Below are 56,307 nucleotides of genomic sequence, written 5' to 3'. Positions count from 1 at the left end.
CTGGAGAGCGATTACCAGCGGGTGATCCGCAACGTACTGCCGTCGGTCGTCCAGATCGACGCGTCCAGCAGCCTCGGCTCGGGCATCGTCTACGACGACCGGGGTCATGTCGTCACCAACGCCCACGTGGTGGCCCGGGAGCGGGACTTCAAGGTCACGGCCGCCACGGGCGGAGCCGCGCTGGGCGCGCGGCTCGTCGCCGCGTACCCGGAGCAGGACCTCGCCGTCATCAAGCTGGACAGGGTCCCCGACGGGCTGCGGCCCGCGAGGTTCGCGGACTCGTCCCGGGTCGAGGTGGGGCGGATCGTCCTCGCGATGGGCAGCCCGCTGGGCCTGTCCAGCAGTGTCACGCAGGGCATCGTGTCGGCGGTCGGCAGGACCGTGAGCACGGGGCGTTCGGACGGCGGTACGGGTGTGACCCTCGCGAACATGGTGCAGACCTCCGCCGCGATCAATCCGGGCAACAGCGGCGGCGCCCTGGTCAACCTCGACAGCGAGGTCATCGGCATCCCGACGCTGGCGGCCACCGATCCACAGATGGGCGGCGGCCCGGCGGCCGGCATCGGCTTCGCGATCCCGTCCTCCGCGGTACGGACGATCGCCGACCAGATCGTCAGGGACGGCAGGGTCACCGACTCGGGGCGGGCCGCGCTGGACATCACGGCCCGTACGGTCGTGGACGACGACTTCGAGCCGTCGGGCGTGGCCGTCGTATCGGCGGAGGAGAACGGCGCCGCGGCACGGGCCGGGCTGCGGGCCGGCGACATCATCACCGCGCTCGACGACGCGGAGATCACGACGATCACCTCGCTGTCGGAGGCCCTGGCCGAACACAAGCCGGGCGACCGGGTGCGGGTGGCCTACCTGCGCGGCGACGAACGCCGCACGGCGGAGGTGACGCTCGGCGAGCTGTAGGCCGCGGGGACCGCCGCGCGCCGGCGGTCGTGATCGGACGCCGGAGGTGCCGGTGTCCTCGGCCGCCTCCCGGCGGCTTGCCCTGGGCGGGGTTGCCGGCACCGGCCGCCGGACGGCTCGACGGGGAGCGTCCGGCGGCCGGGTCGCGCCTTCAGGCCGTCAGGCCCCTTCCGCGTGCAGGCTCATCGGGCCGTAGATCTTCGTGCCGTCGTCGAACAGCACCACCTGGTCGGCGCCGCCCTCGACCAGGTCCTTCCAGATCTCGCCGATCCACGATTCCGCGTCGCCCTGCGTGGTGAACTCCTCCGGCACCACCGCCGGCTGGACCTCCGTACCGTCGGCCTTCTCGAACCGCCACGTCCACGCCATGTTCGCCTCCCGGGTCCCACCCGTGCTTTTGTCCAGCACAGCCTGCCCCGCAGAGTAGCCGGGCGCGCACCACCAGCGGGTACGCGGGAGGATCTCCTCGTGGAACTGACTCTCCTCGGCACCGGGGCCCCGGACGGCCTGCCCCGCCCCGACTGCCCCTGCGCCTCGTGCGCCACCGCCCGCGGCCCGCTCGCCCGGGCGGCGACCGCGCTGCTCGTGGACGGCGCCCTGCTGCTCGATCTGACGCCGGGGGCCGCGCTGGCCGCCGCCCGCGCCGGACACTCGCTCACCGGCGTACGGCAGGTGCTGCTGACGCACCCGCACGACGGGCCGCCGGTGGAACTGCCCCCCGGGCTTCCGGCGGCGGGCCGGGTGCCGGACGGGCGGGAGCTGACGCTGATCAGCGGGCACCGGGTGCGCGCCGTCCCGATGGACTCGCCCGGCACGGGGTACGAGGTGACCGCGCCGGACGGCGAGCTGCTGCTGTACCTGCCGCCGGGCGGCGGACCGGCCGGCGGGACGACGGACGGCCGTACGTACGACATGGTCGTCGCCGACGTCACGGGCCGCCCGGACGCGCTGGCCCGGCTGCGGGCGGCGGGAGCCGTCGGCGCGGCCACGGACGTCATCGCCGTACACCTCGATCACGACGTGCCACCGGGTGCCGAGCTGGAGCGCCGGCTCGCGGCGGCGGGCGCGCGGGCCGTGCCGGACGGGACGACCGTGATCGTCGGCGAGTACCACGCGGTGCCCGACGTCCCCCGGCGGACGCTGGTGCTGGGCGGGGCGCGGTCGGGCAAGTCGCTGGAGGCGGAGCGGCGCCTGGAGACGTTCCCGGAGGTGGTGTACGTCGCCACCGGCGGCACCCGGGAGGGCGACGGGGAGTGGGCGGAGCGGGTGGGCCTGCACCGGGAGCGCCGGCCGGGCGCCTGGCGCACGGAGGAGACGTGCGAGCTGGCTCCGCTGCTGGCGGCGGACGGGCCGCCGCTGCTGATCGACTGCCTGGCGCTGTGGCTGACCGACGCGATGGACAGGGTCGGGGCGTGGGACGACGCGAAGTGGGCGGCGGACGGGCAGACGGCACTGACGGAGCGCGTGGCGGAGCTGGTGGAGGCGGTGCGCGGGACGCGGCGCACGGTGGTCGCGGTGAGCAACGAGGTCGGCTCGGGCGTCGTGCCGGCCACGGCGAGCGGCCGCCGCTTCCGGGACGAACTGGGCCGCCTGAACGCGGCGTTCGCCGGGGAGTGCGAGCAGGTGCTGCTGGTGGTGGCCGGGCAGGCGGTGGTGCTGCGCGGCTGAGCGGGGCGCGAGCCCATTGCCCCTGACGGTGCGTCAGCAGGCGGCCCGGTACTGTTCGGCGAATGAGCTCGCTTAACCTCGACGACTTCTCCGACCTGATCGAACGCCCCGACGGCGGCGTCCGGCGCGACGCCGAAGAGCGCCGGGAGCGGCTGATCGTGCCGCCCGGCGCGCTCGGCCGGCTCGACGAGCTGGGCGAGTGGCTGTCGGCCGCCCAGGCGTCCGTACGGGTCAGGCCCATCGAGCGGCCCCGCGTGGTCCTCTTCGCCGGTGACCACGGGGTGGCGGAGCTGGGGGTCTCCGCCCGGCCCGCCGGCGGCGCCCACCGGCTCGTGCGCGCGGTGCTGGACGGCGGGAGCCCCGCCGCCGTGCTCGCCCGCCGTACGGGCGCGACCGTACGGATCGTCGACGCCGGACTGGACTGCGATCCGGCGCTGCTGCCGGAGGAGGTCGTACGCCACCGTGTCCGGCGCGGTTCCGGGCGCATCGACGTCGAGGACGCGCTCACCCTGGAAGAGGCGGAGCAGGCCGTACGCCTCGGCATGGCGATCGCGGACGAGGAAGCCGACTCCGGCACCGATCTCGTCGTGCTCGGCGATCTGAGCGTCGGCGGCACCACCGCCGCCGCCACCCTGATCGCCGCCCTGTGCGGCACGGACGCCTCGGTGGTCACCGGCCGCGGCGGCGAGCACATCGACGACCTGGCGTGGATGCGCAAGTGCGCCGCCATCCGCGACGCGCTGCGCCGGGCCCGGCCCGTCCTCGGTGACCAGCTGGAGCTGCTGGCGACCGTCGGCGGCGCCGACCTCGCCGCGACGACCGGTTTCCTCCTCCAGTGCGCTGTGCGGCGTACGCCGGTGATCCTCGACGGCGTGGTGTCCGCCGCCTGCGCCCTGGTGGGCCAGCGCGCGGCTTTCCGGGCGCCGGACTGGTGGCTCGCGGGTCAGGTGAGCGGCGAGCCGGGCCAGGCCAAGGCGCTGGACCGGATGGCGCTCAACCCTCTGCTCGACCAGGGCGTCACTGTGGGGGAAGGAACCGGGGCACTGCTCGCGCTTCCCCTCGTACAGGCTGCCGCCGCACTCGCGGCGGAGCTGCCCGAGCGGCCGTCGGACCAGGGCGCCGCGGCGGCGGAGAACGAGGAAGCGGAAACGGCCGGAGTCACGGCCGCCGAGAGCGAAAGCGATACGGACTGACCGCGTGTGCGGCCGGCGACCACCGGCCGCACACGCGCACGACCCGTACAGCGATGCCTCATATCATCGCGTTTCATGGGAGAAGTCCGCTTGGCCACCGAAGGAACGACCCGAACGAGCCGGACGAGTCAGACGGGCCCGGCGAATCCGGCGAACGGGCGCGGCACCCCCCGCTCGCGCCGCGCCGCGGCCTTCGCGGTCTGGTACCTGCGGATCGTCACGTTCATCAACTTCCTGAGCGCCGTCTGGGTTTCACTCGGCCAGGATCTGCGACGCCACAACACCGACGACTACTTCACGCCCTACCTGCTGACGGCGGGCTTCGCCTCCGGTGCCTTCACGCTCTTCCTCGCCATCACCATGCGCCGCCGCAAGCGCGCCGCCTGGATTCTCAACTTCGTACTCGGCGGGCTGTTCCTGCTGCTCTTCGCTCTCGCGATGGTCTTCCCCGAAGTACGCCAGTACTGGCAGAACTGGGTCTCCCTGATCCTGACCGCGGCTTTCGTCGCGGCCCTGCTGATCGGCCGGCGCGAGTTCTACGCCAAGGGCGACCGCTCGAATCCCGCCCTGGCCGCCGTGGTGGCCCTCGGCGGTCTGCTGGTGACCTCCCTGATCGCCGCGCTCCTCGTCACGGTCAGCAACACCGCGCCCGACGACGACCGGTCCTCGTTCCTGGACCGCTGGCACTACGGCGTGATGCGGCTGGTGTCGCTGGCCCCCGACGACGTCCGCCTCCAGGGCATCACCACACCGGGCTGGGTCAACGTCACCATCAACGTCATGAGCACGCTGCTGCTCCTGGCCGTCCTATACGCCGCCTTCCGCTCCCGCAGGACCGTCGACCCGATCACCGAGGAGGACGAGGCGAAACTCCGCGCCCTGCTCGACAGGTTCGGCGAGCGCGACTCCCTCGGCTACTTCGCGCTGCGCCGCGAGAAGAGCGCCGTCTGGTCCCCCACCGGCAAGGCGGCCGTCACCTACCGGGTCGTCGGCGGCGTGTCGCTCGCCTCCGGCGACCCGATCGGCGACCCCGAGGCATGGCCGGGCGCGATCGAGCCGTGGCTGGCCGAGGCACGTGAGCACGGCTGGATCCCCGCCGTGATGGGCGCGAGCGAGGAGGGCGGCACCGTCTACGCCCGGCACGGCCTGGACGCGCTGGAGCTGGGCGACGAGGCGATCGTCGAGATCGCCGAGTTCACACTGGAGGGGCGCGCGATGCGCACCGTGCGCCAGGCGTACAACCGGGTGAAGCGGGCCGGCTACACCGTCCGCGTCCGCCGCCACCAAGAGATCCCCGACGACGAGATGGCCGAATTGCTGCGCAGGGCCGACGACTGGCGCGACGGGGAGACCGAGCGCGGCTTCTCGATGGCCCTCGGACGCCTGGGCGACCCGGCGGACGGGCAGTGCGTCATGCTCGAATGCACCGACGCGGAAGGGGAGCTCAGGGCCGTACTGAGCTTCGTGCCGTGGGGGCCGCACGGGCTCTCCCTCGATCTGATGCGTCGTGACCGGGACTCCGAGAACGGCCTGATGGAGTTCATGGTCATCGAGCTGCTCCAGTCGGCCGGGGAGATCGGGATCACACAGGTCTCGCTGAACTTCGCCATGTTCAGGTCCGTCTTCGAACGCGGCTCGAAGCTCGGCGCGGGGCCGGTTCTGAGGATGTGGCGGTCACTGCTCAGCTTCTTCTCGCGCTGGTGGCAGATCGAGTCGCTGTATCGCGCGAACGCCAAGTACCGGCCGATCTGGGAGCCCCGTTTCATGCTCTTCGAGAAGAGTTCCGACCTGCTGCGCATCGGCCTCGCGTCGGCCCGCGCGGAGGGCTTCCTCGAAGCGCCCGGCCTGCCCCGGTGGATGCACCGCAAGCACCTGGAGACGAGACGGTGACGACGCTCGCCGCCCCTCCGCCGGTGCGCGCGTTCACGCGCCGCGAGTGGGGTCCGATGTACGCCGGCGTACGGAGCGCGCTCGTCACCCGCCGGTGGCGGGCCGTCCCGCTGACGCTCGCGGCGGTCGGCCTCACGGCGCTCTTCCAGGCCCTACAGCACCAGACCTGGGGCTACGGCCCGGTCCACGACATCGGTTTCGTACGCGCCGAGGACCCGCTGTGGCTCGCGTTGCTGCGCACCCCGCTGTCGCTGTTCGTGCCCGCGCTCGACCTGCCGGTCTGGGGCGCGCTCGCACAGGTGTTGCTGGTCTTCGGCATCGCGGAGATCTGCCTGGGGCGGCCGCGCACGCTGGTCGTCGCGTACGTCGCGACGCTCGCCGGGACGCTGTACGCGCGCGCCGGTATCGCGCTGGGCCCCGGCAGCCCGCTCGGCCTGCCCGCCTCCGACGCGCACGTCGTCGACACCGGGCCGTCGGCGGCCGTCGTCGGCCTGGCCGTCTGTCTGTGCCTGCGGTTCGGGGCGTACTGGACGGGCGGTGCGGTGATCGTGGCGATGGTGGTGGAGGTGTGCGTCAAGAGCAATCTCGCGGGCAAGGAGCATCTGGCGGCGATCGCCGCGGTGCTGGTCCTGTGCGCGCTCGCTCACTTCTTGCCGGACACCGGCGCCCGCTCGGGGGTCGGAGTCCCGCCGATCCAGTCCTGAACCTTCCGGCTGGGCCCCGACCAGCGGCGGTCGTGGTGCCACAGGCGCAGCGCCGCTCTGGCGCGGGCCCTGGGGCGCCGGCGGTAGAGGCGCCTGGCCCACGGCGAACCGGGCTTGGCCAGCCGGATCGCGCCGACGAGCGCGACGACGGGCACGACGGTGCCGAAGAGCGCGGTGAGCACCTTGCCCTTGCTCAGCGCGATCAGCGCGAGCATGAAATTGAAGAGCACGTTCAGGATCAGCGCGGCGCGGCTCTGCCGCTCGTCCGGTGTCAGCTGGTTCACCCCGAACGGCACGGAACCGATGAGGACCAGTCCCACCACGGCGGCGGTCACGACGACGACCTCCACGCTCTGCCGGCCCTGTTCGCTCCAGTACACGTCGTCGAGATGGAGGACGAGCGCGAACTCGTCGAGGACCAGCCCCGCGCCCATCCCGAAGATCACCGCGCAGATCGCCGAGCTGACGCCGTGCGCGCCGGTGGCCACCGCCCCGAAGCCGCCGATCGTCATCAGGATCACGCCGGGGACCACGTGGTGGATGTGCAGACCGCCGGGTGAGACGTTCCGGAAGGGGCCGCGGCCCGCCCGGATCAGCCGGGTGATGGTGCGGGTGATCGCGAAGGTGAGGACGAAGGAGAGCAGGGCCAGCAGCAGCGGAAGTTTTCCCGGCTCGAGGATGTTGCGATACCACCAGTGACCCATGCCACTCGGTTCCCCTCTGGGCGGTTTTGTGCGTTATGCGCAACCTACCGGCCGCCCCCGGCGACTAGCGTGCGCGCCGTGACCTCTCTCCTCAGCGACGGCATACGTTTCGCCTTCGGCACCCTCACCGTGCTGCCCGTACGCGTGACCCGGTGGGACCGCGGGGCGGCGCGCGCCGGAATGCTGTGCGCTCCCCTCGCCGGGCTCGTCGTGGGCCTGTGCGCGGCGGCCGCCGGCGCCGTACTCCTCCTGCTCGGCGCGGGGCCGCTGCTCGCCGCCGTGGCGAGCGCCGCCGTGCCCGCCGTCCTCACCCGGGGCCTGCACCTCGACGGCCTCGCCGACACGGCCGACGGGCTGGGCAGCGCCAAACCGGCCGAAGAGGCGCTGCGCATCATGAAGCAGTCGGACATCGGCCCCTTCGGCGTCATCACGCTGCTGTTGGTGCTCCTCGCCCAGGTCGCCGCCCTCGGTGAGCTGTACGCCGCCGGGTGGGCGCACGGCGCGGCCGGCGCCGTCGTCTCTGCCGTCGCCGCCCGTCTCGCCCTGACTCTCGCTTCCCGTACGGGCGTTCCCGCGGCCCGTCCGGACGGGCTCGGCGCGGTGGTGGCGGGGACGGTGCCGACAGCGCGGGGGGCAGCCGTGGCGGCCGTCGTGGCCGCCGCCGGAGCGGGCGCCGGGGGTGCGCTGTGGGGCCCGTACGGCGCGCTCCAGTACGCCGCCGCCGTGCTGGGCGCACTCGCCGCCGGGCACGTGCTGCTGCGCCACTGCGTGCGGCGCTTCGGCGGGGTCACCGGGGACGTCTTCGGCGGGGTGGCGGAGACGGCCGCGACGGCGGCACTGGTGGTGCTGGTGCTCGGCTGACGGGTCGCGGGGGGACGGATCGCGGGCGGACGCCGACAGGCAGCGCTACGCGCAGGGTTGGCGCCACACCCCCAGGTCGTACTTCTTGCGCATCGAGCTGAGCCCCAGCTCGCGCGCCTGCGGACAGAAGCGGCTCGTCGGCAGCTCGTACTCCACGTGGAAGACCGCCTTGCCGGCCCGTACGAACGGGGTGAGCTTCGGGCATTCGTCGTACTGGGCGCACTGCTCGTTGACCGCGAAGTCGAAGTCGCCCACCAGTTCCGGGATCTGGTCGAGGTCGTTCTTGAGGCCGACGGCCAGGCCCCGGTCGTGGGCCAGGCGGGCGATCAGGCGGTTGTAGGCGAGCTGGTGGGCCGCGGTGAGGGGGAAGCCGGTCCGGTTGCGGTAGCCGTCCATGTTGTCGGGCTCGACGGCGTCGAAGCCCTTCTCGCGGCACAGGTCCATGCGGCGGGCCATCAGGGGCTCCAGCACGTCGGTACGGCGGATGTCGAGCCAGCGCTCGCCCTTCCAGCCGTTGCCCCGGCCCAGTACGGACGCGGGGAACTCGCCGGCGTCCGGCCTGAAGTCCTCCCACGCGCCGGTGGAGAGGTAGCAGATGACCTTCCGGCCCCGGCGGTGCAGGTCAGCGACGGCCGAGGCGGGGTGATCGAAGCCGTCGATGTCGTACACCGGCACGTCGACGGCCGGGTCCAGTGCGCCACTGAGCTGCCACTGCCAGGCGAGACCGGGCTCCGGCTGCCAGCGGGCGGCTGCCGGTCCGCGGTCGTCGGGGGCGGGCGGGCCGCCGCCCGTGCAGCCCGCGAGGAGCAGCAGCGGGAGCAGCACGAGGAGGAACACGCGTCGGCGCCTCACCGGACCGCCTCCAGGGCGTGCGGCAGGGTCCCCCAGGGGTGCGGTGTCCCGCCCGGTACGGCACAGCCGACGCCGGCGGTGAAGGCGGCGCCGGGCGGTGCGGCGTACACCAGGTGGCAGAACCGGCCGGGCGGGTGCGCCGCCGTCCACGGCGGGGGCCCGGGGGCGCACTGGTACGTGTCCCAGGTGCCCTCGAACGTGACCAGCAGATCGGCGAGTTCGAGGTAGCCGGGGTCGGGGTGGACGCCGTGGTTGAGCACGAGGGCCGCCGCGCCGGCCACGCGGGCGCCGGCGGCGAGCCGCCGGTAGTGGGCGAGCGCGTCCGCCCCCGACGTCACCCGGTCCAGGAACGCGCCGTCCGCGCCGTACCAGTCGCGGTGGCGCAGCAGGTCCCGGACCACGGCGGCGTGCGGGCGGCGCGCGTAGTCGGTGTCGGCGTACCCGAGGACGCGAACGCCCGCCCCGCGCAGGCGCGTCGACACGGCGGCGAAGGCGGGATCGGGCGCGGCGCCCGGGCCGCTGTCGGGGTTGAGCACGACGCCGTACAGGCGGGGGGCCGCCCGGACGACGGCGTCCCAGGCGTCCGGGCGCCCGGCGGGGTGCTCGTAGAAGGGCACGAGCAGGTTCTTCACGTGGGCATCCTCAGGGGCGGTGGGCCGTCGCACGGCCGAGCAGTACGCAGACGAGGACCGCCAGTACGGCCGACGCGACGCCGGGGACGGCGAGCGCGACGGTGCCGGTGACGGCCGGGCCGGTGAACAGGGCCGCCGTCTGGAGGAGCGCGGCCACCGCGCAGACGGTCGCCGCGACGGCCACCGCGCCGAACGCCTGGAGCAGCAGCCCCGTCCACAGCATGACGCCTATGAACAGCAGACCGGCCGCGCGGGTCGTGTCGGGCACGGGCGCGCCGATCCACAGTACGGTCGTCGCGGCGAGGAGTGCGAGCAGTACGACGAGGTAGCCGCCGAGGCACCGGGCGAGGGTGAGCGTGGCGGCCCGCCGGAACGCGGAGTGGGCGGTACTCGCCCGCAGCCCCGCGTCACACCCGCGCCGGAACCGGTACAGGAGCCACTCCGCGGGCCCCATGCTGAGCGTGAGCGCGACGGCTCCCGGGGCGGCCACAACGCCGGTGGTGCCCGGGCCGAGCAGGTTCTGGAGGACGGCGTACAGCACGAGCACACCGGTCGCCAGGCCGAAGATCCCGTACGGCAGCGACCGCCACAGCGAAGGGCCGCAGGCGGCCCGGGGGTTGGAGGCCGCCCGCGCGCTCCCGCGCCGGACCTTCCCGGCCCGCAGCACCTCGCGGCCGGCCAGGGCGAGGACGGCCGCCCCCGACACCGCCAGCAGCGCCGCCCGCACCACCACCGGGACGTCGAGCGCCAGGGTCAGCAGGGCGCCGAGGGCCATCGGGGTGAGGGCGTACAGCAGCAGGCGGTCGCGGGCCAGGACGAGCAGTGCCGTCGCCGCGCCCTGGTACACCGCCTGCGCCGTGGCGAAGGCGAGCGCCGCGCCCTCCCCCGGCCCGGTCACCGCGAGCGCCGCCGCCGTGCCGAGCAGCGCGCCCGCCGGAGCCCCGATGAGCAGGGCGCGGGCCGCCGACGCGCGGTCACCGAGGCCCAGCCAGGCGTACGCGCGGTGCGCCAGCGCCTGGTTCCACGCCCAGCCGGCGAGCGCGCCCACCAGGAGCACGTCCGTCCCGGCGGGCAGTCCGCGCCCCTCCCCCGCCGCGTCGGCCAGGAACGGCGCCCCCAGGACGTACGCGAGCCCCGGGAGCGCGAACACCAGCCCGCGCAGCAGACATCCGGCCAGGCCGGCGCGCCACGGGACCGCGGCCGGCGGCGGGGGCTCCGGCCGGGGCGGCGGGCCGGTCCGGGGCACCCGGGCGAACAGGTCCTCGGCCAGGGCGAAGGAGTCCTCGCGGCCGTATGTGAGCCGGATGTGGTCGTCCGTCATGCCGTCGGATTCGAGGATCGCGGCGATCTCGTCGGGGTGCACGGCGGCCGGCACCGACTCCCCCAGCCGGTCGGCCAGTTCGCGCAGGGGATCCGCCGCCCAGTGCGGCCGCTGCTGCGGCATGCGGGCCGGTCTGTCCCGCCGGGCGCCCGCGCCCGTGCCCGCGTCGATGCGCGGTGAGCCGCTCATCACGCCGCCCCGTGCGTCGTCAGGTCGTTCCACCAGGGGTCCCTGAGCTCGGTCGTCCAGTGGGCGGGAAGAAGCGGAGCGGCGGGCGCGACGGTCTCCGGTACGCCGCGGTCGTCCAGTTCGCGGTAGATCTCGCGGAATCCCTCGACCGAGCGCCGCAGCGTGAACAGGTCGATCACCCGCTGCCTCGCGAGCCGCCCGAGTTCGGTCCGCCGGGCCTCGTCGCCCATCAGGTCGAGCACCGCCCGCGCCATGGCGTCCGGTTCGCGCGGCGGCACCACGAGCCCCGTGTCGCCGACGGCCTCCCGTACGCCTCCGACGTCCGTCGACACCGTCGTCCGCCCGCACGACATCGCTTCGAGGATGCTGAAGGGAAAGCCTTCGCTGATGCTGGAGAGCATCACGACGTGCCCGGCCCCGTAGGCGCGGGCCACGTCGGATATGCGCCCCTCGAAGGTGATGCCGTCGCTCACGCCCAGCTCGGCCGCCAGCTTCTCCAGTTTCGTGCGGTACTCCTCGCCGCCCTCCGGCACCCCGCCGAAGAGCCTCAGCCTCAGCTCCGGCAGCCGGGCGCGGGCGAGCGCGTAGGCCCGTACGAGCGTTTCCAGGTCCTTGATCGGGTCGATGCGGCCGGCCCAGGTCAGGGTGGGGACGTCCGGTTCGGGGCCCGCGTGCGGGAAGAGGTGCGGGTCGACGCCGTTGTAGACGGTGCGGATGCGCTCGGCGGGCGCGCCGCCCCGCTCCTCCCAGCGGCGGTTGTACTGGTTGCAGGGAGTGATCAGGTCGGCCTCGCGGTAGCCGAGCGAATTCAGCTCCCGGTAGAAGCCGAGCAGCAGCGCCTTGACCGGCCAGCGCTGGGTCGCGGTGCGCTGGCCGAGGTAGCGCTCGCGCAGGTAGATGCCGTGCTCGGTGAGGAGGAAGGGCGCGCCGTCGAAGTGCTTGGCGGTCAGCGCGGGCAGCGTCGCGAGTCCGCTGCTGACGGCGTGCGCGACGCTGTCGGCCGGGATCCGGGTGGCCAGCGGCCTCAGCAGGTGCTCCAGCAGGTCGCCGGCGGTGAGCGCGTCGTGGAGCGTCGGTTCGGCGCGGGCGGTCGCCAGGTGCCGCATCGTCCAGACGCGGGTCAGTGTCCGCAGGGCGGCGTCCGAGCGCAGGGCGGGGGTCAGCCGGCCCTGGCGGGCGAGTGCGGCGAGGAGGTACAGCTCGTGGCCGAAGTCGCAGCCGGCCTCCGGGTCGAGGACGGCGAGCAGGAAGCGTTCGTACGCGCCGAGGAAGCGGCGGCGGTCGCGGCCGACGAGGGGGCGCGGGCCGCGTCGTGCGCCGCGCGCCCCGGCCGGGCCTCCCCACAGCGGGACCGTCGTGTGCCGGTAGACGTTGTCGGGGAGCTCCCAGGTGACGGGCTCGCGGCCGCTGCCGGTGAGCGAGACGATGTGGAAGTCGACGTCCGGCATCCCCCGGACGAGCTGGTCGCACCAGGTGCTGACGCCTCCCTGGACGTGCGGATAGGTGCCTTCGGTGAGCATGCTGACGTGATGCCCGCGGCTCATGTGCGTGTCCCCCAGGGCGAGTGCGGAGTGCGGTGCCGGTGCTGGTGGTCGGGCAGCACCGGGCGGTCGGGCAGGGCGGCGGGCGGGCCGGGGACGGGTCCCCGGCCCGCCCGGGCCGGACAGTCGGACAGTCGGACAGTTGGGCAGTTGGGCAGTTGGGCCGTCAGGCCGGAAGCCGGAGCGTGACCGCCTGCTGGAGCGATTCGGGCGCGGTCCAGGCCGAGCGCTGTCCCGCGTACGCCGCGCCGAACACGCCCGTACCGAACAGCAGTTGCTTGCGCGCCCCCTCCGGGGCGGTGACGGGCGCGACGACCCCCGACGGCGCCTTGACGGTGACGGTCGTTCCGATGCGGTACGCCGTGACCCTGCCGTCGGCGAGCGCCTTGTCCCACGCGGCGCGCCGGGACAGCTCGGTACCGACGTCCCGGTGGCGCGGGTTGACGACCGGGGTGTTGTCCGCGAAGAGGGAGCGGTAGTCGCCCAGAACCTTGTCCAGGACGGGGTAGAGGATCCGCTCCTCGGCCAGGTTGGACTGGTGGACGTAGTGCGGGCGCGGGTCGTTGGCGATGACGTGGCCGAGCGCGGTACGTGCCTCCTGCGGCGCGATGTACTCCGCGTAGCCCGTGGCGGGGTCGAGCGGTTCGCCGAGGCAGGTCGAGCCGGGGTTGGCCTCGCAGACGCCGCTGCCGCCGTCGGCCCTGCTGCTGTAGATCCAGTTGTACTCGTCGGTCATCTCGGCGGCGGTGCCGACGTTGTAGTACACGTTCATCGGGTGGCGGGGCACGGTGAGGGCGCCGCCGACGGCCCGCTGGCCCGGCTCGCGCGAGTTGTCGCTCGCCACCCACTTCACGCCGCTGTCGGCGAGGGCGCCCGCCAGGTTCGGGTTGTCCGCCGGCTGCTGCGGGAGGGTCTTGAGGCCCGAGTGCTCACCGGTGACCAGCTCCGTCCGGTCGACGGCGATGCCCCTGGCCGCCGCCCAGCTGTGGTTGTTCCTGATCTGGGCGGCGATCTCTGCGCGGCTCATCCACAGCGTGCTGCCCGCCGCGTTCTTCGCGCACTGCCAGGGGACGGTCGAGGTGTCCTGCACGCAGCCGAGGAAGGGGTGCGTGTACGTGTGGTTCACCCAGCGGTACTTCGCCCGGTCGGCCAGCAGCTGCGCGGTGAGCGGGTCACTGCCGCCACTAGCCGGATTCTCCGCCTTCCACGCCTCGCCGGAGCCGCCGTTGAAGACCATGTCGAGGGTGAAACCGGCGCTCTGCTGCCACTCGGCGGCGTACCGCGCGTCGGCGGCGCTCATCCGGATCGGCGTGGTGCCGCCGCCCTCGCCGTCGCCGCAGTCGAAGTCGCCGGGGGTGCAGTTGAGTGCGGTGTCCCAGCGGCTGTCGGGGGCGAAGACGTCGTCGACGTGGACGGAGAAGTAGTTGCGGCTCTGGCCGAGGTGGACACCCTGGGTGAGCCATTCGACGATGCCGCGCGCGAGCAGCCGGAACTGCCGCTGGTGCTGGTTGTGGGCGAAGGTGACGACCAGTTCGCGGCGCCCGTCGTGGGCGTACTCGCCGACCAGGCTGGCCCGGCCGCCGCCGTCCCCGCCGACCGGGATGTCCAGGTAGCTGGTGTAGCCCTCGCGGGGCCGGCCCGCGTATCCGTAGCTCTCGCCGACGGACGGCGAGTTGTCCTCGAACTCGACGGCGCCGTCCAGGTACCCGAACGGGCCCGCCCTGCCCGCCGGGGTCACCGCCGCTTCGACGCCGTCGAGCGGTCCGGCGTACCCGCCGTCGGTGGTGTAGTCGAGCCCGACACCCGGATGTGCCCAGCTGTACGCGTCGACCTGCCGGACGCCGAAGGTCCGCTCGTACGCGGCCAGGGCGTCCGCCTCGGCCGAGCCGGCGCCGAACGGGTCCGCGTTCGGCAGGACGACGCCCTGGTACTTGGCGCGGGGCCGTCCGTCCACCGTGTCGGCGAGGAAGGCCGCGTCGATCACCGGCCGGCCCTCCTGTCCGAGCCGTACGAGGGTGTACGGGACGCCGGTGCCGCGCAGCTCGGACTCGACCGCTTCCACGGCGTCGCCGCCGTCGTCGACGACCAGCACCCGGAGGTCGATGCGGGGCACGGTGGCCGCCCCGGCGCCCGTCGGCGGGGCCGCCACCACGAGCAGACCGGCGGCCACCAATGCCGCTCCGGTCCGGCCCATACGCATCCTGTACGCCATGGCGCACCCTCCCCCTCAGCCCATCGCCTGCGGAGATTGCGCGGACGATATGTGGAAATGTCGCAAAGCAAGGCTGTTGTCACTTGCTGGATTTCCACGAGTGTGACGGAGCCCTCACATCGCGCACGGAAAACGCCGAAAGGACACCTCTGATGAGTGAACTGCTCGCTGCTGTGATCGAACGGCGCAACCGCGCGTAGGCTCGTGCCCGGCGCCAACCGGCCGGGCGGCCGGGCCACCAGGTACGGACGCGCCGGGCACGGCCGGCCCCACCCCATCGGCCGAAGAACTCAACGGAAGCGAGATTTCACCACCGTGACTGCTCTCACTCTCAGCACTTCCGGCGCGGCGGCGCTGCGCGCCGACGCCATCGTCGTCGGCGTGGCGAAGGGCGCTGGGTCCAAGTCCGGGAACCTGGTCGTCGCACCGGGCGCCGAGGCCGTGGACAAGGCGTTCGACGGAAAGCTCGCCACCGTCCTGGAGACCCTCGGCGCCACGGGCGGCGAGGGCGAGGTGACCAAGCTGCCCGCACCGTCGGGCCTCAAGTCCCCCGTCGTCCTCGCGGTCGGCCTGGGCACCGCCGCGGACAAGGACGACACGTACAGCGCCGAGGCACTGCGCCGCGCGGCCGGCGCCGCCGCCCGGGCGCTGAGCGGCTCCAAGAAGGCCGGCTTCGCCCTGCCCGTCGAGGCCGTCGAGGACGCCGCCGCGATCGCCGAGGGCGCGCTGCTCGGCGCGTACTCCTTCACCGCGTACCAGGGCGGCGAGAAGGACGGGAAGGCCGCGAAGTCCGGGGACAACGGCCCGAAGCAGCCGCTCGCCGAGGTCACCGTGCTCGGTGGCAAGCCGCGCGACAAGGCGTTCAAGGCCGCCGCCGAGCGGGCGCTCGCGCTGACCGAGGAGATCAACCGCGCTCGCGACCTGGTCAACACCCCGCCGAACGACCTGTACCCGAGTCCTTCGCCGCGGTGGCCGCCGCGGCCGGCAAGGAGCACGGTCTCAAGGTGCAGGTGCTCGACGAGAAGTCGCTGGCCAAGGGCGGTTACGGCGGCATCCTGGGCGTCGGCCAGGGCGCGGAGCACGGCCCGCGGCTGGTGAAGCTCGCCTACACGCACCCCAAGGCGGAGAAGACCCTTGCCTTCGTCGGCAAGGGCATCACGTACGACTCGGGCGGCATCTCGCTCAAGCCGGCCGGCCACAACGAGACGATGAAGTGCGACATGGCCGGCGCCGCCGCCGTGTTCGCCGCCGTCATCACGGCCGCCCGCCTCGGCCTGAAGGTCAATGTCACCGGCTGGCTGGCGCTCGCCGAGAACATGCCGTCCGGCAGCGCCGTGCGCCCCGGCGACGTGCTGCGCATGTACAGCGGCAAGACCGTCGAGGTGCTCAACACCGACGCCGAGGGCCGTCTCGTCCTGGGCGACGCGCTGACCCGCGCGTCCGAGGAGCGGCCGGACGCGATCGTCGACGTGGCGACGCTGACCGGCGCGATGGTGCTGGCGCTCGGCAGCCGCACGTTCGCCGTCATGGGCAACGACGAGTCGTTCCGTACCGCGATCCACGAGATCGCGGAGGAGGCCGGCGAGCAGTCCTGGCCGATGCCGATGCCGGCCGAGCTGCGCAAGGGCATGGAGTCCGCCACCGCCGACATCGCCAACATGGGTGAGCGGATGGGCGGCGGCCTGGTCGCCGGTCTGTTCCTCCAGGAGTTCGTCGGCGACGACATCGTCTGGGCCCACCTGGACATCGCGGGTCCCGCCTTCAACGACGGCGGCCCGTTCGGTTACACCCCCAAGGGCGGCACCGGCTCCGCGATCCGCACCCTGGTGTCGCTCGCCGAGCGCACCGCCGCGGGCGACCTCGGCTGACCGGCGCGATTTCGCCGTAGGTACGGTGCGTACGGTCCCGGGCACGCGTCCGGGGCCGTACGCACGCGTGGAAGGCGCGTCGGAACGCGGGCCGGAATGCCCGCGCCCGATTCCGCCTTCAACGAAATCCGTACATCCGTACGCCCCAGTAACCCGAGGCGGCAGCTCCTGCGGCCGTCTCGGACACCGGCCCCGCGTCCCGCCGTCCGTCAACAAGTGCGAAGATGGGTTCTCGGCAGGACAGGGCCCCCACCACAGGGCCGAATAAAAGCGGCCGAACACCAGCCGCCGCCCGGTCGATGACCGGCGACCGGCGCACATGCATGGAGGACGTGACGTGGCGAACGACGCCAGCACCGTTTTCGACCTAGTGATCCTCGGCGGTGGCAGCGGCGGTTACGCCGCGGCGCTGCGCGGAGCGCAGCTGGGCCTGGACGTCGCCCTGATCGAGAAGAACAAGCTCGGCGGCACCTGCCTGCACAACGGCTGCATCCCGACGAAGGCCCTGCTGCACGCGGGCGAGATCGCCGACCAGGCGCGCGAGTCCGAGCAGTTCGGCATCAAGGCCACCTTCGACGGTGTCGACATGGCGGGCGTCCACAAGTACAAGGACGACGTCATCGCCGGCCTGTACAAGGGTCTCCAGGGCCTGGTCGCCTCGCGCAAGGTGACGTACATCGAGGGTGAGGGCAAGCTCTCCTCCCCGACCTCCGTCGATGTGAACGGCCAGCGTGTCCAGGGCCGCCACGTCCTGCTGGCGACCGGCTCCGTGCCGAAGTCGCTGCCGGGCCTGGAGATCGACGGCAACCGCATCATCTCCTCGGACCACGCGCTGACGCTGGACCGCGTCCCGAAGTCCGCGATCGTGCTGGGCGGCGGCGTCATCGGCGTCGAGTTCGCGTCCGCGTGGAAGTCCTTCGGCACCGACGTCACCATCGTCGAGGGCCTCAAGCACCTCGTGCCCGTCGAGGACGAGAACAGCTCGAAGCTGCTGGAGCGCGCGTTCCGCAAGCGCGGCATCAACTTCTCGCTCGGCGCCTTCTTCGAGAAGGCCGAGTACACCGCGGACGGCGTCAAGGTCACCCTCGCCAACGGCAAGGAGTTCGAGGCCGAGCTGCTGCTCGTCGCCATCGGCCGCGGCCCGGTCTCGCAGGGCCTCGGTTACGAGGAGCAGGGCGTCGCGATGGACCGCGGCTACGTCCTCGTCGACGAGTACATGCAGACCAACGTGCCCACCATCTCGGCCGTCGGTGACCTCGTCCCCACCCTCCAGCTCGCGCACGTCGGCTTCGCCGAGGGCATGCTGGTCGCGGAGCGCCTGGCCGGCCTGAAGACCGTGCCGGTCGACTACGACGGTGTGCCGCGCGTCACGTACTGCCACCCCGAGGTCGCTTCCGTCGGCATCACCGAGGCCAAGGCCAAGGAGATCTACGGTGCGGACAAGGTCGTCGCTCTGAAGTACAACCTCGCGGGCAACGGCAAGAGCAAGATCCTGAAGACCGCCGGCGAGATCAAGCTCGTCCAGGTCAAGGACGGTGCCGTGGTCGGTGTCCACATGGTCGGTGACCGTATGGGCGAGCAGGTCGGCGAGGCTCAGCTGATCTACAACTGGGAGGCGCTGCCGGCCGAGGTCGCGCAGCTCATCCACGCCCACCCGACGCAGAACGAGGCAATGGGCGAAGCCCACCTGGCTCTGGCCGGCAAGCCTCTTCACTCCCACGACTGACCCAGTCCGGGCGCGACGACCACTTCCGCAATTCGTAAGGAGCAACAGAAACCATGCCGGTTTCCGTAACCCTTCCGGCGCTCGGCGAGAGCGTCACCGAGGGCACCGTCACCCGTTGGCTCAAGGCCGAGGGCGAGCGCGTCGAGGCTGACGAGCCGCTGCTCGAGGTCTCGACCGACAAGGTCGACACCGAGATCCCGGCCCCCGCCGCCGGCATCCTCTCGTCCATCAAGGTCGCCGAGGACGAGACGGTGGAGGTCGGCGCAGAGCTGGCCGTCATCGACGACGGCACGGGTGCGCCCGCTGCCGAGCCCGCCCCGGCTGCCGCCGAGGCCCCTGCCGAGGCGCCCGCCGCCGAGGCTCCGGCCCCGGCCGCCGCTCAGCCGCAGGCCGAGGCCGCGCCGGCCCCGGCCGCCGAGGCCCCCGCCGCCGCCCCGGCCGGTGGCGCCTCCGGTACCGACGTCGTGCTGCCCGCGCTGGGCGAGTCGGTCACCGAGGGCACCGTCACCCGCTGGCTGAAGGAGGTCGGCGAGGAGGTCGCGGAGGACGAGCCGCTGCTCGAGGTCTCGACCGACAAGGTCGACACCGAGATCCCCTCCCCGGCCGCGGGCACGCTGCTGGAGATCCTGGTCGGCGAGGACGAGACCGCCGAGGTCGGCGCGAAGCTCGCCGTCATCGGTGCCGCGGGCGCGGCTCCGGCCGCCGCCCCGGCGCAGGAGGCCCCGGCCCCCGCCGCCGCTCCGGCTCCCGAGCCGGCCGCCGCTCCCGCACCGGCTCCGGCTCCGGCTCCGGCCGAGGCCGCTGTCCAGGCTCCGGCTCCGGCCCAGCCCGCTCCGGCCGCCCCCGCGCCGGCTCCCGCGGCTCCGGCTCCGGCCGCCGCCGCACCGGCCGCTCCCGCCCCCGCCCCCGCCCCCGCGGCGCCTTCCACGGGCGACGCGGACGGTGCGTACGTGACCCCGCTGGTCCGTAAGCTCGCCGCCGAGAACAGCGTCGACCTGGGCTCGGTCAAGGGCACCGGCGTCGGTGGCCGCATCCGTAAGCAGGACGTCGTAGCCGCCGCGGAGGCCGCGAAGGCCGCCGCCGCTGCCCCGGCTCCCGCTGCCGCCGCCCCGGCGGCCGCTTCGAAGGCTCCGTCCCTCGAGGTGTCCCCGCTGCGCGGTCAGACGGTCAAGATGACGCGCATGCGCAAGGTCATCGGCGACAACATGATGAAGGCCCTGCACACGCAGGCCCAGCTGACCTCGGTCGTCGAGGTCGACATCACGAAGCTGATGCGACTGCGCAACAAGGCGAAGGACGCGTTCGCCGCCCGCGAGGGCGTCAAGCTGTCCCCGATGCCGTTCTTCGTCAAGGCCGCGGCCCAGGCACTGAAGGCCTACCCGGTCGTCAACGCCCGGATCAACGAGGACGAGGGCACGATCACCTACTTCGGCACCGAGAACATCGGTATCGCGGTGGACTCCGAGAAGGGTCTGATGACTCCGGTCATCAAGGGTGCGGGCGACCTCAACCTGGCCGGTATCTCGAAGAAGACCGCGGAGCTGGCCGGCAAGGTCCGCGGCAACAAGATCACCCCGGACGAGCTGTCCGGCGCGACCTTCACGATCAGCAACACCGGTTCGCGCGGTGCGCTGTTCGACACGGTCATCGTGCCGCCGAACCAGGTCGCCATCCTGGGCATCGGTGCCACCGTCAAGCGCCCGGTGGTCATCAACCACCCGGACCTCGGCGAGACCATCGCGGTCCGTGACATGACGTACCTGGCTCTCTCCTACGACCACCGTCTGGTGGACGGCGCCGACGCGGCCCGTTACCTGACGGCCGTCAAGGCGATCCTGGAGGCCGGCGAGTTCGAGGTCGAGCTCGGCCTGTAACGCTCGTCTCACCAGCGTCCGCGCCCCCGTCCGGAGGTCCTCCGGACGGGGGCGCCGCCGTATGGTCTAGAGGACCGCACACGGCTTGAAGGAGCGCTTCATGACCCCGCCCGTCGTCCACTCGCTGCGCGAGCAGATCCGCGAGCACATCGTGGAGGGGATCGTCAGCGGGCGCTGGAAGCCGGGCGAGCGGATCGTAGAGCGCCGGATCGCCACCGAGCTGGAGGTCAGCCAGACCCCGGTGCGCGAAGCGCTGCGTGAGCTGGAGTCCCTGCGGCTGATCGAGTCGGCGCCGAACAAGGGCGTACGCGTACGGAACCTCACCGCGGCCGACCTGGAGGAGAGCTATCCGGTACGGGCCGGTCTGGAGCAGATCGCGGCCGAGCTGGCGGCGTCGGCCCTGGCGGAGGACTGCTCGGCGCTGGAGCCGCACGTAGCGGCCCTGTACGAGGCGGACCGGACGGCCGACGGGACCGCGCAGGTGCGGCACACGGTGGGTTTCCACCGCGAGCTGGTGCGGGCGGCGCACAACAGCGTCCTGCTCCACACCTGGGAGGGCCTGGGCATCGAGGTCTTCACGGCCCTGTCCATCCGCTGGCTGGGCACGGTCCAGAAGTCGTACGCGGAGGAGCACGAGGCGCTGGTACAGGCGTTCCGCCGCAGCGACCCGGCGATCGGCACCCTGGTCAAGGAACACGTCCTGGGCTGCGCCCCACGGGCCTGAGACGGTCCCGCGCGGGTGGTCCCACGACCGCCCGCACCGCCCGAAATGCCACAAAGGCCACGGCACCGCGTGCCCTCTTTCGCGGCACGGAATGCCAATTTCGTTGTACGGAGAAGTTTTTCGGCCCCAGGCTTTGATCGATCATCGATCAGGGACTTACAGTCGACGGCGGGTCCACCGACCCCACGGCCCTGTCCTGCCAGACAAGGCCCCCCTTTTCTCCACCCCCCTCCTGTCCGGAAGGCGGCCATCATGACCGACCCCGTAGGCATTTCTCCGAGCGAGCTCGACCAGCTCCCGGACCGTGACACCGAGGAGACCGCCGAGTGGGCGGCCTCCCTCGACGCCGTCACCAAGGCCGCAGGCCCGCAGCGGGCGGCCTACCTGATGCGCCGCACGCTCCAGCACGCCGAAGGCGCCGGCATCGCGCTGCCGAAGCTGCTGGAGACGGACTACGTCAACACCATCCCGACCTCCGCCGAGCCCGCCTTCGACGGCGACGAGGCGATGGAAGCCCGTATCACCGCCTGGAACCGCTGGAACGCCGCCGCCATGGTGACCCGCGGCTCCCGCTTCGGCGTCGGCGGCCACATCGCCACCTTCGCCTCCGCGGCCTGGCTGTACGAGACCGGCTTCAACCACTTCTTCCGCGGCAAGGAGGGCGACGGCTCCGGCGACCAGCTCTACATCCAGGGCCACGCCTCCCCCGGCATCTACGCCCGCGCCTTCCTCGACGGCCGCCTCACCGAGGGCCAGCTCGATCGCTTCCGCCAGGAGGCCGGCGGCGACGGCCTGCCCTCGTACCCGCACCCGCGGCGCCTGCCCTGGCTGTGGGAGTTCCCCACCGTGTCGATGGGCCTCGGCCCGCTCTCGGCGATCTACCAGGCGCGCTTCAACCGCTACCTCCAGAACCGCAACATCAAGGACACGTCCCGCTCCCACGTCTGGGCGTTCCTCGGCGACGGCGAGATGGACGAGCCCGAGTCGACCACCGCGATCACCCTCGCCGCCCGCGAGCAGCTCGACAACCTGACCTTCGTCATCAACTGCAACCTCCAGCGCCTCGACGGCCCGGTCCGTGCCAACTTCCGGGTCGTGCAGGAGCTGGAGGCGCAGTTCCGCGGCGCCGGCTGGAACGTCGTCAAGACGCTGTGGGGCTCCGCCTGGGACGAGCTGTTCCAGCTCGACACCCAGGGCGCGCTGGTACGCCGGCTCCGTGAGGTGCCGGACGCGCAGTTCCAGACGTACGCGACCCGCGACGTGGCGTACATCCGCGAGCACTTCTTCGGCGCCGAGCCCGCGCTCGTCGAGCTGGGCAGGCTGCTCACCGACGCGAAGATCGCCGAGTGTTTCCACACCTCGCGCGGCGGCCACGAGGCCCGCAAGGTGTACGCGGCGTACAAGGCGGCCGTGGAGTTCAAGGGCGCGCCGACGGTGATCCTCGCGCAGACCGTCAAGGGCTACACCCTCGGTCCGGGCTTCGAGTCGAAGAACGCCAACCACCAGATGAAGAAGCTCTCCGGCAAGGAGTTCCGCGCCATGCGGGACCTGCTGGACCTGCCCATCCCGGACGCGAAGCTCGACGAGGACCTCGTACCGTACGGGCACCCCGGCGCCGACTCCCCGGAGGTCCGCTACCTCCAGGAGCGCCGCGCCGCCCTCGGCGGCCCCGCCCCGGCCCGCCGGGTGCACGCGGTCGCCCTGCCGGAGCCCGCCGACCGCGCCTTCAGCGCCCTCCTCAAGGGCTCGGGCAAGCAGGAGATGGCCACCACCATGGCGTTCGTACGCCTGGCCAAGGAGCTGATGCGGGACAAGGAGACCGGCAAGCGCTGGGTCCCGATCGTCCCCGACGAGGCCCGCACCTTCGGCATGGAGTCGCTGTTCCCGTCGGCCGGCATCTACTCGCCGCTGGGCCAGACGTACGAGCCGGTCGACCGCGACCAGCTCATGTACTACAAGGAAGCCAAGGACGGCCAGATCCTCAACGAGGGGATCACCGAGGCCGGCGCAATGGCCGACTTCATCGCCGCTTCGACGTCGTACGCGACGCACGGCGAGCCGATGATCCCCTTCTACATCTTCTATTCGATGTTCGGCTGGCAGCGCACCGCCGACCAGATGTGGCAGCTCGGCGACCAGCTCGGCCGCGGCTTCATCGTCGGCGCGACGGCCGGCCGTACGACCCTGACGGGTGAGGGCCTCCAGCACGCGGACGGCCACTCGCACCTGATCGCGTCCACGAACCCGGCGTCGCTCAACTACGACCCGGCGTTCGCGTACGAGATCGCGGTCATCGTCAAGGACGGTCTGCGCAGGATGTACGGCCCCGAGGCCGAGAACGTCTTCTACTACCTGACCGTCTACAACGAGCCCAAGCCGCAGCCCGCGATGCCGGAAGGCGTCGAGGAGGGGATCGTCAAGGGCCTCTACCGCTTCAAGGAGGCGGCGAACGCCACCGCCGAGACCCCGCGCATCCAGCTGCTCGGCTCCGGCACGGCGATCCACTGGGCCCTGGAGGCGCAGGAACTCCTCGCCGCCGACTGGGGTGTGGCGGCCGACGTCTGGTCCGCCACGTCGTGGGGCGAGCTGCGCCGTGAGGCGCTGGAGTGCGACGAGGCGCTGCTGCGCGGCGAGGAGCGCACGCCGTACGTGACCCGCGCCCTCGAAGGCGCGCAGGGTCCCGTCCTCGCGGTGAGCGACTGGATGCGTCAGGTGCCGGACCAGATCAGCCAGTGGGTCGAGCAGGACTACTCCTCGCTCGGTACGGACGGCTTCGGTCTCTCGGACACCCGCGAGGCGGCCCGCCGTCACTTCGGCGTCGACGCCCGGTCGGTCGTGGTCGCCGCCCTGGCCCAGCTCGCCCGCCGCGGTGAGGTACCGGCGTCGGCGGTCAAGGAAGCCCGGGAGCGGTACGGCTTCTGAGCCGCTGACCGATCACCTTCCGAACGCCGGAGGGGCCGGACGCCCGCGCCGCGCGGCGCCGTCCGGCCCCTCCGGCGTTCGCGCGGCACCCACCCGCCGTCGCGCCGGCACCACGCGCCTCGCGCATGGCCGCACCCGCACGGGCCGCCCGCAGCGCGGCCGGCACCCGGCACAATGGCCGCCATGCGCGCAGCCCGCCTCATCAAAATGGTGCTTCTGCTCCAGTCCCGCCCCTCCATGACCGCCGCCGAGCTGGCCCGTGAGCTGGAGGTCTCCGAGCGGACCATCACGCGGGACGCGCAGGCCCTGTCGGAGGCGGGCGTGCCGGTGTACGCCGACCGGGGCCGGACCGGCGGCTACCGCCTCATCGGCGGCTACCGCACCCGGCTGACGGGGCTCGCCCGCAGCGAGGCCGAGGCGCTCTTCCTCTCCGGGCTCCCGGGTGCGCTGCGCGAGATGGGCCTCGACGACGCCGCGTCCGCGGCCCGGCTCAAGGTGTCGGCCGCCCTGCTGCCCTCCCTGCGGGACGCCTCCGACACCGCCGCGCAGCGGTTCCATCTCGACGCCCCCGGCTGGTACCAGGAACCCAGGACGCCCGAGCTGCTGCCGACGATCGCGGAGGCGGTCTGGGACGACCGGATGATCACCGGTCGCTACCGGCGCGGCCACGACCGTGAGGTGGAGCGCCGGCTGGCCCCCTACGGCCTCGTGCTGAAAGCCGGCGTCTGGTACCTGTGCGCCCGCTCGGGCGACGAGTTCCGGGTGTACCGGATCGACCGTTTCACCGCGGTGGCCGTCTCGGAGGAACGTTTCGTACGGGACGAGGGCTTCGTCCTGCCGGAGTTCTGGGAGGAGCGGGCGACGGACTTCGCCCGCTCGATCCTGCGTGCCGAGGTGGTGGTGCGGCTGTCGGAGGCCGGTGTGCGGCGGCTGCCGTACGCCGTGGACCGCGCGGCCGCGACCGAGGCACTCGCCGAGGCCGGGCCGCCGGACGAACAGGGGCGCGTCACGGTGACGCTGCCGGTCGAGTCGTACGAGGTCGCGTTCGGCCAGCTCTTCTCCGTCGGGCCGGACCTGGAGGTGCTGGGCCCGCCCGACCTGCGCGAGCGCTTCGCGGAGGCGGCGGCCCGTACGGCCCGGCTGTACGAGCGGGGGCGTCAGCGGTAGTCGCTCACCGGGGCCTTCTTGCCGCCCTGCACGACCTCCTCGTAGTACGGCCAGCCGTCCGGCCGGCTGCCGTCCGTGTCCGTGAAGCCGTACTCCTTGGCGAGCTGCCCGCTGGACAGCGAGCGCCCGTTCCAGCGGGCCCGGCCGGAGTCGGCGGCGAGCGCCGCGACCGCCCGGCCGACGTACACCGGCGACTCGGCGACCTCGAAGCCGGGGACCTTGGCGATCGCGTCGCGCCAGTTCTCCTCGGTGACGCCGAAGGCGTCCAGCATCTCCTCCGAGCGGAGGAAGCCCGGGGTGACGCAGACCGCCGTGCAGCCCACGTCCGCGAGATCGTGGCCCAGCGCGAACGCCATGCGGATCGGCGCGTTCTTGACGAGGTCGTAGTAGAAGTTCTCGCGGAAGTGGGTGCGGTTGTACTCGTCCGTCCCGTCGGTCATCTCGACCACCAGTCCGCCGGGGTTGCGCACCAGCAGGGGCACCGCGAGTCCGAGCGTGATGGCGTGGGTCTTCACGCCGAGTTCCAGCATCCGCAGGCCGACCGCAAGGTCCGTGTCCCACATCTTCTTGCCGAACTCCAGCAGATGGTCACCGCCCCAGACACTGTCGACCAGGATGTCCAGCCGCCCGTGCTCCCGGTCGATCCGTTCGACGAGCGCCCGGACCTGGTCCTCCACGAGGTGATCGGTGGGGACGGCGATGCCTTCGCCACCGGCGTCCCTGACGAGGTCGGCCGTCTGCTCGATGGTCTCGCCGGGGCGCCCCACCTCACTGACGTGCCGGCGGGTGGTGCGCCCGGTGACGTACACCGTCGCGCCGGCCGCCCCGAGCTGCACGGCGATCGCCCGCCCGGCTCCCCTGGTGGCCCCCGCCACGAGTGCGATCCTGCCCTTGAGTGGTGCCGCGTCCTGCTCCCTCATGCCTGCTCCTCGCCTCCGCTTCCGTGTCGTACAGATCCGTGTCGTACACGTCGTACGCATCCGTGCGCGCGTACGGATCTGTTCCGTACGCATCGACACTGGCACCCAAAGCCGACACCTTCTGTCGGGTATTACCGCGAGGAGCCGCACGTCCGGTAACGACACAGCCGCATCCGGGGTACTCCGCGTGCGCGGGCATGGGGCAAGGCCGATGCTTGTCCCGTGATGGACGAGACGGAATTCTGGGAGATCATCGACCACACCCGCGAGGCCGCCGAGGGCGACCCGGAGGATCACGCGGACCTGCTGGTCGACGCGTTGCTCCAGCTCGATCCCGACTCCGTGCTCGACTTCGCCAGACACTTCGAGGTCCGCTACAACCGCGCCTACCGCTGGGACTTGTGGGGCGCTGCGGCCGTACTGCTCGGCGGTGCCGGCGACGACGCCTTCGACTTCTTCCGCTGCTGGCTGATCGGCCAGGGCCGGGAGGTCTTCGAGGGCGCGCTGCACGGACCGGACCATCTGGCCGACCTCCTCGACGAGTTCGACGAGGAGGTGGACGGCGACGGTGAGGAGCTGGGGTACGCGGCCGACGAGGCGTACGAGCAGCTCACCGGCGCGGTGGCGCCGGATCTGGGGGTTCCGGCGCAGGCCCCGGAACCCGAGGGCACACCGCTCGACCTGGAGGACGAGGACGCCCTGGCCGAGCGGTACCCGCGGCTGTGGGAGCGGTTCGGCAAGTGACCCGGTGCGCCGCTGCGACCGTGCGGAACGCCTCCTGCCACCCGCGAGCGCTCCCGACCGCCGCACTGCACTGCCCGTACCGGCTCACGGGCGGGACGTGGCCGCCGGTTCCCGGTCGGCGGTGTCCTCGTGCCCGAGCGCCAGCAGGGCCACGTCGTCCTGTACGTTCTCCGCCTTGCCCGCGAAGCGCACGAGGTCCTCCCGCACGGCCTCGTTGAGAGCCATCAGGTCGTCCGCCGGGACAGTGGCGGCCAGGACGGGCAGCCGCTGCGCGAGCGGGTAGAAGGCCCCCGAGGCGTCGCGCGCCTCCGTCACCCCGTCGGTGTGGGCGAGGATCCGGTCCCCGTACTCCAGTGGTACGGAGGTCACCCCGACCGGTACCGTCGCCGCCAGACCCAGCCCCAGCGGCGGCGCCGGGTCCAGGGCGATCTCGCTCGCCGTCCCGCCCCGCAGCAGCAGGGGCGCCGGGTGGCCGCAGCTGACCACCCGTACGACGGCCTGGCCGGGCGGGAACTCCATCACCACCGCGGTGGCGAACAGCTCCGCGTGCTCCACGGCGGCGGAGTCCACGACCAGCCGGCGGTCCAGCCGCGCGGCCACCCCCGCCAGGTCCGCCTCGTCCAGCACGGCCTCGCGGAACGCGCCCAGCAGCGCGGCGACCGTCGCGACGGCCTCCAGGCCATGGCCCTGCACGTCGGCCACCAGAGCCCGTTCACCGTAGGGACCTTCGCGCACGTCGTACAGGTCCCCGCCCACCAGCAGCCCGCGCTGGGCGGACCGGTACAGCCCCGCGCACCGCACCCGGCCGACAGAGGAGGGCAGCGGCGGCAGCACGGCGAGCTGCGCGGCCTCCGCCACCGTGCGGACCGTCACGAGCTGCTGTTCCCTGCGGGTTCGCACCAACGAGATGACCACGCTCAGCACGACGACGACCACCACCGCGAGCAGGTCGGGCGTCTCGACGTCCCAGATCCGGCGGCCGTACGGCAGGCTCAGCGTCAGGAGGGTGAGGCAGCCGAGCACTCCGACGCTGACGGGGCCGTAGGCGAGGGCCGCGACCGGGGTCACGGCCACCACGAAGTAGCCCAGCTGAAGGGTCTCGGGTGTGACGATCTGCGCGACGGTGAGCGCTGCGAGGATGATCGCGGGCAGGGCCCTGAGCCAGCGCGGCTGCGGTGTTCCGCGCAGCCATGCGGGGGCCTCTTCGGCGCCCCTGGCCCGCCTCGAACTCATCGGACGTAGGGCCCGCGGCTCATCACGCGGGTCGCTGGCGTGGGCTGCATCCGGATCTTGTCCATACCTCTCCCACTATGGCCCAGGGACTCGGCCCACGCCCGTCAGCGCGGCCGTCGGCGCGGCCCGTCGACTCACGCCCGTCAGCCACGCCCGTCAGCGCCGTCTGTCAGCGCCCGTCTGTCAGCGCACGCCCCATGACGACGTCGTCGACGTACTGGCCGCCGAGGAGGAACTCTCCCGGCAGCACACCCTCGACCACGAATCCCTCGGCCTCGTAGAGCGCACGCGCGGGAGTGTTGTGGCCGAGCACTCGCAGCGTCATGCGCACCGCGCCGCCGCTCCGCGCCGCGTCGGCTGCCGCGCGCAGCAGCGCCCGCCCGATCCCGCGCCCGCGCGCGCCGTCCGCGACGGCCAGGCCCTGGATCTGCCGTACGTGCGCGTTGCTCGCCAGCGGCGTGGGCGGGACCGTCCGGATGTAGCCGGCGATCGCACCGTCCAGCTCGGCCACCAGGATGTCCTCGGGCCGGTGGCGTTCGTCGAAGAACGTGGCGTACGGCGGCCGCGGCCGCTCCTGCACGGAGTGCACCGGCGACCAGGTCTCCCGGTCCAGCCCGGCCAGCTCCTCCTCGTCGGCCGTGGTGGCGGGACGTATCACCGGGGCGGCCAGGGAGGCGGCGGGCTTCGGCACAGGGGGCTCCGACATGGGTGCCACCCTGCCATCCCCGCCCGGTGAGCCGGAATGCGGGGCAGGATGGGCGTCATGCGGATTGCGGTCACCGGCTCGACCGGTCTCATCGGTACGGCGCTCGTGCGCTCCCTGCGCGCGGACGGGCACGAGGTGCGGCGCCTGGTACGGCGCCCGGCGAACAGCCGGGAGGAGGTGACGTGGGACCCGAAGCGGCAGTACGTCGACGCCGCCGGACTCGCCGGCTGCGAGGCCGTCGTCCACCTCGCGGGGGCGGGCATCGGCGATCACCGCTGGACGCAGACGTACAAGAGGGAGATCCGTGACAGCAGGGTCCTCGGTACGGCCGCGATCGCCGAAGCGGTCGCTTCCCTGGACGCGCCGCCGAAGGTTTTCGTGTGCGGTTCGGCGATCGGCTTCTACGGCGACACCGGCGAACGCGCGGTGGACGAACAGGCGCCGCCCGGCGAGGGTTTCCTGCCGTCCGTGTGCGTGGAGTGGGAAGAGGCCGCCGCCCCGGCTCAGGAGGCGGGCGTACGAACGGTGTTCGCCCGTACGGGACTCGTGGTGGCACGTGAGGGCGGGGCGTGGGGTCGGCTGTTCCCTCTCTTCAGGGCAGGGCTCGGCGGGCGGCTGGGGTCCGGCCGTCAGTACATGAGCTGCATCGCGATGCACGATCAGATCGCGGCGCTGCGTCATCTGATCGACACTCAGTCGCTGTCGGGCCCCGTGAACCTCACGGCGCCGCGCCCGGTCACCAACCGGGAGCTCACCGAGGCGATGGGGCGGGTACTGAAGCGGCCCACGCTCTTTACCATCCCGGCGCCGGCTCTGCGGCTCGCACTGGGTGAGCTCTCCTCGGACGTACTGGGCAGCCAGCGGGTTCTGCCACGGCAGTTGGAGGAGTCGGGCTTCGTCTTCGCGTTCCCGGAGATCGACGACACCCTGCGGTCGGCACTGCGCAGCTGACCCCCGCTCCCAACCCAGCACCAACTGACCGGTTCTGGTCACTTTCTGTCCGGGACGCGATCGTTGCCCTTCGATTGTGCTCCGGTTGTGCTCCGATGCCCCGGTCCATGCGCGACTGTGCCCGGCCGTGTCCCCTTTTACGCTTCGACTCGAACTCGGGCATTCCGTCGACCTGTTGAGGGCATGAGACCCCCACAGTCGCGCCGACCTCGGGGAGGGTCACGTGCTCACCACCGCACACCACGCGGACGTCGTCATAGTGGGGGCCGGGGTCGCCGGTCTCTCCGCCGCCCATCAGCTGACCAGCGCCGGTGTAACGGTCGGCGTCCTGGAGGCTGCCCCTCACGTCGGCGGAAGGATGACTACCGAGGAGGTCGACGGTTTCCGGCTCGACCGCATCGGCCAGGTGCTCAGCACCGCGTATCCGGAGCTGCTCCGGACCCCGGGCCTCGAAGGGATGGCGCTGCGCACGTTCTCCCCCGGTGTCCTGGTGCACAGCGGCGGCCGTCGCTATCGCGCGGGCGAGGCCGGAAGCGCGCGCGGCGCACTCACCGCGGCGCGGGCGCTGGCCGGCGCGCCCCGCCCTCCGTTCGGCGGGGCGCTCGACCAGGCGCGGCTCGGCGCGGCACTCGGGCGGTTCGCGGCCACACCGGTGCGCCGGCTCATGGCGCGGCCCGAACGGCCCGCCGCCGAAGCCCTTTCCAGTCGCGGACTGCCGCCCCGTACGGTCGACGGCTTCCTGCGCCCGCTGCTCTCGGCACTGCTCAGCGACCCCGAGCTCACCACCTCCAGCCGCTGCGCCGACCTCGCGCTGCGCGGCTTCGCGCGCGGCCGGCTGTGCGTGCCCGAGGGCGGGGCGTCGGCGCTGCCCGAACTGCTGGCGGCCACACTGCCACCGGGAACGGTACATACGGGCGTACGGGTGACCGGCGCGTCCACCAGCTCCGTCACCACCGAGGAGCACGGCGAGTTCGGCTGCCGTTCCCTGCTGCTGGCCACCGGCGCCCGCGCCGCCGCGAGCCTGCTCCCGGGCCTGCGGGTGCCGCCCTTCCACCCGGTGACGGTGCTGCATCACGCGGCGCCCGCCTCCCCGCTCGCGGACCCCGCCCTGCTGCTGGACGCCGACCGGAGCGGCCCCGTCTCGCACACCGCCGTACTGAGTGAGGTCGACCCCTCACGCGCGCCGCGCGGCCGGTCGCTGATCTCCTCCACGGTCCTCGGCCCGCCGCCGCCGAGCCCCGACCGCGCGGTGCGCGCGCACCTGGCCAGGCTCTACGGCATCCCCACCGACGACTGGGAGCTCCTCGCGGTCCACCACGACCGGGAGGCCGTTCCGGCCATGCCGGCGCCGCACGACCTGCGGCGTCCCGTACGGCTGCTCGCGGGCCTGTACGTCTGCGGCGACCACCGCGGGACGAGCACGGTGCAGGGCGCGCTCCACTCGGGCCGCCGGGCCGCACACGAGATCCTGCTCGACTTCGGCATCCAGCCCGGTTACGCACCCGAGGCACTGCGCGAGGCGGCCTGAGGGCAGCGCCACGCGGGGGCCAGGAGACCGGGCAGCGCGGGCCGGGCAGCACAGGACCGGGGGTAGCGGGACCGAGGGGCAGCGCGGCCGGAGGCAGCGCCGGGCCGGGCGTCACCCCAGTGCCGCCACCCGGTCCCGGTAGTTCCGGACCGCCACGGCGTCCCGGTAGGGCTCAAGGCGCTTCTCGAACTCGCGCACGTACTCCAGGGCCCGCGCCGACCGCATCTCCGACGCCTGCTGCGCCGACTCCGCGCCCAGCGCGCACGCCTGGTCCAGCTCCCCCAGCCCCAGCCGGGCGGTCGCCAGCACCACCCGGCAGAACAGCCGGCTGCGCGCATAGCCGGGCGCGCGCAGCTGGAGCGACCGCTCCGCGTGCTGCGCCGCCGCGCGGTACTGCTGGAGATCCCGGTGGCAGTGCCCGAACTCGTCCGCCAGCTGCGCCTCGTCGAAGAAGCGCGCCCAGTGCGGCAGCTCGTCCCCCGGGCGCGCCGCCTCCATCGCCCGCTCCGCCCGTACGAGCGAGGCCGTGCACGCCCGCACCTCTCCCAGCACCCCGTGCCCGCGCGCCTCGGCCGAGTGCAGCAGCGCCTGCACGACGGCTGGCGCCGCGCTGCCGACGCCCTGCTGCGCGACGCGGGCCAGTTGCACCGCCTCCCGGCCGTGGCCGAGGTAGACCGCCTGCCGGCTCATGGTGACCAGGACGTACGAGCCGTACGGCCGGTCGCCCGCCGCCTGCGCCAGGCGCAGCGCCTGGACGAAGTACCGCTGGGCGAGACCGTGCGCGGCGATGTCGAACGAGGTCCAGCCCGCCAGCCGGGTCAGATCGGCGGCGGCCGCGAAGAGCCGCCGTCCGGTCGCCTCGCCGTACGTACCGCGCAGCATCGGTTCGGTCTCGTGCTCCAGGTAGCGCACCAGCGCCTGCCGGGCGTGGCCGCCGCCGTAGGCGTGGTCCAGCGTCCGGAACAACTCGCCGACCGAGCGCAGGGCCGCGATGTCCCCGCCGGTCACACGCTGCCCGGCCCCGCGGTCGGTCTGGCGCTGCCGGGGCACGGCCGGGCGGCCCTGGGAGGGCACCCGGGCGCCGTTCGCCTGCGGGGGGTCGCCCCGTGCGACACGGTCGTCGGCGCGCCCGATCAGCCAGTCCCGGCTCGGGACGACGAGCCCGGCCGGGGTGAAAGCGATCTTGCGCAGCTCGGCATGGCTGCCGGAATCCTTGCGCCACAGGCCGCTGACGATGTCGACGGCCTCCTCGGGGGTGGCCGCGAATTCCAGCCCCGCGTAGACGGGCGCGCAGGCGTCGAGGCCGAGGTCCTGGGCCGTCAGCCGTCTGCCGAGGCGGCGGGTGAAGACCTCGGCGATCAGCGCGGGTGTGGTACCGCGAGGTTGCTGGCCGCGCAGCCACCGGGTCACCGACGTCTTGTCGTACCGCAGGTCGAGGCCGTGCTCCAGACCGAGCTGGTCCACCCGTCGGGCCAGGCCCGCGTTGGAGAATCCCGCTTCCGCGATGAGCGCGGCGAGCTGGCGGTTCGGCGTGCGCTGCGGGGGTCGTTCCGTCATCAGCTGTGCGGTCTCCTGCCTTCTGGGCGCCCGGGCAGCAGCCCTCATGGAACGGCGCGAATTTAGCTCCACAGGCCGCCCGCCCCGGCCCCTTCGGCCCGCATTCATCCGATCGTGTGAGGATTTATGGGGACGCTGACGAACTCAGGCGGAAACGACCTGGCCCGTGACCCGCTTCCCCGCGGTCGTACAGTGGCTGGGGCGCGCACAACGCGCCGGTGGTGGTTCTAGGGAGGCGTTGCCGTGAGTGACCTGCGGTTTGTCCGACTGGGGTTCGGCGAGGAAGCGGTCGAGTACCAGGTGGCCTGGCAGAAGCAGCGCGAGGTGCACGCGGCACGGTTCGCGGACGAGGTCCCGGACACCTGCCTGCTCCTAGAGCATCCGCCGGTCTACACGGCCGGCCGACGTACGCAGGACAGTGAGCGCCCGCTGGACGGCACCCCCGTGGTGGACGTGGACCGCGGTGGCAAGATCACCTGGCACGGTCCCGGCCAGCTGGTCGGCTATCCGATCATGAAGCTGCCGCGCCCGGTCGACGTGGTGGCGCACGTACGCCGCCTGGAGGACGCGCTCATCCGCACCTGCGCGGACTTCGGCGTCGAGACGAGCCGGGTCGAGGGCCGCAGCGGTGTCTGGGTGCTGGGCGACCCGGTGGAGCGGCGCCCGTCGCCCGGCGGCCTCTCCCTGGACTTCGACCCGAGGCTCCAGGACGAGGAGTTCGACCCGAGGCTGAACGGCCCCGAGTACGCCCCGTCCAACGCCGGCCAGCGCCGCGAGGACCGCAAGCTCGCCGCCATCGGCATCCGGGTCGCCAAGGGCGTCACGATGCACGGCTTCGCGCTGAACGTGAACCCGGACAACACCTGGTTCGACCGGATCGTGCCGTGCGGCATCCGTGACGCGGGCGTCGCCTCGCTCGCGGGCGAGCTGGGCCGCGATGTCACCATCGGCGAAGTCGTGCCGGTCGTGGAGAAGCATCTGCGGGACGTGCTGGAGCACGCGGATCTCGCGCCTCGCCCCGTGGCGCAGGCCACCGTCTAGCCCCCGGGGAATGCGGACCGCTGGCCATGGGTTGGCGTGACGTAATCCCCATACAAATATCGGGCGTACCCTGGTGGGCGCCGAAGAATCGAAGTCGTAGGGAGCCGGACGTGTCCGCAGTCGCACCCGACGGACGCAAGATGCTGCGCCTGGAGGTCCGGAACAGCCAGACCCCCATCGAGCGCAAGCCCGAGTGGATCAAGACCCGGGCGAAGATGGGCCCCGAGTACACCAAGATGCAGGCGCTCGTGAAGGGCGAAGGACTGCACACGGTGTGCCAGGAGGCCGGCTGTCCGAACATCTACGAATGCTGGGAGGACCGCGAGGCCACCTTCCTCATCGGCGGTGACCAGTGCACCCGGCGCTGCGACTTCTGCCAGATCGACACGGGCAAGCCTGCCGCGCTCGACCTGGACGAGCCGCGCCGCGTGGGTGAGTCCGTCGTCACGATGGACCTGAACTACGCCACCATCACCGGCGTCGCGCGCGACGACCTGGAGGACGGCGGCGCCTGGCTGTACGCGGAGACCGTGCGCCAGATCCACGCGATGACCTCGGAGCGGGAGGCCGGCCGTACCAAGGTCGAGCTCCTGATCCCCGACTTCAACGCGGTCCCCGAGCAGCTCGCCGAGGTCTTCTCCTCGCGCCCCGAGGTGCTCGCGCACAACGTCGAGACGGTGCCGCGCATCTTCAAGCGCATCCGCCCCGGCTTCCGGTACGAGCGTTCCCTCGAAGTGATCACGCGAGCCCGCGAGGCCGGCCTGGTCACCAAGTCGAACCTCATCCTGGGCATGGGCGAGGAGCGCGAAGAGGTCAGCCAGGCCCTCCAGGACCTGTACGACGCGGGTTGCGAGCTCATCACGATCACGCAGTACCTGCGGCCCTCGCCGCGGCACCACCCCGTCGAGCGCTGGGTGAAGCCGCACGAGTTCGTCGAGCTGAAGGAGGAGGCCGACGAGATCGGCTACTCCGGTGTGATGTCCGGGCCGCTGGTCCGTTCGTCGTACCGCGCGGGCCGGCTGTTCGGCCAGGCCATGGAGCGGCGCGAGGCGCTGGCGGCCGCACCGACCGTGTGAATCCCGGCACAAGTGGTTACCGGCCAGTAATGGCCGAGACGGCGCGGCCCGCACCGTCCCCGCAGGTAGGGGGACCGTGCGGGCCGCGCCGTCGTTGCGTCCGTACGGGTCCGGCATTCATGGGTGTTTGACCGCCCGGTCATGTGCTGGTAACACCAATCAGTGACCCTGGGTTTACGCACAGCTCCATCGCCGCCCCGCCGCACCCCCGGCTCACACACCCCCCGTTCCCGAGTGACCGCTCCGAGGAGGGACCCACACCATGCAGGCCGCGACCCCCGTCCGCGCGCACGCCATTCCGTCCGTCACCCACGCGCTGCGCGCCGTCGAGTCCCTGCTCATGGGCGCCGGACAGCGCACCGCCCGCCGCAACGCCTGGACCTCGGTGCTCGAAGACCGGCGCCGGGCCAAGGACCGGGTCGAGGCTCAGCACGTACTGGAGGCCGTGGCGGGCCGGGCTTCACGGGCAACGTAAACTTCACAGCATGGCGAGGAAGGAACGCGCAGACAACGCGGACACTGCGAACCCCGGGCGACTCAAGCAGATCGCCCTGACCTACAAGATGACCCGGCGGGCCGATTCCAAGATCGGTCTCGTTCTCGCGGGTGTGGGCATCGTCACGTTCGGTGTCTTCCTCGGGATCGGCTTCTTGATCGATCACCCGGTCTATCTGGGCATTCTGGGCTTCTTGCTGGCCTTCCTCGCGATGGCGATCGTCTTCGGACGCCGCGCCGAGCGGGCGGCCTTCGGCCAGATGGAGGGACAGCCGGGCGCTGCGGCCTCCGTGCTTCAGAACGTCGGCCGCGGCTGGTCCACGACCCCGGCGGTGGCGATGAACCGCAACCAGGACGTCGTGCACCGGGCCGTCGGCAAGGCGGGCATCGTGCTGGTGGCGGAGGGCAACCCGAACCGGCTGAAGAGCCTGCTGGCGGCCGAGAAGCGGAAGATGGCGCGGATCGTGGTCGACGTACCCGTCCACGACCTCATCATCGGCAACGACGAGGGTCAGGTGCCGCTGAAGAAGCTGCGCACCACGATGCTCAAGCTGCCGCGCGTCCTCACCGGCCCGCAGGTGACGTCGGCCAACGACCGGCTGCGCGCCATGGGCGACCTGATGTCGAACATGCCGCTGCCGAAGGGGCCGATGCCCAAGGGCGGGCGGATGCCGCGCGGAAAGATGCGCTGACCTTCCCGTCCCGTACGACATACGTCGAAGGGCGGCCCGGAACCGAGAGGTTCCGGGCCGCCCTTCTCGCTCTGTACGGAGGCGTCGGACCCGAGGCCCGGACGGAGGGGGCGGACCCTGGGCCCGGACGGAGGCTCGGACGGAAGGGTCAGATCCTGACCTGGACCGCGCGGGCCAGACGGTCGTGCAGCCCGCGGCCGTCGCGGTCCCACACCAGCGCGGGGATCGCCAGGCACAGCAGGACGCTGCGGACGAGGACGCGGAAGAAGCCGAGGCGTTCGCCGTTCTCCGCGACCACGCGCAGACCGAAGAGGCGCTTGCCGGGGGTGGAACCGACCGTACCGATGGTGAGCACGCTCAGTACGAGCAGTACGCCCAGCGCCCAGTTGCCCGTCGCCTGCCCGTTACCGCCGGTGAGCAGCCCGTATGCGATGAGCATGCACAGGGCCCAGTCGGTGAAGAGGGCGCCGAAGCGCCGGCCGAGCGGGGCGATGGCCCCGGGCCCGTGCTCCGGCAGTCCGAGCCGCTCGCCGCGGTACCCGGTGTCGGCACCCATCTCCTTGGCGGCTTCACCCGGCCCGGAGAGCCACGATCCGATTGCTTGCCTGTTGTCCACCCGTACAAGGTACTGCGACCGCTTTCGTACCCTGGAGGTCGGGGCCCGGCGGAGACCCGTCGGGGCCGGTCCGGGGCCCGGTCCGGAACGGATCCGGAGCCGGTCCGGTTAACTTGCGCGAAACAAATGGGTCATGCTTGAGAAATCCCGTCTGCCTATGGTCGGGTCCAGCGTGTGCCACCGCACTGGCCGCACGGAGAGCTGCAACCCCATCCCCACCGGGTGGGAGTAGGAGGAGTTGGATGTTCCAGAACGCCGACGAAGCGAAGAAGTTCCTCGCCGACGAAGACGTCAAGTTCGTCGACGTCCGGTTCTGCGACCTGCCCGGAGTGATGCAGCACTTCACGATCCCGGCCGCGGCGTTCGACCCGAACGAGGAGCTGGCCTTCGACGGATCGTCGATTCGCGGCTTCCAGGCCATCCACGAGTCCGACATGGCGCTCCGCGCGGACCTGTCGACCGCCCGTCTCGACCCGTTCCGCAAGGACAAGACGGTCAACATCAACTTCTTCATCCACGACCCGATCACGGGCGAGCAGTACAGCCGTGACCCGCGGAACGTGGCGAAGAAGGCCGAGGCGTACCTCACGTCCACCGGCATCGCCGACACGGCGTACTTCGGCCCCGAGGCCGAGTTCTACGTGTTCGACAACGTGCGCTTCCAGACCTCCGCGAACGAGTCCTTTTACCACATCGACTCCGAGGCCGGCGCCTGGAACACCGGTGCGGTCGAGAACAACCGCGGTTACAAGGTCCGCTACAAGGGCGGCTACTTCCCCACCCCGCCGGTCGACCACTTCGCCGACCTGCGTGCCGAGATCTCCCTGGAGCTGGACAAGAACGGCCTCCAGGTCGAGCGCCAGCACCACGAGGTCGGCACCGCCGGCCAGGCCGAGATCAACTACAAGTTCAACACGCTGCTCGCCGCGGCCGACGACCTGATGCTCTTCAAGTACGTCGTGAAGAACGTCGCCTGGCGCAACGGCAAGACCGCGACCTTCATGCCGAAGCCGATCTTCGGTGACAACGGTTCGGGCATGCACGTCCACCAGTCGCTGTGGTCCGGCGGCAACCCGCTGTTCTACGACGAGCAGGGCTACGCGGGCCTCTCGGACATCGCCCGGTACTACATCGGCGGCATCCTGAAGCACGCCCCGTCGCTGCTCGCCTTCACCAACCCGACGGTGAACTCGTACCACCGCCTGGTGCCCGGCTTCGAGGCCCCGGTCAACATGGTCTACTCGCAGCGCAACCGCTCGGCCGCGATGCGTATCCCGATCACGGGCTCGAACCCGAAGGCCAAGCGCGTCGAGTTCCGCGCCCCGGACCCGTCCTCCAACCCGTACCTCGCGTTCTCGGCACTCCTGATGGCCGGCCTGGACGGCGTGAAGAACAAGATCGAGCCGGCGGAGCCGATCGACAAGGACCTGTACGAGCTGGCTCCCGAGGAGCACGCGAACGTCCAGCAGGTCCCGACCTCGCTGCCGGCCGTGCTGGACGCCCTGGAGGCGGACCACGACTACCTGCTGGCCGGCGGTGTCTTCACCCCCGACCTGATCGAGACGTGGATCGACTACAAGCGCGTCAACGAGATCGCCCCGATCCAGCTCCGCCCGCACCCGCACGAGTTCGAGCTGTACTTCGACCTCTAAATCGCGCGGACCGCACGGACAGTACGGACAAGCACGCAGCAGCACGGAGGGCCGCCACCCGGATTCGGGTGGCGGCCCTCCGCGTTGTGGTGGGTCAGGCCCCCGGTGCCAGGAGATCGCGCAGTTCGGTGATCGCGCGGCGGAGTTCGGTGGCGAAGGTGTGCATCTGGGGGGCCACCGGGCGGGGGGTGCTCAGGTAGACGTTGAAGCGGGTGGGGAGCAGGACGTAGGCGACGCCGATGCAGCGGGGGCTGGTGGAGCCGAAGCCGAAGTACTGGATGTTGGCCGAGGGGGCCGAGCTGGTGCTCAGGTAGTCGTCGCGCATCTTCAGCCAGCCGGGGGTGCGGTAGAGGGCGGGCTGCTCGGTCACGCCGAGGTCGGCGCCGCGGCGGCGCTGGATCAGTTCCAGTTCCCACAGGTGCTGCTCGGGCGCCTGGCCGGCCTGGCACTCCTTCGCGCGGGCGACGTGCGCTCCGGCTGCGGCGCGCAGCGCGGTGCGTTTCGCCTTGGTGTCCGCCGCCGGGTCGTCCATCGCGGTGACGAAGTCCTGCATCTCGGGCGTGACCACGCGCATGGCCTCGGTCCGGCCGTGCCGGTACTGCCGGGTGGCGATCGACTCGTACGTGGCGCCCAGGTGCCCCTTCGCGCGCTGGTGTGCCAGCTGGTAGGCGGCCTGGACGAAGGCGTCCGGTGAGACGCCGAGCGCCTTGGCCGTGTCGGCGCCGAAGTCCTCGAAGGAGACGGTGGTGGTGGCCGTGTCGTGCCCGTACTGGGCGAAGGCGTCGGCGGCGGAGCGCGCCCGGGAGCGAAGGGTCTCGTCGTCCAGGTCGAACGTGATCGCCTCCGGGACCGGTGGACCCTGGGTGCGGGCTCCGGAGCGGCGGGCGTGCTCGTCGGCGGGGGTGCCCAGGAGGGCGTCGGTGAAGCTGAGGATGGTGGTGCCGTCCAGCTCGCAGTGCTCGACGTTGATGCCGGCCCGGCCGTCGGCGAAGACGACGAAGGTCACGGCCTTGTCGAACCACCGGTTGCCCCGGTCCCCGTACAGCAGTTCGTCGCATGCCGCCTGTGTGTCCGCCGGGGCGAAATCTTCCAGGGAGAGGCAGAACAGGGCCGTCTCGACGGTGTTCAGCGCCTCCGTGTTGCCCGGGCGGGCGAGCAGGGTCCGGCGGGCGGCCGCCCACTCCGCCCGGGCCATGGTGGTGAGGTGGCCCACCGATGTGCCGGGGGCCGGCGGTTCGGTGCCTGCCTTCATGACGGCGCGCAGGCCGGCCCGCAGGTCCTCCGGGCTGTGCGGCACGCCGTCCGCTCCGAGCACGTCCAGCCGGAACATGGCGCCGCGGTGGAACACCACGATGTGCCGTGCGTCGGACGGGCCGGGCCACGCCTCGGAGTACGGGCTGCGGACAGTGTCCAGTTCCGCTCCGGGAATCCGGGTGGTGGAGAAGAGGTACTTGTTCTGGACCATCGACTGGGGCCGTCCGCGCTGGGTGACGGGCGGAACGGCTTCCCGGTCGAGCCGGCTCTTGTAGTGGAGGGCTCCGGTGACGAGACCGGCCGCCCGGCTCACCTGTTCCTCGCCGGAGTCCTGGAACAGGAAGAAGAAGTTGGCGTTGAGGGCGATCCGGTCCCGGCGGCCCAGATAGCGGTACGGCCAGAAGGTGTCGAGCCAGCTGTGCACACCGTCGGTGGCGTCGTACTGCTCCAGGGCCCGGTGCAGGACCCGGCCGGGGCTGTCGGGGCGGAGGAACGCGGCCACCTCGGCCTCGGTCTCCGTCCGTTCTGCGGCCGTCAGCAGGGGCGCGCACCAGGCGAGGAACCTCTCGCAGCTCGCCTCCAGGGTCGGGAGCGGCACTCGCGGGAGGCTGTCCTCCTGCGAGAAGGTGGTGACGGCGACCGCTGTTGCCTCACTCGTGTTCACAGCTGTTCTCGATTCGCGTCGTGGGGACCTGACGTGTGCTCGGCGGCCGGCCGGGAGAGGTAGAGCTCCGCGTACATCCAGCCTTCCGTCTCCAGGCCGCGCGCGTCCACGCCGGCGGCCGACATCTTCTCCAGTACGAGCGCCTGCTCCTCGGGGGAGGCAAACCGCCGCTGTTTGAACACCGCGTCGACGCGGGTCGTCCGGTACCCGAGCCCGGCCAGCGCGTGCTCGACCGGATCGAAGGGGAACATCCGCAGCACGAAGTGCGCCATCCAGGGGCGGTGGCCGCCCTGCGCCCGCACGACGCGCGTGAGGGTCCGCTCGGTCACGTACCCGAGGCAGCCCGTCGAGATCACCAGGTCCGTGCCGGCGAACTGGGCGCGCTGGACGGGTGTGGGCTCGTTCCTCTCCAGGTCGGCGTTAACCGCGTCGTCGAGGAACCCGGCCTCCAAGGCGTAGGAGAGGGCGCTCGCGGAGGTGTCCAGGCCGACGAAACGGATGTCGCGCGCGGGGCGGCGGGAGCGCGACAGTTCGCGGTCGCGGGCCAGCAGGGCCTCACGAGTGCCTCCCTCATCCGCCCCCCGGCCCTCCTCGCCGCCGTAGCGCGCGTACAGCTCGTCCATGGTGGCGTCGTACTTCAGCAGGGCGGCGTTGATTCCGTACGAGCAGCCGATGTCCAGCACCTGCGGCACCGCCACCCGCCGGGTTTCCGCGTACTCCTCGATGAACTTCGCGAAGTAGGGCTTGGCCAGCTGCGGGACGCGGTAACCGAGTGGGCGCAGCACGCTGAAGTACGCGCGCGGGTCGGGCTGGGTGTAGATGTGGTCGAGCGTTACTTTTCCGGTCGCGTCGAAACGCACAGGGCTTGCTCCTCCGTGGATCGGCAGAGTTGCGGAACGCGGAACCGCTAGTCCAGCAGCCGGTCACCCCGGACGGCGCGGCTTTCGGACTCCAGGTGCGCGGGCAGCACCCGGCCGAAGAGCTGGCGGGTGCGGGCCACGCTGCCGACGACACCGGGGCGCTCGCTGTACGCGAAGATCGCGGAGTGGCGCGCGGCCTCGCCGGCCACGGGGCTCACCCGGTGCAGGGAGTACCGGCCCTTGAACAGCTGGAGGTCGCCGGGCCGCAGGGGCAGGCGCCGGATCAGATGCCCGCCCCGGCCGTCCAGTACGGCGCGGACGTCGTCGAAGCGCTCGTCCTGCGCGGACCTGATGTCCGGGCAGTACTCGAAGTCCCCGCCGGACCGGGCCTGCTGGGTGAGCATGCTCACGGTGTACTCGTTGGTGTCGAAGTGCCAGGGATGCTCCATGCCCGGCGCGACGACGTTGAGCACCAGTCCGGAGAGCGGGTCGGCCAGCTCGTGGAGCTTCGGCAGCCCGAAGCAGCGGGCGACGAACCGCTGGAACGCCGGGTGGGAGTAGAGCCGGCTGATCAGCGCGTTCGCGGGAATGCGGTCGCGGGCGACGAACGCGTTGCCCCGCTGGAAGGTCCTGCGGCCGGGATGGTCCGGCGGCAGGGCCGAGTCCACGTCGATGTTGTAGACGTTGACCGTTTCGACGTCGTAGTGGGCCCGGGGAGCGATGGCCGCGCACTCCTGCCGGAGAAGGCCGCGAAGCGACGGGTGGACGAAGTCGGGCAGCACGGTGCAGCCGAGGGCGGCCAGTTCGCGCCGGGCACGGGAGACCACGTCCTGCCCATGGGCGCCTTCGAGTTCCGTCAGGGGATATCTGGCCGTGTCGACGACTTGGTCGAGCGTGGTGGCTTCCAGAGTGCTCATGCGATCCTCTCCGCACAGGGACAGACCGTGTGTGGCGGGCAACTCTACTGATCAGTAATGGAGTTGGGGGCGTCTGTGACACGTCACACGGCGCCGGTCCCGCGGGTCCGCTGCTGTGGGGGAGGCGACCGGCCGGGAGTGCGCCCCCGCCGGGCCCTGGAATGCGCTTCTCCGGCCGAACGGCGGAAGACGCGGTGCCGCGGAGACCAAGTACCGCGGAGAGACTGAGTGCCGCGGAGGCAACGTGCCGTGGAAGTGCCGGTGAGGGGCGCGACCCGGTTGGTCGTGGGAGCGCGCCCCTCACCGGCCCCGGTTCAGCGGCCGTAGCGGATCAGGGCACGCACCATACGGCAGGTGGTGTCCGACGGCGGGTGGATGCCGATGCGCTCCGCCGTGCTGCGTATCCTGCGGTTGGGCGCCTGCGACGGGTGGTACACACCCGTGTCGAGCAGCGCGATGGCCAGGCGCATGGCCTTGAGGCGGCGGTTGTGCGTCTCGTACCACGCGCGCGGCCGGCCGGCCGGCAGCGGCGTTTTCGACAGGGGCTGCGGAGCGGTCGGGAACAGTGCGGCTGCGGTCACGGGCGTCCTCCTGAGGCGGTCGGGAACCCTCTCTGACTCCTTCGATTTTACTGCCCACCACTGACAATCGGCCCTGGCCAGAGGGCGTTTGACGGGGGGCTGGAGGTACGGTTGTGGCCATGGAGATCTGGATCAATCCCGCGTGTTCGAAGTGCCGCAGCGCGCTGCATCTGCTGGACGAGGAGGGCGCGGACTACACCGTCCGCCGCTACCTGGAGGACGTGCCGACCCAGGACGAGATCCGGGCGGTGCTGAAGCGGCTCGGGCTGGAGCCGTGGGACATCACGCGCACGCAGGAGCCGACGGCGAAGGAGCTGGGGCTCAAGGACTGGGCGCGGGACGCCGGTTCGCGGGAGCGGTGGATCGCGGCGCTGTCCGAGCATCCCAAGCTGATCCAGCGGCCGATCATCACGGCCGAGGACGGTACGGCCGTCGTGGCGCGTACGGACGAGGCGGTACGGGACGCCCTGTCGCGCTGACGCGCCGCCGGCCACCGGGCCACCGGGCCGGACCGTAAGGAGGCGGAGGCGTGCGGGGGCAAGGGCCGGCGCCGAACGGGGCGGGGCCGCGCCCGTTCGGGTGCGGCCCCGGGCTCGTCAGGACACCCGCTCGTCCTCGCCCGCCGTCTTCGCGGTCGCCAGCGCGATGCGGTTCCAGGTGTTGATCGTGAAGATCAGGGCCAGCAGGTGGGCCAGCTCCTTGTCGTCGAAGTGGGCCGACGCCCGCGCGTACACGTCGTCCGGGAGACCGCCGTCCGCGATCAGCGTCACGGCGTCGGTCAGGGCCAGGGCCGCCTGCTCCCTCTCCGTGAAGAAGTGCCTGGCCTCCTTCCACACCGCGACCATGTGCAGCCGCTCCTCGCTCTCGCCCGCCCTGCGCGCGTCGCAGGTGTGCATGTGCAGGCAGTACGCGCAGTGGTTGAGGTGCGAGGAGCGGATCTGCACCAGCTCCACCAGCGCCGGGTCGAGTCCCTCGCGGGCGGCGGCGTCGAGGCCGATCACGGCCCGGAACGCCTTGGGGGCGGCCTTGGCGAAGTCGAGGCGGGGAGCGGGACCGGCGAGCGTCTGCTTGATCTCTGTCGTCGTCATGCGTACGACACTATGAGCACAGGCGACCGGGACAGAGGTGCAATCGCATGGCGGAATCATGGGTCAATTCGGCTGAGGGACTCGGCAGTGATCTGCATCTGGAGCTGGCGGCCGCCGGCTCAGGAAGCCGCCGCGCCGTCCTCATGCGCGCGCTGCGGGAGGCGATTCGCGGCGGCCGGCTGGCGCCGGGGACCCGGCTGCCTCCGTACCGTTCCCTCGCCGCCGACCTCGGACTCGCCCGCAACACGGTCGCCGACGCGTACGCCGAACTGGTCGCGGAGGGCTGGCTGACGGCCAGGCAGGGTTCCGGCACGCGCGTCGCGCTGCGGGCCGCGCCGGCCACCCCCGCGCCCCGGCGGCGTACCCCCGTGCGGGACTCCCGTCCGGCGTACGACCTCGTCCAGGGCAGACCGGATCCCTCCGCCTTCCCGCGCGGTGCCTGGCTCGCCTCGGCCCGCCGGGCGCTGACCGCCGCGCCCCCCGACGCGTTCGGGCCCGGTGACCCGCGGGGCAGGGCGGAACTGCGGGAGGCGCTGGCGGAGTACCTGGCGCGGGTGCGGGGGGTACGGGCGGACGCCGGCCGGATCGTGCTCTGCTCGGGAGCCGCGCACGCGCTGCGGCTGCTGGCCCGGGTGGTGGGCGGGACATGGGCGGTGGAGGCGTACGGACTGCCGTTCCACCGCGCGCTGCTGGCGGACGAAGGGGTACGTACGGTGGCCCTGGAGGTCGACGACGACGGGGCCGAGGTGGGTGAACTGGCCGGCCTGGCCGGGACCGGCACCGTGCTGCTCACTCCGGCGCACCAGTTCCCGACCGGCGGGCCGCTGCGTCCGGAGCGGCGGGCGGCCGTCGTGGACTGGGCGCGGGCGACGGGCGGGCTGGTTCTGGAGGACGACTACGACGGCGAGTTCCGTTACGACCGGCAGCCCGTGGGGGCGGTGCAGGGGCTCGATCCCGACCATGTGGTGCTGATCGGGTCGGTGAGCAAGAGCCTGTCGCCGACGCTGCGGATCGGGTGGATGGTGCTGCCGGAGCGGCTGCTGGGGGCGGTCGTGGCGGCGAAGGGCGAGCGGGAGCAGTGGTCGAGCGCCACGGAGCAGCTGACCCTGGCGGACTTCGTCGCCTCGGGTGCGTACGACCGTCATGTGCGCCGGATGCGGCAGCGTCACCGGCGCCGGCGTGATCAGTTGGTCGCCGTACTGGCCGAGCGGGCGCCTCACGTGCGGGTGACGGGGATCGCGGCGGGGCTGCACGCGGTGCTGGAGCTGCCGCCCGGGACCGAGCGGGCGGTGGTGAAGGCGGCGGCGTGGCAGGGGCTGGCGGTGGAGGGGCTGTCCGACTACCGGCACCCGGACAGCAGGCGCGGGAGCGGGGCGGGGGGTGCCGGTGGCGGGCGTGACGGCCTGGTCGTGGGCTATTCCACGCCCGCCGAGCACGCGTACGCGGGTGCGCTGGACGCACTGTGCCGGGCGCTGCCGCCTGCCTGATACGAAAATTGTGAGTGGGACGGTTGAGACGGATGCGGTTGCTACTCGTACGTAACGGCACACGGAAATCCAGGCGGCCGTGGGGCACCCGGCCGCGGACAGGAGTCGCACGTGTCGCGCAAGAAGACCCTCAGCCGTAAGAAGAAGATCGCCCTGCTGGCGGGCGCCGCCGCGCTGGTCGCGGGCACCGCCGTGGTGATGACCGGAACAAGCCAGGCGTCGGTGGCCTGTGACGGGCTGGCCACCGCGGTGAGCAACAACGAGCAGTTCATCGCCGGGCAGCGGGCGAATCCCGATGCACAGTCGAACGCGCGGATCGCCAACCGGGAAGCCGTCATCGCGCAGATCAGGCGTCAGCAGGAGGCGTCCGGGTGCGACGTGGCGGCTCCGCCGGACGACGCGCAGGCGCCGCCGGCGGAGGAGACGGCACCGCCGGCCGAGGAGACGGCACCGCCGGCCGAGGGTGGCGCGGGTGCGGGCAACGGTGCGGCCCCCGGTGACGGGGCTGGTGCGGATGCCGGCGCGGGTGCGGGTGCGGGTGACGGGGCGGTCGGGGAAGTGGTCTGTGCCGGCTCCACCGTCACGCTCTCGGGGGAGGCCGGAGCGCCTGCCGCCTCCAGCGGGGAGTTCCCGGTCGGCACCCGGCTCAAGGTGACGAACCTCGACAACAACAAGTCGACGACCGTCGAGGTCACTTCGGCTTCCGGAAGCTGTGCGCTGCTCAACAACGCGGCCTTTGAGCAGGTGCGGGAGCCCGGGAAGTTCCTGATCCGCAAGGCGCGGATCGAGCGCGTCGGGTAGGGCGCGGCGGGCGGTGTAATGGGTGGCCGGGGGGCGGAACCCCCGGCCACCACGAGCCGCAATGAAGCGGCGGGCGGACGAGTCACGCGACGCCGGGCAGTCGGCGGCGCGCCGAGCAGTCAGCGGCGCGCCGGGGAGTCGACGGCGCCCCTGGGTGTTCAGTCGCGCAGCCGGCTTTCCGCTTCGGCGAGGATCTCCGTCAGGCGCAGGCCGAACGCCGCGTCGCAGGGGTGCGGCTCTCCGTCGCGTGCCGAGTCGAGCAGCGCGTCGACGGCCGCGGCGAAGGAACTGACCCCGTCCCCCCACTCCGGCAGTTCGGCCACCCCCGCCGTGCCGCGCAGTTCCACCGTCGCGCCCACCGCGCCCACCGGGGCGCTCAGGCTCAGCGTGAGTGTGCTCGATGCCTGCGAGGTGTGGCGCAGTACGAGATGGACCGTGTCCCCGGGGCCGCGCGTCGCCGTCGTCGACGTGACGTCGCCGAGGACCGGCAGGAGTACGGACAGCGCGTGCGGTCCGACGTCCCACAGCGCGCCCTTCTCGCCGCGCCACGGCGACGCGGCGTACGGGCTGTCCGCGCCGGGCGAGTACAGCGCGCCGAGCCACCGCGCGTGCGCCGTGAACCAGCCGCCCGTCGCGGCCTGTTCGTCGATCCACGGCGTCGTGCCCGTCGCGAAGCGCAGCGTGCAGAAGACGACCGACGACACGCCCGCCTTCTCCACCGCCGCCACGACCTCCCGTGCCCCGGCCACCGTCGTCGCCAGCGGCTTGTCCAGCAGCAGGTGGCAGCCGGCGGCAGCGGCCCGTACCGCCAGCGGGGCCTGGACGTCCGGCGGCAGTGCGATCGCCACCGCGTCGCACGCCGCGAAGAGGGCGTCGACGTCGTCGTACGCCGTCGTGCCGTGGGCGGCGGCGAGCGCGGCGGCCGCCTCGGGCCTGCGGCCCCAGACGCCCGCGAAACCGGCGCGGGGATGCGCGGCGAGCGCCGGAGCGTGGGTGCCGGCCGCCCAGGGGCCGGTGCCGAGCAGTCCGATGCGGGGCCGCGTCGATGATTCGGTCATGCCCGCCAGTGTGCCCGGACCGTCGGGGGGCACGCAGGGCGTCGACGGCGATCCGGGCGACTCCCCCTCTCCCCGGCGGCGCCGAGCTGATCGTCGTACACGGCGGCGGCCACACCTCGCCGAGTCGGCCGTCAACGGGCGCCCCGACTCCGCCCCACCAGCAAGGCGCTGGATGCCGTCGGCGCCGTCCTCGCCTTCGTGACCGGAAAACGGTCGTGACGCGCGGGCGTGATACGGAGGAAACCTGAGTAACACGGGGTTCACAATCGGGCAACGGACGGGAAATCAGCGCTTGCGAAGCTGCCCTCACCAGCCGCAGTACCGCAGCAGCACCCGCAAAGGATGGCGTCCGTGACCTTCAAGGCCGAGTACATCTGGATCGACGGCACCGAGCCGACCGCCAAGCTTCGCTCGAAGACGAAGATACAGGCCGACGGCGCCGAGCTGCCTGTCTGGGGCTTCGACGGGTCCAGCACGAACCAGGCCGTGGGTCACGCGTCCGACCTCGTCCTGAACCCCGTGTTCTCCTGCCCGGACCCGATCCGCGGCGGCGACGACGTACTCGTCATGTGCGAGGTCCTCAACATCGACATGACGCCGCACGAGACCAACATGCGTGCGCTGCTGCGTCCGGTCGCCGAGCAGTTCTCCGGCCAGGAGCCGATCTTCGGCATCGAGCAGGAGTACACCTTCTTCGACGGCCAGCGTCCGCTCGGCTTCCCGGTCAACGGCTTCCCGGCCGCGCAGGGCGGTTACTACTGCGGTGTCGGCGCCGACGAGATCTTCGGCCGTGAGATCGTCGAGAAGCACCTCGACCACTGCCTCGCCGCCGGTCTGGGCATCTCCGGCATCAACGCCGAGGTCATGCCGGGCCAGTGGGAGTTCCAGGTCGGTCCGCTGGCGCCGCTGGAGGTCGCCGACCAGCTGTGGGTCGCCCGCTGGCTGCTCTACCGCACCGCCGAGGACTTCAACGTCTCCGCGACCCTCGACCCGAAGCCGGTCAAGGGCGACTGGAACGGCGCGGGCGCGCACACCAACTTCTCCACGAAGGCGATGCGCGAGGGTTACGACGCGATCATCACCGCGTGCGAGTCGCTGGGCGAGGGCTCGAAGCCGATGGACCACGTCAAGAACTACGGCGCGGGCATCGACGACCGCCTCACCGGCCTGCACGAGACCGCCCCCTGGAACGAGTACAGCTACGGCGTCTCCGACCGCGGCGCCTCGGTCCGTATCCCGTGGCAGGTCGGCCTGGAGCGCAAGGGCTACATCGAGGACCGCCGGCCGAACGCGAACGTCGACCCGTACGTCGTCACGCGTCTGATCGTCGACACCTGCTGCACCGCCCTGGAGAAGGCCGGCCAGGTCTGACCGTGGGCCACATGCAGTTGGGGGCGCCCGCCGGTCCGGCGGGCGCCCCCTTCGCGTTCCGCCACGGGCGGCCGTCTGATTCAATGGGTTCCATGGCCAGCCACCGGAACACCGCGAAGGGTCGCACCGACCTGGAGCCGTTCTGGCCTTCCCGTCAGCATCATGACTTCGACCGGGTGTGTTGTCGCGCGACGAACGCGCGGGCCCTCTAAAGCCGTTCCCCGGTCTTCGGTCCAGCGCGCACGACGCAGTACGTCCCTCGACGACTCCTCCGCGCGAAAGAGCTGACCTCTCATGGCGAACACCCGTACCTTCACCGCCGCCCATGTCCAGTCCTCCGCACAGTCCCCCGCGCCGCTCGGCCGGCACCGGCTGCGGGCCGTCGACCGGGACGAGGTGGTGCGTACCGGCAGGCCCCTGGACGTGGGTGACTTCCTTCCGCCAGGCGCCACGTGGCTGCCCGCTCCGCAGCACGCGGTGCCCACGCTGCCGGGGCAGCCGCCGATGATCGGCTACCTCGTCCTCGTACCGGCCGATCAGCAGCCCGCCACCGCGCCCGTCGTTCCGGTCCGGGAGAGCGAGCCCCCGGCGGACGGGCCCGTGCGGATCGACGGCGCGCGGCGCACCGCCGATGTGGACGGGCGGACCCTGGACCTGACGTACCTCGAATTCGAACTGCTCGCGCACCTGGTGGCGCACCCCAACCGGGTTCACACCCGCGACCAGTTGGTCACCACGGTGTGGGGCTACGGGCATGTGGGCGACGGCAGGACCGTCGATGTCCACGTCGCCCGCCTGCGCCGCAAGCTGGGCGCCGAGCACCGCGCCGCGATCCGGACGGTGCGGCGGGTCGGTTACACCTACGCGCCCTGACCGGGGCCCGGCGTCACCGCACCGGCTCGCTCGCCTCACGCTGGTGCGGGAACGCCGTCGGCACCGGCGGCTCTTCCTGCGCCTCGCCCTGCTGCACGGTCACGGTCCGCTTGGGGGCGGGGACGCGGATGCCCTCGGCCCGGTAGCGCTGGTGCAGGCGCTTGATGAACTCGTGCTTGATCCGGTACTGGTCGCTGAACTCGCCGACGCCCAGGATCACCGTGAAGCCGATCCTGGAATCCCCGAACGTGTGAAAGCGGACGGCCGGTTCGTGGTCGGGGACGGCTCCGGTGATCTCCGACATGACGGCCTCGACGACCTCGGTCGTGACGCGCTCGACGTGCTCCAGGTCGCTGTCGTAGCCGACGCCCACCTGGACCATGATCGAGAGCTGCTGCTCCGGCTGGCTGAAGTTGGTCATGTTGGTGCCGGCGAGCTGGGCGTTGGGGATGATCACCAGGTTGTTGGACAGGTTGCGCACCACGGTGTTGCGCCAGTTGATGTCGACGACGTAGCCCTCCTCACCGCTGCTGAGGCGGATGTAGTCGCCGGGCTGGACGGTCTTCGCGGCGAGGATGTGCACGCCCGCGAAGAGATTGGCCAGGGTGTCCTGCAACGCCAGCGCCACCGCCAGACCGCCCACGCCGAGCGCCGTGAGCAGCGGTGCGATGGAGACGCCCAGGGTCTGGAGTACGACGAGGAAGCCCATGGCCAGCACCACGACGCGCGTGATGTTGACGAATATGGTGGCCGAGCCGGCGACTCCGGACCGGGACTGCGCCACGGACCGCACGAGGCCCGCGATGACCCGGGCCGCGGTGAGCGTGCCGGCCAGGATGAGCAGCGCGGTCAGCGCCACGTTGACGGTGTGGCCGGTCGTGGGGGTCAGCGGGAGCGCCGCCGCCGCGGCGGCGGCGCCGGCCGCCACCGCCGCCCACGGGACGAGGGTCCGCAGGGCGTCGACGATGACGTCGTCTCCGCCCCACCGCGTCCGGCTGGCGCGTTCGCCCAGCCAGCGCAGGGTCGCTCGCAGGAGCAGACCCGCGGTGACGCCGACGGCCACCGCGATTCCGGCGACGATCACGTCGTGCAGTGTGAGGGCCCGGTACATCAGTGATTCTCTCCGGTGGTCCGAGGGATGCGGCGCGGTCGCGTCGGGACGTACCGACGGCGTACTGAAGGCGTACGGGGGCGGTCCGACGCGGTCGTCATCCTGCCGCATGCGGCCGGACCCGTCCCCGGTGCCCCCACCCGGCTGCTCCTCGGGCAGGCGCTCCTGACAGGCACTCAGGCGCTTGTGACCGCAGTCGAGTCGTACGGCAGCGGGGAGGCCCGCCCCGGCGGGACGGACCAGTCGTACGGCAGCCGGGAGGCCCGCCCCGGCGGGACGGGCCTCCCGGGCCGTGCGGGCCTCCCGGGGATCAGGACGCCGTACGGGCGCGGACCCTGGCCACCAGACCCAGCAGCAGGTCCACCGCCAGGAACGCCAGCAGGCTGATGCCCAGGAGCGGCACGAACCAGCCGACCAGCGCGGTGAGCGCCGCCAGCGGCAGCAGCGCCGTGACCGGCACCTTCCGCCAGGCTCCGCGCGGCATCGGGCGGCCGGCGCTCAGCCTGCGCTCCTTCGTCGGCCGGCGCAGCCACCACATGCGGTAGCCCCAGACGATCAGCATGATGAGCACGAAGGCGACCGCCGCCAGGGCGAGTTGGTTGGGGAGGCCGAGGAAGACGCCCGTGTGGGCGTCGATGCCGAAGCGCGTGAGTTTGGCGAACAGCGGGTAGTCGGCGAAGCGCAGTGTGTCGATGACCCTGCCGTCGGCGGGGTCGACGGCCGCCGAGTCCAGGTGGACCGGGAACTGCGTGTCGGTCTCCTTGACGACGTAACCGTTGCCCTCGGTGGGCAGGGTGACCGCGAGCTTGCCCTCGACACCGGCCGTGCGGGCGGCGGCGAGGGCGTTGTCGATGCCGACGTCCGTGCCGGCCATGCCCTCGTGGGAGCCCCCGCCGCCACCGCCGTGGCCCTCGTGCGCGTCGCCGCCGGCGCCGCCGCCCTCGGTCAGTGCTGCGGAGACCACCGGGGTCGCGCCGCCGAGCTGCTCCTGTACAGCGTCGACGTTCTCGCCGGCGTACCGGGACCAGGTGAGGCCGGTCGCCGAGAGCAGGACGAGAGCGAGGACCACCCACAGGCCGGCGGCGCCGTGCCAGGACAGCGTCCTGCGGCGGCCCTTCGCCGCGCGGTCGGGCACGAAGAGCTCGCGCCTGGCCGCCCGCCTGCGCCCGAGCCACAGCAGCAGGCCGCCGAGTGCGACGACCCACAGCCAGCTCGCGGCGAGTTCGCTGTAGTGGCGGCCGAGGTCTCCGAGGTGCAGGTCGCGGTGGAGCTCGTCGAGCCAGGTACGCAGCGGCAGGGCGCCCGAGCCGCCGTAACTGGCCAGCTCGCCCCGTACCTCCGCGGTGTACGGATCGACGAAGACGGCGAGCGACTTGCCTTCTTCGACCTCGGGCGAGGTCATCAGGACCCTGGTGGTGGCGCCGTCCTCGGCGGAGGGCCAGACGGCGGTCACGGTGCCCTCGGGGTGGGCCTCGCGGGCGGCCTTGAGCTGGTCGCCGAGGGGCAGGGTCCGGTCGCCTGCCGGGACTGTGAGTTCGTTGCTGTAGAGGAACTTCTCCGCCTGGAAGGAGAGCGCGTAGAGCAGCCCGCTGGTGGCGGCGACCAGCAGGAGCGGGGCTATGAGGAGGCCCGCGTAGAAGTGCATGCGCAGGACGAGGGGGCGCAGTGCGCTCCAGGTGGTCGCGCGTTCGCCGGCGGCGGGCGACGCCGAGTCGGTTTCCGCTCGCGCGGGCTGTACGGGGTCGTCAATGGCCATGGCTGTCCTCGGAGTTGTCGACTGGTGACCTCGGTCACGGGGCATGGGAAGCGGCCCCCTGGTCACGCGTCGGACGCGGTCAGACAGTGGGAAGGGCGGGGGCCGTGGCGCGGGTGATCGGCACCCGCGGCGGCCCGCGCCGCGACAGGGTGTGCGCGAGGACGACGCCGTGGCCGTGGCGGCGCGTGGTGCGGGGCCCCGCGGGGCGTGCCGGCTGCGGCAGTTCGGGGGCCCGTACGACGACGAGCAGCAGCCGCAGCGGAGCGGCCGCCAGGGCGCCGACGGCGCGCGCGAGACGGAAGAAGGCCGCCTCGCCGCGCGCCAGCCACAGGCCGCAGACGAGCGCGGCGGCGAGGTGGGCGGCGGTCATCGCGAGCGACGACGATCCCTGGCCGTGGGCGGCCGCGGCCGCCATCGCCTCGGGGTCCATGGCCGGCTGGTGCGACGTGACGGGCATCCGGTGGTGGCCCGCGCCCGGTTCGCGCGCCGTACCGAAGACGAGGTGCAGGATGCCCTGGACGGCGAGGAGCCCGCCGCCGACGGTGGCCGCACCGTGCCACCGGTGCCCCGCGGTCCAGGCGAGGCCGCCCGTCACCGCGAAGGCCGCGAGCAGTCCCGAAACCGGGACTTCATGCCCGGACATGTACGAATGCCCCACGGCGGCCGGGATGACGCAGACCGCCGCGAAGAGCGCGGCTCGCAGGGCGCGCAGGGGCGACCGGATGTCCGTCATGGTCCGCACATGGTGCCATCCCGGCGGCCGGTGTGTACGCACAGGTGCAGGACACTGCTGTGCGGCGGGTGTTGCGGGGCGGCTGGAGGTGGTGGTGGTGGCAGGTACACCCCCGGCCCGGGTGCCCGGCCCCATGACCTTGACGGGCGGCACGGGCGAGACTGTGGACGTGCCCGGCGGACGGGCCGTCGGGGAGAGGCTGGACACCATGATCGTGACGAGAATACGCAGCGCGTTCCTTGCCGGAGTGCGCGGACTGGCACTGATGCTCATGGCGGTCACGGCATCGGTCGTCCTGTTCACGTTCACGGTCGTCTCCCTCGCGCTGATCCCCGTAGGGATCGGCCTGTTCGCCACCCCCGCCGTCCTGACGCTGCTGCGGAGCTACGCCGGCCGGCGGCGGCTGCTGGCCGCCGAGTGGTCGGACGTGCCCGTCCCGTCCCCGTACCGGCCGATGCCCGCCGACCTGCGCGGGGGTTTCGTCGGACAGGTCGAGCGGTGCGCGCTGATGCTGAAGGACCCGGCGACGGGGCGGGACCTCCTGTGGCTCCTGGTCGACATGACGGCCGGCTGCGTCAGCGCGCTGCTGCCCGCCGCGCTGTTCCTGTATCCGGTGGAGAGCCTGGTCCTGGCGGCGGGGCTGTGGCGGCTGTTCACGGAGGGGGGCGCGTACTGGTACGGCCCTGTCGCCGTCCACAGCCAGGGGACGGCCCTTCTCGCGGTCGTCTTCGGTCTCGCCGTCTTCGCCGGGTCCCTGCGCTTCAACCCGGCACTGCTGCGCGCGCACTTCGCCCTCAGCAGGTCCTTGCTCGGCCCCACGAGGGAGATGACGCTGGCCAGGCGCGTCGACCGGCTCACCGAGACACGGCACGACGCCGTCGACGCCTCGGCCGCCGAGCTGCGGCGCATCGAGCGGGACCTGCACGACGGCGCACAGGCCAGGCTGGTCGCCATGGGCATGAACCTCGGCACCATCGAGGCGCTCGTCGAGAAGGACCCGGCCCAGGCGAAGAAGCTCCTCGCCATGGCCCGCGCGTCCTCCGCCGAGGCCCTGACCGAACTGCGCGACCTGGTGCGCGGCATCCATCCGCCGGTACTCGCCGAGCGCGGACTCGGGGACGCGGTACGGGCGTTGGCGCTGCGCCTGCCCGTCGAGACGGAGGTGACGGTGAACCTGGCGGGACGGGCCGGCGCGCCGGTCGAGTCGGCGGCGTACTTCGCGGTCGGCGAGGTCCTCACGAACGCCGTCAAGCACTCCGGGGCGGACCGGATCCATGCCGACGTCCAGCACACCGACGGCATGCTGCGCATCTCCGTGACCGACAACGGTCAAGGCGGGGCGGCCTTCGCAGCCGGCTCCGGACTGAGCGGAATCGAACGCCGGCTCGGTACATTCGACGGTGTCCTGGCCGTCAGCAGCCCCGCGGGCGGTCCCACCACGGTGACCATGGAGATCCCTTGCGCGTTGTCCTAGCCGAAGATCTCTTCCTGCTCCGTGACGGCCTGGTCCGGATGCTCGAAGCCTTCGGCTTCGAGATCCTGGCCGCCGTGGAGACCGGGCCCCAACTCTCCCGCGCCCTGGCCGAGCTGGAGCCGGACGTCGCCGTCGTCGACGTCCGGCTTCCGCCGTCCCACACCGACGAGGGCCTCCAGTGCGCGCTGAAGGCCCGCAGGGCGCGGCCGGGCCTGCCGGTGCTCGTCCTCTCCCAGCACGTGGAGCAGCTGTACGCCCGCGAACTGCTGGCCGACGGCAACGGCGGGATCGGTTACCTGCTCAAGGACCGGGTGTTCGACGCGGAGCAGTTCGTCGACGCAGTACGCAGGGTGGCGGCCGGCGGCACGGCGATGGACCCGCAGGTGATCTCCCAGCTCCTCTCGCGCCGCGCCCAGGACGAGCCGATGGGCGGCCTGACGCCGCGCGAGCGGGAGGTCATGGAGCTGGTGGCGCAGGGCAGGTCCAACGCGGCGATCGCGAGCCGGCTCGTCGTCACCGAGCGGGCGGTGGCCAAGCACACGTCCAACATCTTCGCCAAGCTCGGTCTGCCGGTCTCCGACGACGACAACCGGCGCGTGCTGGCGGTACTGGCGTACCTGGACCGGGGGCAGACCATCCGCCGGCCGTCGTCGCACCTTCGCCCGTGACGCGACAGCCGGGCTAGGACCCGAACCAGCCGGCGGCGTCCAGTCGCATGCCGCCCGCCGGGACCACCTCCCGCAGCGCCGCCTCGAGTTCGTCCACGCGGTCCGCGCCGAGACGCCCGGCCCAGCCCGCCCGCAGCCGGTCGAAGATCGCGGCCGACCGCACGAGTACGTCGACTCCGCGCGGTGTGAGCCTGACCAGCTTGCGCCGGCCGTCGTCGGGGTCGTCGGCGCGTTCGACGTAGCCGAGCCGCTCGAGGCGGTCGACGGTCTTGCCCGCGGCCTGCTTGGAGACCCCCAGCCGCCGGCCCAGCTCGCCCGGCGTCACACCGTCGCGGCCGACCGCCTGGAGGGCGAAGCCGTACGCGGGGCGGACGTCGGGGTGGCCCTGTTCGGCGAGTTCGGCGTGCAAGTCGTCGATGAGCGAGCGGAATCCGGCGAACAGCAGCAGCGGGAGCGCGTACCCCTCAGCCATTGCGAAACTCGTCAACGTCGTTTACCTTTCCGTCAATCACGTTGACGAGTTTACCCGCGAGGAGACCCCTTGACCACCGCGCTGTTCCCCGACCACACCGCCGAGTCCGCTCCCGCCACCGCCCGCCGCTCCATGGAGGCGGCCACCAAGCGCCTCGGCTACCTGCCGGCCCCCGTCGCCCGCCTGGCCACTTCCCCGCAGTTGCTCGACGGTTTCCTGAAGATCAGCGCCATCTTCGAGTCGACGACCCTCGACCCCCTGGCCCGCGAGGTCGTGATCATGACGATGGCGACCCGCAACGGCTGTCACGTGTGCGTCGCGATGCACACCGCGAAGCTGACCGCACTGGGCGCCGACGCCGGTCTGATCGCGTCACTGCGCGACCCGGACGCGGGGCCGCTGAGCGACGAACGCCTCGAAGCCGTACGCCGGTTCACGCTGGACGTCATAGCCACCTCGGGCGCGGTCGACGACGACACCCTGCGGCGCTTCCTCGCCCACGGCCACACCCCGCAGAACGCGCTGGAGGTCGTTCTCGGCATCGGCGCCTACACGATGTCCACCCTGGCCAACCGCATGACCGGCGCACCCCTCGACGAGCAGCTCGCGCCGTTCGCCTGGGAGGAGTGACGGGGCGGGAAGGACGATGACCTCATGACCATGAACGAGGAAGTCCGCGTGACGTGGACGCCGTGGCCGCGGAGTTCGGCGTGACGGTGGCGGATCAGCCGTGGGCGCGCGAGGTCGAACTGCGGGACCCCGACGGCAACCGGCTCCGGGTGGGCACGCCGACCGGGTCCGGCTGAGGGATCATCCCGTACGTCGGGGTCCGTCCGTGTTTGCCAATGGAGATATCTACGAATCCTGAGGAGGTTTGAACAGGGCGCGAACCGCGCCCGTATGGGACGGAGCGCTTCTCCCCTGCCGGGACCCCCCTTACCTTCACCCGGCATCGAAGCAGAGGA

At 72.3% G+C, this 56,307-nt stretch carries 49 protein-coding genes and 2 pseudogenes (1 of these 51 only partly in view); 29 read left to right on the top strand and 22 right to left on the bottom strand.

Annotated elements, in window-relative coordinates; all coding sequences use genetic code 11:
- A protein-coding gene (locus AS594_RS24825; protein ID WP_069929082.1) for a S1C family serine protease crosses the window boundary here: on the top strand, window positions 1-915 show its 3' portion. 201 nt of this gene lie to the left of the window's left edge; the window shows 915 of its 1,116 coding nt (coding positions 202-1,116); its start codon lies beyond the left edge, outside the window; its stop codon occupies window positions 913-915.
- Between the two features lie 159 nt (window positions 916-1,074).
- On the opposite strand, the gene AS594_RS24820 is transcribed toward AS594_RS24825, so the two are convergent.
- Window positions 1,075-1,284 carry a hypothetical protein gene (locus tag AS594_RS24820; protein WP_069929081.1) on the bottom strand — a complete coding sequence of 70 codons (210 nt, stop codon included), beginning with the start codon at window positions 1,282-1,284 and terminating at the stop codon, window positions 1,075-1,077.
- Window positions 1,285-1,383: 99 nt separating this feature from the next.
- On the opposite strand from AS594_RS24820, the gene AS594_RS24815 reads away from it, so the two are divergent.
- The 4 genes from AS594_RS24815 (at window position 1,384) to AS594_RS45460 (ending at window position 6,370) form a co-directional block, all read left to right on the top strand.
- A complete protein-coding gene (locus AS594_RS24815) occupies window positions 1,384-2,583 on the top strand; it encodes a bifunctional adenosylcobinamide kinase/adenosylcobinamide-phosphate guanylyltransferase (protein WP_069929080.1) in 1,200 nt (399 codons plus the stop codon).
- Between the two features lie 62 nt (window positions 2,584-2,645).
- Window positions 2,646-3,776: a nicotinate-nucleotide--dimethylbenzimidazole phosphoribosyltransferase gene (cobT, locus tag AS594_RS24810; protein ID WP_069929079.1), complete on the top strand. Its 1,131-nt coding sequence runs from the start codon at window positions 2,646-2,648 to the stop codon at window positions 3,774-3,776.
- Between the two features lie 75 nt (window positions 3,777-3,851).
- Window positions 3,852-5,666 (top strand): phosphatidylglycerol lysyltransferase domain-containing protein, encoded by a 1,815-nt coding sequence (locus AS594_RS24805; RefSeq protein ID WP_069932210.1) that lies wholly within the window; start codon window positions 3,852-3,854, stop codon window positions 5,664-5,666.
- A 56-nt stretch (window positions 5,667-5,722) separates the two neighbouring features.
- Complete coding sequence (locus tag AS594_RS45460; protein ID WP_069930765.1) at window positions 5,723-6,370, top strand: hypothetical protein; 648 nt, start codon at window positions 5,723-5,725, stop codon at window positions 6,368-6,370.
- Here AS594_RS45460 and AS594_RS24795 read toward each other — a convergent pair.
- Window positions 6,310-7,074, bottom strand: coding sequence for a hypothetical protein (locus AS594_RS24795; protein ID WP_069929077.1), 765 nt, complete (start codon window positions 7,072-7,074; stop codon window positions 6,310-6,312). The genes AS594_RS45460 and AS594_RS24795 overlap by 61 nt on opposite strands.
- A 78-nt stretch (window positions 7,075-7,152) precedes the next feature.
- Between AS594_RS24795 and AS594_RS24790 the strand changes: the two genes are divergently transcribed.
- Window positions 7,153-7,935: an adenosylcobinamide-GDP ribazoletransferase gene (locus tag AS594_RS24790; protein ID WP_069930764.1), complete on the top strand. Its 783-nt coding sequence runs from the start codon at window positions 7,153-7,155 to the stop codon at window positions 7,933-7,935.
- Between the two features lie 45 nt (window positions 7,936-7,980).
- On the opposite strand, the gene AS594_RS24785 is transcribed toward AS594_RS24790, so the two are convergent.
- The 5 genes from AS594_RS24785 to AS594_RS24765 all read right to left on the bottom strand — a co-directional run bounded on the left by AS594_RS24785 (window position 7,981) and on the right by AS594_RS24765 (window position 14,682).
- Window positions 7,981-8,787, bottom strand: coding sequence for an endo alpha-1,4 polygalactosaminidase (locus tag AS594_RS24785; RefSeq protein ID WP_069929076.1), 807 nt, complete (start codon window positions 8,785-8,787; stop codon window positions 7,981-7,983).
- A complete protein-coding gene (locus AS594_RS24780) occupies window positions 8,784-9,419 on the bottom strand; it encodes a spherulation-specific family 4 protein (RefSeq protein WP_069929075.1) in 636 nt (211 codons plus the stop codon). The genes AS594_RS24785 and AS594_RS24780 overlap by 4 nt, the downstream gene beginning before the upstream one ends.
- A 10-nt stretch (window positions 9,420-9,429) precedes the next feature.
- Entirely contained in the window at window positions 9,430-10,962 is a 1,533-nt protein-coding gene (locus AS594_RS24775) for a hypothetical protein (RefSeq protein WP_420877835.1), read from the bottom strand.
- Entirely contained in the window at window positions 10,929-12,473 is a 1,545-nt protein-coding gene (pelF, locus tag AS594_RS24770) for a GT4 family glycosyltransferase PelF (protein WP_069932211.1), read from the bottom strand. Before pelF ends, AS594_RS24775 begins: the two co-directional genes overlap by 34 nt.
- A 163-nt stretch (window positions 12,474-12,636) precedes the next feature.
- Window positions 12,637-14,682 carry a hypothetical protein gene (locus tag AS594_RS24765; RefSeq protein ID WP_069935380.1) on the bottom strand — a complete coding sequence of 682 codons (2,046 nt, stop codon included), beginning with the start codon at window positions 14,680-14,682 and terminating at the stop codon, window positions 12,637-12,639.
- A 315-nt stretch (window positions 14,683-14,997) separates the two neighbouring features.
- On the opposite strand from AS594_RS24765, the pseudogene AS594_RS24760 reads away from it, so the two are divergent.
- From AS594_RS24760 to AS594_RS24735, 6 genes and pseudogenes are all read left to right on the top strand, one after another.
- Window positions 14,998-16,550 (top strand): annotated as a pseudogene (locus AS594_RS24760) (leucyl aminopeptidase).
- Between the two features lie 337 nt (window positions 16,551-16,887).
- Window positions 16,888-18,276, top strand: coding sequence for a dihydrolipoyl dehydrogenase (gene lpdA, locus AS594_RS24755; RefSeq protein ID WP_069929070.1), 1,389 nt, complete (start codon window positions 16,888-16,890; stop codon window positions 18,274-18,276).
- 53 nt (window positions 18,277-18,329) lie between these two features.
- Window positions 18,330-20,150 carry a 2-oxoglutarate dehydrogenase, E2 component, dihydrolipoamide succinyltransferase gene (sucB, locus tag AS594_RS24750; protein WP_069935379.1) on the top strand — a complete coding sequence of 607 codons (1,821 nt, stop codon included), beginning with the start codon at window positions 18,330-18,332 and terminating at the stop codon, window positions 20,148-20,150.
- Between the two features lie 100 nt (window positions 20,151-20,250).
- Complete coding sequence (locus AS594_RS24745) at window positions 20,251-20,874, top strand: GntR family transcriptional regulator (RefSeq protein ID WP_069930763.1); 624 nt, start codon at window positions 20,251-20,253, stop codon at window positions 20,872-20,874.
- Window positions 20,875-21,126: 252 nt separating this feature from the next.
- Window positions 21,127-23,796 (top strand): pyruvate dehydrogenase (acetyl-transferring), homodimeric type, encoded by a 2,670-nt coding sequence (gene aceE, locus AS594_RS24740; RefSeq protein ID WP_069929068.1) that lies wholly within the window; start codon window positions 21,127-21,129, stop codon window positions 23,794-23,796.
- Window positions 23,797-23,979: 183 nt separating this feature from the next.
- A complete protein-coding gene (locus AS594_RS24735) occupies window positions 23,980-24,963 on the top strand; it encodes a helix-turn-helix transcriptional regulator (protein WP_069930762.1) in 984 nt (327 codons plus the stop codon).
- Here AS594_RS24735 and AS594_RS24730 read toward each other — a convergent pair.
- Window positions 24,954-25,883, bottom strand: coding sequence for an SDR family oxidoreductase (locus AS594_RS24730; protein WP_069929067.1), 930 nt, complete (start codon window positions 25,881-25,883; stop codon window positions 24,954-24,956). The genes AS594_RS24735 and AS594_RS24730 overlap by 10 nt on opposite strands.
- Before the next feature lie 225 nt (window positions 25,884-26,108).
- Between AS594_RS24730 and AS594_RS24725 the strand changes: the two genes are divergently transcribed.
- Entirely contained in the window at window positions 26,109-26,627 is a 519-nt protein-coding gene (locus AS594_RS24725) for a DUF4240 domain-containing protein (protein WP_069929066.1), read from the top strand.
- A gap of 84 nt (window positions 26,628-26,711) precedes the next feature.
- Here AS594_RS24725 and AS594_RS24720 read toward each other — a convergent pair whose 3' ends face one another.
- Together AS594_RS24720 and AS594_RS24715 are read right to left on the bottom strand one after the other, a co-directional pair.
- Window positions 26,712-27,860, bottom strand: coding sequence for a PP2C family protein-serine/threonine phosphatase (locus AS594_RS24720; RefSeq protein WP_069929065.1), 1,149 nt, complete (start codon window positions 27,858-27,860; stop codon window positions 26,712-26,714).
- A 169-nt stretch (window positions 27,861-28,029) separates the two neighbouring features.
- On the bottom strand, window positions 28,030-28,566 hold the full coding sequence (locus AS594_RS24715; RefSeq protein ID WP_069929064.1) for a GNAT family N-acetyltransferase: 537 nt from the start codon (window positions 28,564-28,566) through the stop codon (window positions 28,030-28,032).
- Window positions 28,567-28,614: 48 nt separating this feature from the next.
- Here AS594_RS24715 and AS594_RS24710 point away from each other — a divergent pair, with 48 nt between their 5' ends.
- Window positions 28,615-29,517 carry a TIGR01777 family oxidoreductase gene (locus AS594_RS24710; protein ID WP_069929063.1) on the top strand — a complete coding sequence of 301 codons (903 nt, stop codon included), beginning with the start codon at window positions 28,615-28,617 and terminating at the stop codon, window positions 29,515-29,517.
- 223 nt (window positions 29,518-29,740) lie between these two features.
- Window positions 29,741-31,045 (top strand): NAD(P)/FAD-dependent oxidoreductase, encoded by a 1,305-nt coding sequence (locus tag AS594_RS24705; RefSeq protein ID WP_069929062.1) that lies wholly within the window; start codon window positions 29,741-29,743, stop codon window positions 31,043-31,045.
- A gap of 111 nt (window positions 31,046-31,156) precedes the next feature.
- On the opposite strand, the gene AS594_RS24700 is transcribed toward AS594_RS24705, so the two are convergent.
- Window positions 31,157-32,602 carry an NsdA family TPR-like regulatory protein gene (locus tag AS594_RS24700; protein WP_069929061.1) on the bottom strand — a complete coding sequence of 482 codons (1,446 nt, stop codon included), beginning with the start codon at window positions 32,600-32,602 and terminating at the stop codon, window positions 31,157-31,159.
- 243 nt (window positions 32,603-32,845) lie between these two features.
- Here AS594_RS24700 and lipB point away from each other — a divergent pair, with 243 nt between their 5' ends.
- The 4 genes from lipB (at window position 32,846) to AS594_RS24680 (ending at window position 35,906) form a co-directional block, all read left to right on the top strand.
- Window positions 32,846-33,643, top strand: a complete 798-nt coding sequence (lipB, locus tag AS594_RS24695) for a lipoyl(octanoyl) transferase LipB (protein ID WP_069929060.1) — start codon at window positions 32,846-32,848, stop codon at window positions 33,641-33,643.
- Window positions 33,644-33,753: 110 nt separating this feature from the next.
- Entirely contained in the window at window positions 33,754-34,719 is a 966-nt protein-coding gene (gene lipA / locus AS594_RS24690; protein WP_069929059.1) for a lipoyl synthase, read from the top strand.
- A 262-nt stretch (window positions 34,720-34,981) separates the two neighbouring features.
- Entirely contained in the window at window positions 34,982-35,194 is a 213-nt protein-coding gene (locus AS594_RS24685) for an SCO2195 family GlnR-regulated protein (RefSeq protein ID WP_069929058.1), read from the top strand.
- Window positions 35,195-35,204: 10 nt separating this feature from the next.
- Window positions 35,205-35,906 carry a DUF4191 domain-containing protein gene (locus AS594_RS24680; protein WP_069929057.1) on the top strand — a complete coding sequence of 234 codons (702 nt, stop codon included), beginning with the start codon at window positions 35,205-35,207 and terminating at the stop codon, window positions 35,904-35,906.
- Window positions 35,907-36,054: 148 nt separating this feature from the next.
- Here AS594_RS24680 and AS594_RS24675 read toward each other — a convergent pair whose 3' ends face one another.
- The gene (locus AS594_RS24675; protein WP_069929056.1) at window positions 36,055-36,522 is read right to left on the bottom strand and encodes an RDD family protein; all 468 of its coding nucleotides are present in this window, start codon (window positions 36,520-36,522) and stop codon (window positions 36,055-36,057) included.
- A gap of 242 nt (window positions 36,523-36,764) precedes the next feature.
- On the opposite strand from AS594_RS24675, the gene glnA reads away from it, so the two are divergent.
- Window positions 36,765-38,174 carry a type I glutamate--ammonia ligase gene (glnA, locus tag AS594_RS24670; protein WP_069929055.1) on the top strand — a complete coding sequence of 470 codons (1,410 nt, stop codon included), beginning with the start codon at window positions 36,765-36,767 and terminating at the stop codon, window positions 38,172-38,174.
- 94 nt (window positions 38,175-38,268) lie between these two features.
- On the opposite strand, the gene AS594_RS24665 is transcribed toward glnA, so the two are convergent.
- The 4 genes from AS594_RS24665 to AS594_RS24650 all read right to left on the bottom strand — a co-directional run bounded on the left by AS594_RS24665 (window position 38,269) and on the right by AS594_RS24650 (window position 42,450).
- Window positions 38,269-40,092 (bottom strand): choline/carnitine O-acyltransferase, encoded by a 1,824-nt coding sequence (locus AS594_RS24665; RefSeq protein ID WP_069929054.1) that lies wholly within the window; start codon window positions 40,090-40,092, stop codon window positions 38,269-38,271.
- Complete coding sequence (locus AS594_RS24660; RefSeq protein WP_069929053.1) at window positions 40,089-40,952, bottom strand: class I SAM-dependent methyltransferase; 864 nt, start codon at window positions 40,950-40,952, stop codon at window positions 40,089-40,091. Before AS594_RS24660 ends, AS594_RS24665 begins: the two co-directional genes overlap by 4 nt.
- Window positions 40,953-40,999: 47 nt before the next feature.
- On the bottom strand, window positions 41,000-41,869 hold the full coding sequence (locus AS594_RS24655) for a HalD/BesD family halogenase (RefSeq protein WP_069929052.1): 870 nt from the start codon (window positions 41,867-41,869) through the stop codon (window positions 41,000-41,002).
- A gap of 314 nt (window positions 41,870-42,183) precedes the next feature.
- Entirely contained in the window at window positions 42,184-42,450 is a 267-nt protein-coding gene (locus AS594_RS24650) for a hypothetical protein (protein ID WP_069929051.1), read from the bottom strand.
- Window positions 42,451-42,569: 119 nt separating this feature from the next.
- Between AS594_RS24650 and AS594_RS24645 the strand changes: the two genes are divergently transcribed.
- Window positions 42,570-42,929: an arsenate reductase family protein gene (locus AS594_RS24645; protein ID WP_069930761.1), complete on the top strand. Its 360-nt coding sequence runs from the start codon at window positions 42,570-42,572 to the stop codon at window positions 42,927-42,929.
- Between the two features lie 117 nt (window positions 42,930-43,046).
- Here the strand turns inward: AS594_RS24645 and AS594_RS24640 are convergent, their stop codons facing one another.
- Window positions 43,047-43,538: a carboxymuconolactone decarboxylase family protein gene (locus AS594_RS24640; protein ID WP_069929050.1), complete on the bottom strand. Its 492-nt coding sequence runs from the start codon at window positions 43,536-43,538 to the stop codon at window positions 43,047-43,049.
- Window positions 43,539-43,585: 47 nt separating this feature from the next.
- On the opposite strand from AS594_RS24640, the gene pdxR reads away from it, so the two are divergent.
- Both pdxR and AS594_RS24630 read left to right on the top strand, forming a co-directional pair.
- Window positions 43,586-45,025 carry a MocR-like pyridoxine biosynthesis transcription factor PdxR gene (pdxR, locus tag AS594_RS24635; RefSeq protein WP_069929049.1) on the top strand — a complete coding sequence of 480 codons (1,440 nt, stop codon included), beginning with the start codon at window positions 43,586-43,588 and terminating at the stop codon, window positions 45,023-45,025.
- 111 nt (window positions 45,026-45,136) lie between these two features.
- Window positions 45,137-45,826: an RlpA-like double-psi beta-barrel domain-containing protein gene (locus AS594_RS24630; protein ID WP_069935378.1), complete on the top strand. Its 690-nt coding sequence runs from the start codon at window positions 45,137-45,139 to the stop codon at window positions 45,824-45,826.
- A 158-nt stretch (window positions 45,827-45,984) separates the two neighbouring features.
- Here the strand turns inward: AS594_RS24630 and AS594_RS24625 are convergent, their stop codons facing one another.
- On the bottom strand, window positions 45,985-46,884 hold the full coding sequence (locus tag AS594_RS24625; protein ID WP_069933807.1) for a Gfo/Idh/MocA family protein: 900 nt from the start codon (window positions 46,882-46,884) through the stop codon (window positions 45,985-45,987).
- 351 nt (window positions 46,885-47,235) lie between these two features.
- On the opposite strand from AS594_RS24625, the gene glnII reads away from it, so the two are divergent.
- Both glnII and AS594_RS24615 read left to right on the top strand, forming a co-directional pair.
- A complete protein-coding gene (gene glnII, locus AS594_RS24620; protein WP_069935377.1) occupies window positions 47,236-48,255 on the top strand; it encodes a glutamine synthetase in 1,020 nt (339 codons plus the stop codon).
- Between the two features lie 294 nt (window positions 48,256-48,549).
- Window positions 48,550-49,128, top strand: a complete 579-nt coding sequence (locus tag AS594_RS24615) for a winged helix-turn-helix domain-containing protein (RefSeq protein ID WP_069929045.1) — start codon at window positions 48,550-48,552, stop codon at window positions 49,126-49,128.
- Between the two features lie 13 nt (window positions 49,129-49,141).
- Here AS594_RS24615 and AS594_RS24610 read toward each other — a convergent pair whose 3' ends face one another.
- The 3 genes from AS594_RS24610 to AS594_RS24600 form a co-directional block, all read right to left on the bottom strand.
- A complete protein-coding gene (locus AS594_RS24610) occupies window positions 49,142-50,239 on the bottom strand; it encodes a mechanosensitive ion channel family protein (RefSeq protein ID WP_069930759.1) in 1,098 nt (365 codons plus the stop codon).
- Between the two features lie 310 nt (window positions 50,240-50,549).
- On the bottom strand, window positions 50,550-51,995 hold the full coding sequence (locus AS594_RS24605) for a PepSY-associated TM helix domain-containing protein (protein ID WP_069929044.1): 1,446 nt from the start codon (window positions 51,993-51,995) through the stop codon (window positions 50,550-50,552).
- A 79-nt stretch (window positions 51,996-52,074) separates the two neighbouring features.
- Entirely contained in the window at window positions 52,075-52,728 is a 654-nt protein-coding gene (locus tag AS594_RS24600; RefSeq protein ID WP_069935981.1) for a hypothetical protein, read from the bottom strand.
- A gap of 208 nt (window positions 52,729-52,936) precedes the next feature.
- Here AS594_RS24600 and AS594_RS24595 point away from each other — a divergent pair, with 208 nt between their 5' ends.
- Window positions 52,937-54,202: a sensor histidine kinase gene (locus tag AS594_RS24595; protein WP_069930757.1), complete on the top strand. Its 1,266-nt coding sequence runs from the start codon at window positions 52,937-52,939 to the stop codon at window positions 54,200-54,202.
- On the top strand, window positions 54,187-54,870 hold the full coding sequence (locus AS594_RS24590; protein ID WP_069929043.1) for a LuxR C-terminal-related transcriptional regulator: 684 nt from the start codon (window positions 54,187-54,189) through the stop codon (window positions 54,868-54,870). Before AS594_RS24595 ends, AS594_RS24590 begins: the two co-directional genes overlap by 16 nt.
- Window positions 54,871-54,883: 13 nt before the next feature.
- On the opposite strand, the gene AS594_RS24585 is transcribed toward AS594_RS24590, so the two are convergent.
- Window positions 54,884-55,342, bottom strand: coding sequence for a MarR family winged helix-turn-helix transcriptional regulator (locus AS594_RS24585; RefSeq protein ID WP_069929042.1), 459 nt, complete (start codon window positions 55,340-55,342; stop codon window positions 54,884-54,886).
- Between the two features lie 132 nt (window positions 55,343-55,474).
- Between AS594_RS24585 and AS594_RS24580 the strand changes: the two genes are divergently transcribed.
- Together AS594_RS24580 and AS594_RS24575 are read left to right on the top strand one after the other, a co-directional pair.
- Window positions 55,475-55,972 carry a carboxymuconolactone decarboxylase family protein gene (locus AS594_RS24580; RefSeq protein ID WP_069930756.1) on the top strand — a complete coding sequence of 166 codons (498 nt, stop codon included), beginning with the start codon at window positions 55,475-55,477 and terminating at the stop codon, window positions 55,970-55,972.
- Window positions 55,973-56,019: 47 nt separating this feature from the next.
- A pseudogene (locus AS594_RS24575) lies at window positions 56,020-56,148 on the top strand (VOC family protein); the annotation flags it as partial.
- Window positions 56,149-56,307: the final 159 nt, after the last annotated feature.

Origin of the sequence: Streptomyces agglomeratus, assembly GCF_001746415.1 — a bacterium.
Taxonomy (GTDB): domain Bacteria; phylum Actinomycetota; class Actinomycetes; order Streptomycetales; family Streptomycetaceae; genus Streptomyces; species Streptomyces agglomeratus.
This window is presented reverse-complemented; position numbering and strand designations above follow the sequence as displayed.

Excerpts from the sequence above, each read along its gene's own strand:
- AS594_RS24820 (WP_069929081.1), bottom strand. The coding sequence starts at position 1,284 with ATGGCGTGGACGTGGCGGTTCGAGAAGGCCGACGGTACGGAGGTCCAG.
- cobT (WP_069929079.1), top strand. The coding sequence starts at position 2,646 with ATGAGCTCGCTTAACCTCGACGACTTCTCCGACCTGATCGAACGCCCC.
- AS594_RS24805 (WP_069932210.1), top strand. The coding sequence starts at position 3,852 with ATGGGAGAAGTCCGCTTGGCCACCGAAGGAACGACCCGAACGAGCCGG.
- AS594_RS45460 (WP_069930765.1), top strand. The coding sequence starts at position 5,723 with ATGTACGCCGGCGTACGGAGCGCGCTCGTCACCCGCCGGTGGCGGGCC.
- AS594_RS24795 (WP_069929077.1), bottom strand. The coding sequence starts at position 7,074 with ATGGGTCACTGGTGGTATCGCAACATCCTCGAGCCGGGAAAACTTCCG.
- pelF (WP_069932211.1), bottom strand. The coding sequence starts at position 12,473 with ATGAGCCGCGGGCATCACGTCAGCATGCTCACCGAAGGCACCTATCCG.
- AS594_RS24765 (WP_069935380.1), bottom strand. The coding sequence starts at position 14,682 with ATGGCGTACAGGATGCGTATGGGCCGGACCGGAGCGGCATTGGTGGCC.
- sucB (WP_069935379.1), top strand. The coding sequence starts at position 18,330 with ATGCCGGTTTCCGTAACCCTTCCGGCGCTCGGCGAGAGCGTCACCGAG.
- AS594_RS24745 (WP_069930763.1), top strand. The coding sequence starts at position 20,251 with ATGACCCCGCCCGTCGTCCACTCGCTGCGCGAGCAGATCCGCGAGCAC.
- aceE (WP_069929068.1), top strand. The coding sequence starts at position 21,127 with ATGACCGACCCCGTAGGCATTTCTCCGAGCGAGCTCGACCAGCTCCCG.
- AS594_RS24735 (WP_069930762.1), top strand. The coding sequence starts at position 23,980 with ATGCGCGCAGCCCGCCTCATCAAAATGGTGCTTCTGCTCCAGTCCCGC.
- AS594_RS24730 (WP_069929067.1), bottom strand. The coding sequence starts at position 25,883 with ATGAGGGAGCAGGACGCGGCACCACTCAAGGGCAGGATCGCACTCGTG.
- AS594_RS24725 (WP_069929066.1), top strand. The coding sequence starts at position 26,109 with ATGGACGAGACGGAATTCTGGGAGATCATCGACCACACCCGCGAGGCC.
- AS594_RS24720 (WP_069929065.1), bottom strand. The coding sequence starts at position 27,860 with ATGAGTTCGAGGCGGGCCAGGGGCGCCGAAGAGGCCCCCGCATGGCTG.
- AS594_RS24715 (WP_069929064.1), bottom strand. The coding sequence starts at position 28,566 with ATGTCGGAGCCCCCTGTGCCGAAGCCCGCCGCCTCCCTGGCCGCCCCG.
- AS594_RS24710 (WP_069929063.1), top strand. The coding sequence starts at position 28,615 with ATGGGCGTCATGCGGATTGCGGTCACCGGCTCGACCGGTCTCATCGGT.
- AS594_RS24700 (WP_069929061.1), bottom strand. The coding sequence starts at position 32,602 with ATGACGGAACGACCCCCGCAGCGCACGCCGAACCGCCAGCTCGCCGCG.
- AS594_RS24685 (WP_069929058.1), top strand. The coding sequence starts at position 34,982 with ATGCAGGCCGCGACCCCCGTCCGCGCGCACGCCATTCCGTCCGTCACC.
- AS594_RS24680 (WP_069929057.1), top strand. The coding sequence starts at position 35,205 with ATGGCGAGGAAGGAACGCGCAGACAACGCGGACACTGCGAACCCCGGG.
- glnA (WP_069929055.1), top strand. The coding sequence starts at position 36,765 with ATGTTCCAGAACGCCGACGAAGCGAAGAAGTTCCTCGCCGACGAAGAC.
- AS594_RS24655 (WP_069929052.1), bottom strand. The coding sequence starts at position 41,869 with ATGAGCACTCTGGAAGCCACCACGCTCGACCAAGTCGTCGACACGGCC.
- AS594_RS24645 (WP_069930761.1), top strand. The coding sequence starts at position 42,570 with ATGGAGATCTGGATCAATCCCGCGTGTTCGAAGTGCCGCAGCGCGCTG.
- AS594_RS24640 (WP_069929050.1), bottom strand. The coding sequence starts at position 43,538 with ATGACGACGACAGAGATCAAGCAGACGCTCGCCGGTCCCGCTCCCCGC.
- pdxR (WP_069929049.1), top strand. The coding sequence starts at position 43,586 with ATGGCGGAATCATGGGTCAATTCGGCTGAGGGACTCGGCAGTGATCTG.
- AS594_RS24625 (WP_069933807.1), bottom strand. The coding sequence starts at position 46,884 with ATGACCGAATCATCGACGCGGCCCCGCATCGGACTGCTCGGCACCGGC.
- AS594_RS24615 (WP_069929045.1), top strand. The coding sequence starts at position 48,550 with ATGGCGAACACCCGTACCTTCACCGCCGCCCATGTCCAGTCCTCCGCA.
- AS594_RS24610 (WP_069930759.1), bottom strand. The coding sequence starts at position 50,239 with ATGTACCGGGCCCTCACACTGCACGACGTGATCGTCGCCGGAATCGCG.
- AS594_RS24605 (WP_069929044.1), bottom strand. The coding sequence starts at position 51,995 with ATGGCCATTGACGACCCCGTACAGCCCGCGCGAGCGGAAACCGACTCG.
- AS594_RS24600 (WP_069935981.1), bottom strand. The coding sequence starts at position 52,728 with ATGACGGACATCCGGTCGCCCCTGCGCGCCCTGCGAGCCGCGCTCTTC.
- AS594_RS24595 (WP_069930757.1), top strand. The coding sequence starts at position 52,937 with ATGATCGTGACGAGAATACGCAGCGCGTTCCTTGCCGGAGTGCGCGGA.
- AS594_RS24585 (WP_069929042.1), bottom strand. The coding sequence starts at position 55,342 with ATGGCTGAGGGGTACGCGCTCCCGCTGCTGCTGTTCGCCGGATTCCGC.
- AS594_RS24580 (WP_069930756.1), top strand. The coding sequence starts at position 55,475 with ATGGAGGCGGCCACCAAGCGCCTCGGCTACCTGCCGGCCCCCGTCGCC.